At 34.5% G+C, this 57,671-nt stretch carries 53 protein-coding genes and 1 riboswitch (1 of these 54 running past the window's edge); of the genes, 48 read left to right on the top strand and 5 right to left on the bottom strand.

Annotated features, from left to right (window positions below; translation table 11 throughout):
• From C3E88_RS09470 to tsaD, 14 genes are all read left to right on the top strand, one after another.
• On the top strand, nt 1–433 hold the 3' portion of the coding sequence (locus tag C3E88_RS09470; protein ID WP_236909940.1) for a flagellar protein FlgN. It extends 38 nt beyond the left edge of the window; the window shows 433 of its 471 coding nt (coding positions 39–471); its start codon lies off the left edge, out of view; it ends in the stop codon at nt 431–433.
• Between the two features lie 427 nt (nt 434–860).
• Nucleotides 861–1,391 carry a ribosome hibernation-promoting factor, HPF/YfiA family gene (hpf, locus tag C3E88_RS09465; RefSeq protein ID WP_236909939.1) on the top strand — a complete coding sequence of 177 codons (531 nt, stop codon included), beginning with the start codon at nt 861–863 and terminating at the stop codon, nt 1,389–1,391.
• Nucleotides 1,392–1,471: 80 nt separating this feature from the next.
• A complete protein-coding gene (locus tag C3E88_RS09460; protein WP_236909938.1) occupies nt 1,472–2,056 on the top strand; it encodes a DUF5317 domain-containing protein in 585 nt (194 codons plus the stop codon).
• A gap of 87 nt (nt 2,057–2,143) precedes the next feature.
• Complete coding sequence (gene secA, locus C3E88_RS09455; protein WP_236909937.1) at nt 2,144–4,867, top strand: preprotein translocase subunit SecA; 2,724 nt, start codon at nt 2,144–2,146, stop codon at nt 4,865–4,867.
• Nucleotides 4,868–4,924: 57 nt separating this feature from the next.
• Nucleotides 4,925–6,029 (top strand): peptide chain release factor 2 gene (gene prfB, locus C3E88_RS09450; protein WP_272878525.1). Its coding sequence is split into 2 segments (ribosomal slippage): nt 4,925–4,999 and nt 5,001–6,029, totalling 1,104 coding nucleotides; the frame shifts between segments, so codons are not numbered across the junction.
• Nucleotides 6,030–6,122: 93 nt separating this feature from the next.
• A complete protein-coding gene (locus C3E88_RS09445) occupies nt 6,123–8,219 on the top strand; it encodes a Tex family protein (protein ID WP_236909935.1) in 2,097 nt (698 codons plus the stop codon).
• Nucleotides 8,220–8,247: 28 nt separating this feature from the next.
• Nucleotides 8,248–9,609, top strand: coding sequence for a sensor histidine kinase (locus C3E88_RS09440; protein ID WP_236909955.1), 1,362 nt, complete (start codon nt 8,248–8,250; stop codon nt 9,607–9,609).
• A gap of 30 nt (nt 9,610–9,639) precedes the next feature.
• Nucleotides 9,640–10,806 (top strand): amidohydrolase, encoded by a 1,167-nt coding sequence (locus C3E88_RS09435; RefSeq protein WP_236909934.1) that lies wholly within the window; start codon nt 9,640–9,642, stop codon nt 10,804–10,806.
• 27 nt (nt 10,807–10,833) lie between these two features.
• Nucleotides 10,834–11,946 carry an ATP-NAD kinase family protein gene (locus tag C3E88_RS09430; protein WP_236909933.1) on the top strand — a complete coding sequence of 371 codons (1,113 nt, stop codon included), beginning with the start codon at nt 10,834–10,836 and terminating at the stop codon, nt 11,944–11,946.
• A gap of 83 nt (nt 11,947–12,029) precedes the next feature.
• Nucleotides 12,030–12,149: riboswitch (FMN riboswitch) on the top strand.
• 100 nt (nt 12,150–12,249) lie between these two features.
• Nucleotides 12,250–12,855, top strand: a complete 606-nt coding sequence (locus tag C3E88_RS09425; RefSeq protein WP_236909932.1) for an ECF transporter S component — start codon at nt 12,250–12,252, stop codon at nt 12,853–12,855.
• A 100-nt stretch (nt 12,856–12,955) separates the two neighbouring features.
• Nucleotides 12,956–13,417, top strand: a complete 462-nt coding sequence (gene tsaE / locus C3E88_RS09420; RefSeq protein ID WP_236909931.1) for a tRNA (adenosine(37)-N6)-threonylcarbamoyltransferase complex ATPase subunit type 1 TsaE — start codon at nt 12,956–12,958, stop codon at nt 13,415–13,417.
• On the top strand, nt 13,414–14,112 hold the full coding sequence (tsaB, locus tag C3E88_RS09415) for a tRNA (adenosine(37)-N6)-threonylcarbamoyltransferase complex dimerization subunit type 1 TsaB (RefSeq protein ID WP_236909930.1): 699 nt from the start codon (nt 13,414–13,416) through the stop codon (nt 14,110–14,112). The genes tsaE and tsaB overlap by 4 nt, the downstream gene beginning before the upstream one ends.
• Nucleotide 14,113: 1 nt before the next feature.
• The gene (gene rimI, locus C3E88_RS09410; protein ID WP_236909929.1) at nt 14,114–14,563 is read left to right on the top strand and encodes a ribosomal protein S18-alanine N-acetyltransferase; all 450 of its coding nucleotides are present in this window, start codon (nt 14,114–14,116) and stop codon (nt 14,561–14,563) included.
• 12 nt (nt 14,564–14,575) lie between these two features.
• Nucleotides 14,576–15,586 carry a tRNA (adenosine(37)-N6)-threonylcarbamoyltransferase complex transferase subunit TsaD gene (tsaD, locus tag C3E88_RS09405; protein WP_236909928.1) on the top strand — a complete coding sequence of 337 codons (1,011 nt, stop codon included), beginning with the start codon at nt 14,576–14,578 and terminating at the stop codon, nt 15,584–15,586.
• A 164-nt stretch (nt 15,587–15,750) separates the two neighbouring features.
• Here tsaD and C3E88_RS09400 read toward each other — a convergent pair whose 3' ends face one another.
• Together C3E88_RS09400 and C3E88_RS09395 are read right to left on the bottom strand one after the other, a co-directional pair.
• Nucleotides 15,751–17,658: an ABC-F family ATP-binding cassette domain-containing protein gene (locus C3E88_RS09400; RefSeq protein WP_236909927.1), complete on the bottom strand. Its 1,908-nt coding sequence runs from the start codon at nt 17,656–17,658 to the stop codon at nt 15,751–15,753.
• A gap of 71 nt (nt 17,659–17,729) precedes the next feature.
• Nucleotides 17,730–17,945 (bottom strand): hypothetical protein, encoded by a 216-nt coding sequence (locus tag C3E88_RS09395; RefSeq protein WP_236909926.1) that lies wholly within the window; start codon nt 17,943–17,945, stop codon nt 17,730–17,732.
• Nucleotides 17,946–18,148: 203 nt separating this feature from the next.
• Between C3E88_RS09395 and C3E88_RS09390 the strand changes: the two genes are divergently transcribed.
• From C3E88_RS09390 to guaA, 33 genes are all read left to right on the top strand, one after another.
• The gene (locus C3E88_RS09390; RefSeq protein ID WP_236909925.1) at nt 18,149–18,796 is read left to right on the top strand and encodes a redox-sensing transcriptional repressor Rex; all 648 of its coding nucleotides are present in this window, start codon (nt 18,149–18,151) and stop codon (nt 18,794–18,796) included.
• Between the two features lie 275 nt (nt 18,797–19,071).
• Nucleotides 19,072–20,211, top strand: coding sequence for an acyl-CoA dehydrogenase (locus tag C3E88_RS09385; RefSeq protein WP_236909924.1), 1,140 nt, complete (start codon nt 19,072–19,074; stop codon nt 20,209–20,211).
• Between the two features lie 20 nt (nt 20,212–20,231).
• The gene (locus tag C3E88_RS09380) at nt 20,232–21,023 is read left to right on the top strand and encodes an electron transfer flavoprotein subunit beta/FixA family protein (RefSeq protein ID WP_236909923.1); all 792 of its coding nucleotides are present in this window, start codon (nt 20,232–20,234) and stop codon (nt 21,021–21,023) included.
• Nucleotides 21,024–21,046: 23 nt separating this feature from the next.
• The gene (locus C3E88_RS09375) at nt 21,047–22,255 is read left to right on the top strand and encodes an electron transfer flavoprotein subunit alpha (RefSeq protein WP_236909922.1); all 1,209 of its coding nucleotides are present in this window, start codon (nt 21,047–21,049) and stop codon (nt 22,253–22,255) included.
• A 123-nt stretch (nt 22,256–22,378) separates the two neighbouring features.
• Nucleotides 22,379–24,439 (top strand): sigma-54 interaction domain-containing protein, encoded by a 2,061-nt coding sequence (locus tag C3E88_RS09370; protein WP_236909921.1) that lies wholly within the window; start codon nt 22,379–22,381, stop codon nt 24,437–24,439.
• A gap of 303 nt (nt 24,440–24,742) precedes the next feature.
• On the top strand, nt 24,743–26,110 hold the full coding sequence (locus C3E88_RS09365) for a sodium-dependent transporter (RefSeq protein ID WP_236909920.1): 1,368 nt from the start codon (nt 24,743–24,745) through the stop codon (nt 26,108–26,110).
• Nucleotides 26,111–26,305: 195 nt separating this feature from the next.
• The gene (iorA, locus tag C3E88_RS09360; protein WP_236909919.1) at nt 26,306–28,084 is read left to right on the top strand and encodes an indolepyruvate ferredoxin oxidoreductase subunit alpha; all 1,779 of its coding nucleotides are present in this window, start codon (nt 26,306–26,308) and stop codon (nt 28,082–28,084) included.
• Between the two features lies 1 nt (nt 28,085).
• Entirely contained in the window at nt 28,086–28,661 is a 576-nt protein-coding gene (locus C3E88_RS09355; protein ID WP_236909918.1) for an indolepyruvate oxidoreductase subunit beta, read from the top strand.
• 55 nt (nt 28,662–28,716) lie between these two features.
• On the top strand, nt 28,717–29,814 hold the full coding sequence (gene hisC, locus C3E88_RS09350) for a histidinol-phosphate transaminase (protein WP_236909917.1): 1,098 nt from the start codon (nt 28,717–28,719) through the stop codon (nt 29,812–29,814).
• Between the two features lie 30 nt (nt 29,815–29,844).
• Nucleotides 29,845–30,906, top strand: coding sequence for a butyrate kinase (gene buk, locus C3E88_RS09345; RefSeq protein WP_236909916.1), 1,062 nt, complete (start codon nt 29,845–29,847; stop codon nt 30,904–30,906).
• A 139-nt stretch (nt 30,907–31,045) separates the two neighbouring features.
• Entirely contained in the window at nt 31,046–32,311 is a 1,266-nt protein-coding gene (locus C3E88_RS09340) for a Glu/Leu/Phe/Val family dehydrogenase (RefSeq protein ID WP_236909915.1), read from the top strand.
• Between the two features lie 89 nt (nt 32,312–32,400).
• Nucleotides 32,401–33,291, top strand: coding sequence for a DNA-3-methyladenine glycosylase family protein (locus C3E88_RS09335; protein ID WP_236909914.1), 891 nt, complete (start codon nt 32,401–32,403; stop codon nt 33,289–33,291).
• Between the two features lie 10 nt (nt 33,292–33,301).
• Nucleotides 33,302–33,991 (top strand): response regulator transcription factor, encoded by a 690-nt coding sequence (locus tag C3E88_RS09330; protein WP_236909913.1) that lies wholly within the window; start codon nt 33,302–33,304, stop codon nt 33,989–33,991.
• Between the two features lie 8 nt (nt 33,992–33,999).
• The gene (locus C3E88_RS09325; RefSeq protein ID WP_236909912.1) at nt 34,000–35,067 is read left to right on the top strand and encodes a sensor histidine kinase; all 1,068 of its coding nucleotides are present in this window, start codon (nt 34,000–34,002) and stop codon (nt 35,065–35,067) included.
• Between the two features lie 92 nt (nt 35,068–35,159).
• Nucleotides 35,160–35,948: an ABC transporter ATP-binding protein gene (locus C3E88_RS09320; protein ID WP_272878522.1), complete on the top strand. Its 789-nt coding sequence runs from the start codon at nt 35,160–35,162 to the stop codon at nt 35,946–35,948.
• Nucleotides 35,935–37,887 (top strand): ABC transporter permease, encoded by a 1,953-nt coding sequence (locus C3E88_RS09315; RefSeq protein WP_236909910.1) that lies wholly within the window; start codon nt 35,935–35,937, stop codon nt 37,885–37,887. Before C3E88_RS09320 ends, C3E88_RS09315 begins: the two co-directional genes overlap by 14 nt.
• Nucleotides 37,888–38,178: 291 nt before the next feature.
• A complete protein-coding gene (locus C3E88_RS09310; protein ID WP_236909909.1) occupies nt 38,179–38,460 on the top strand; it encodes a co-chaperone GroES in 282 nt (93 codons plus the stop codon).
• A 73-nt stretch (nt 38,461–38,533) separates the two neighbouring features.
• Nucleotides 38,534–40,165 carry a chaperonin GroEL gene (groL, locus tag C3E88_RS09305; RefSeq protein WP_236909908.1) on the top strand — a complete coding sequence of 544 codons (1,632 nt, stop codon included), beginning with the start codon at nt 38,534–38,536 and terminating at the stop codon, nt 40,163–40,165.
• Nucleotides 40,166–40,312: 147 nt separating this feature from the next.
• Nucleotides 40,313–40,849 carry a hypothetical protein gene (locus tag C3E88_RS09300; RefSeq protein WP_236909907.1) on the top strand — a complete coding sequence of 179 codons (537 nt, stop codon included), beginning with the start codon at nt 40,313–40,315 and terminating at the stop codon, nt 40,847–40,849.
• A 171-nt stretch (nt 40,850–41,020) separates the two neighbouring features.
• Nucleotides 41,021–41,902 carry an ABC transporter ATP-binding protein gene (locus C3E88_RS09295; RefSeq protein ID WP_236909906.1) on the top strand — a complete coding sequence of 294 codons (882 nt, stop codon included), beginning with the start codon at nt 41,021–41,023 and terminating at the stop codon, nt 41,900–41,902.
• Nucleotides 41,899–44,085: a hypothetical protein gene (locus C3E88_RS09290; RefSeq protein WP_236909905.1), complete on the top strand. Its 2,187-nt coding sequence runs from the start codon at nt 41,899–41,901 to the stop codon at nt 44,083–44,085. Before C3E88_RS09295 ends, C3E88_RS09290 begins: the two co-directional genes overlap by 4 nt.
• Nucleotides 44,078–44,815, top strand: coding sequence for a hypothetical protein (locus tag C3E88_RS09285; RefSeq protein WP_236909904.1), 738 nt, complete (start codon nt 44,078–44,080; stop codon nt 44,813–44,815). Before C3E88_RS09290 ends, C3E88_RS09285 begins: the two co-directional genes overlap by 8 nt.
• A 243-nt stretch (nt 44,816–45,058) precedes the next feature.
• Complete coding sequence (locus C3E88_RS09280; protein WP_236909903.1) at nt 45,059–45,625, top strand: RNA polymerase sigma factor; 567 nt, start codon at nt 45,059–45,061, stop codon at nt 45,623–45,625.
• Nucleotides 45,612–46,100 carry a hypothetical protein gene (locus C3E88_RS09275; protein ID WP_236909902.1) on the top strand — a complete coding sequence of 163 codons (489 nt, stop codon included), beginning with the start codon at nt 45,612–45,614 and terminating at the stop codon, nt 46,098–46,100. Before C3E88_RS09280 ends, C3E88_RS09275 begins: the two co-directional genes overlap by 14 nt.
• Nucleotides 46,097–46,882: a hypothetical protein gene (locus C3E88_RS09270; protein WP_236909901.1), complete on the top strand. Its 786-nt coding sequence runs from the start codon at nt 46,097–46,099 to the stop codon at nt 46,880–46,882. Before C3E88_RS09275 ends, C3E88_RS09270 begins: the two co-directional genes overlap by 4 nt.
• Nucleotides 46,864–47,781 carry a hypothetical protein gene (locus C3E88_RS09265; RefSeq protein WP_236909900.1) on the top strand — a complete coding sequence of 306 codons (918 nt, stop codon included), beginning with the start codon at nt 46,864–46,866 and terminating at the stop codon, nt 47,779–47,781. The genes C3E88_RS09270 and C3E88_RS09265 overlap by 19 nt, the downstream gene beginning before the upstream one ends.
• 84 nt (nt 47,782–47,865) lie before the next feature.
• Nucleotides 47,866–48,636, top strand: a complete 771-nt coding sequence (locus C3E88_RS09260; RefSeq protein ID WP_236909899.1) for an alpha/beta hydrolase family protein — start codon at nt 47,866–47,868, stop codon at nt 48,634–48,636.
• A 222-nt stretch (nt 48,637–48,858) separates the two neighbouring features.
• Nucleotides 48,859–49,713, top strand: coding sequence for an ABC transporter ATP-binding protein (locus tag C3E88_RS09255; protein WP_236909898.1), 855 nt, complete (start codon nt 48,859–48,861; stop codon nt 49,711–49,713).
• Nucleotides 49,706–50,431: an ABC transporter permease gene (locus tag C3E88_RS09250; RefSeq protein ID WP_236909897.1), complete on the top strand. Its 726-nt coding sequence runs from the start codon at nt 49,706–49,708 to the stop codon at nt 50,429–50,431. Before C3E88_RS09255 ends, C3E88_RS09250 begins: the two co-directional genes overlap by 8 nt.
• 2 nt (nt 50,432–50,433) lie before the next feature.
• Nucleotides 50,434–51,156, top strand: coding sequence for an ABC transporter permease (locus C3E88_RS09245; RefSeq protein ID WP_236909896.1), 723 nt, complete (start codon nt 50,434–50,436; stop codon nt 51,154–51,156).
• A 30-nt stretch (nt 51,157–51,186) separates the two neighbouring features.
• Entirely contained in the window at nt 51,187–51,837 is a 651-nt protein-coding gene (locus tag C3E88_RS09240) for a TetR/AcrR family transcriptional regulator (protein ID WP_236909895.1), read from the top strand.
• 181 nt (nt 51,838–52,018) lie between these two features.
• The gene (gene guaB / locus C3E88_RS09235; protein WP_236909894.1) at nt 52,019–53,470 is read left to right on the top strand and encodes an IMP dehydrogenase; all 1,452 of its coding nucleotides are present in this window, start codon (nt 52,019–52,021) and stop codon (nt 53,468–53,470) included.
• Nucleotides 53,471–53,483: 13 nt separating this feature from the next.
• On the top strand, nt 53,484–54,998 hold the full coding sequence (guaA, locus tag C3E88_RS09230; protein WP_236909893.1) for a glutamine-hydrolyzing GMP synthase: 1,515 nt from the start codon (nt 53,484–53,486) through the stop codon (nt 54,996–54,998).
• A 281-nt stretch (nt 54,999–55,279) separates the two neighbouring features.
• Here the strand turns inward: guaA and C3E88_RS09225 are convergent, their stop codons facing one another.
• The gene (locus C3E88_RS09225; protein WP_236909892.1) at nt 55,280–56,041 is read right to left on the bottom strand and encodes an SDR family NAD(P)-dependent oxidoreductase; all 762 of its coding nucleotides are present in this window, start codon (nt 56,039–56,041) and stop codon (nt 55,280–55,282) included.
• A gap of 103 nt (nt 56,042–56,144) precedes the next feature.
• On the opposite strand from C3E88_RS09225, the gene C3E88_RS09220 reads away from it, so the two are divergent.
• Nucleotides 56,145–56,387: a sensor histidine kinase gene (locus C3E88_RS09220; RefSeq protein WP_336513084.1), complete on the top strand. Its 243-nt coding sequence runs from the start codon at nt 56,145–56,147 to the stop codon at nt 56,385–56,387.
• 110 nt (nt 56,388–56,497) lie between these two features.
• Here the strand turns inward: C3E88_RS09220 and C3E88_RS09215 are convergent, their stop codons facing one another.
• Together C3E88_RS09215 and C3E88_RS09210 are read right to left on the bottom strand one after the other, a co-directional pair.
• Nucleotides 56,498–57,031, bottom strand: a complete 534-nt coding sequence (locus tag C3E88_RS09215; protein ID WP_236909890.1) for a permease — start codon at nt 57,029–57,031, stop codon at nt 56,498–56,500.
• Nucleotide 57,032: 1 nt separating this feature from the next.
• Nucleotides 57,033–57,512 carry a permease gene (locus tag C3E88_RS09210; RefSeq protein WP_236909889.1) on the bottom strand — a complete coding sequence of 160 codons (480 nt, stop codon included), beginning with the start codon at nt 57,510–57,512 and terminating at the stop codon, nt 57,033–57,035.
• Nucleotides 57,513–57,671: the final 159 nt, after the last annotated feature.

Below are 57,671 nucleotides of genomic sequence, written 5' to 3'. Positions count from 1 at the left end.
CCAAGAAAAAGCTAAATTGTTAAAGGATATGCATCAATTTACAATAGGGCAGAAGGAATATATAGAAAAGGAAGATATGGAAGGATTAAATCAACTTTTAGATAAAAAGGATAATATAATTAAACAGATCGATAGATTAGATGTATCCTTTTTAAATATATTCTCTCAGATTAAAAAAGAAGAAGCTATTGAAAGCGTAGACGAATTGGATATAGAAAAGTATCCTAATCTAAAGGAGTTAAAGGAGATTGTTACGGAAATATCTTCAACTCTAATGGCCTTATCCCTGCTAGATGAGGAAAATAATAAGGTTATGAAGCAAAGGCTAGAAGAAACTAAAATGGAATTAAAAAAGGTAAAGGAAGGCCAAAGAGCATATAAAGGATATAATCATATAACCACAGGAAGCATGATGATAGATGAAGAGAAATAGGCAATTTTATGCCTATTTTTTTTATCTACAGATAATGATAAATTACCCACATATTGTGGACGAAAAAATACCAACCACAAGAATAAGAATAAGTATAAGGGAGAAAATTTTCTAAAAATATGGAAAATAATAGAATAAGGTAGAAAAATGAATTTATCAAGAATTTATCAATAGAATTATCCACATGTCCCTAGGGATATTAACAGTAATCCACAGAACAATCCACATTATCCACAAAAAATCAATAATTTTATCCACAAATCATCAACAGAAAGCTGTTAATATTTTCATAAATAATTATTCAGATTACATGAATAAATTTTAAAAATAATATTTTGATAATTTTTGTTTACATACTTCCCATTAATGGGTATATTATATTAATAAAGGTATAAGTGTTTTACTTATATGAAAGGAGTTGGGGTTTATGAAACTTAACTTTACTGGAAAAAATATTGAGGTAACTGAAGCATTAAAGGATGTAACTGAAAAGAAGCTTGGAAAACTAGAGAAGTATTTTCAAGGGGAAGTAGAAGGAAATGTCATCTATAGTGTAGAAAGGAACAGAAAGATCATTGAAATAACCATAAACCTACCTGGAACTATACTTAGAGCTGAAGAATACAGCGATGATATGTATGCAGCTATAGATAAGGCTGTGGATATATTAGAACGTCAGATGAGAAAGCACAAGACCAAGTTGCAAAGGCGATATAACAATGGTGAAACCATAAGATTCGAAAATATAGAACCCTTACACGAAGAAGAGGAGGATATACCTAAAGTCGTAAGGACCAAAAGATTTGATATGAAACCCATGAGCGTAGAAGAAGCTATTTTACAGATGGAATTATTAAGACACAATTTCTTCGTATTTATGAATGCAGATTCCGATGATTTAAACGTATTATATAAAAGAAAAGATGGAAACTATGGGTTGATAGAACCAGAGTTTTAATAGTATAATTGATATAGATTAAAATTGCAGGATGATTATCCTGCAATTTTCATTTTATTAGGACAAAAGGAGATGGTGGAATGTTTATTGAGGCTATAATATTTTCTTTAATCATTGGACTGATTAGAGGGGGTAAGTTTAAAAGATTTAAGATGGTAAATCATAAAACCATGTGGGTATTAGTACTGGGGATATTGATCCAGTATATTTTGATATTTTTAAATAGGGCAGAGGAAATAAAAAGCATAAGTAACATACTTTCCTATACTAAGGAAATTCTAATAATCTCCTATGTATTGATCCTAATAGGAATAATTGCAAATGTTAAATTTAGATCTCTATGGGCGGTATTAATTGGATTTGTATTAAATTTTATAGTAACAATTGCCAATGGTTGGAAGATGCCTATTCTGTTAGAAGGAATAAAGCTAACAGGCTTAGAAGAGTTGCATGGGATAATAGAGAGCGGTAATGCAGCCTTGTATACGCCTATTTCCGAACATATAAAATATCCTATATTAGGGGATATAATAATATTTGCAAATCCTTACCCAATTTCTAGGGTAATCAGCATAGGAGATATGATTATAAGCTTTGGTATATTTGCTTTAATTCAAGAGATAATGCTAAGTGAAGACTCCTTTATGGGGGGGTATAGATTGTGATAGTTTAATGTCATTGTAAGAAGTTTTGATAAATGATAAAATATAACGATAGATGTATATTAGTTAATACTGAAAGGTGGTTCAAAAATGAAAAGCTTTTTTGAAAAGATATTTGGCTCTTATAGCGATAGAGAATTAAAGCGTATTGAGCCTTTGGTCGATAAAATAGAAGCTTTAGATGAGGATATGCAAAGATTATCCGATGAAGAACTTCAACATAAAACCGTTGAATTTAAAGATAGATTGGCTAAGGGAGAAACCTTAGATGATATTCTACCAGAAGCCTATGCAGTTGTAAGAGAGGCTTCCCAAAGGGTATTGGGTATGAAACACTTTAGGGTACAGCTAATGGGGGGTATAATCCTTCATCAGGGTAGAATAGCTGAGATGAAAACAGGAGAAGGTAAGACCTTAGTAGCCACCTTGCCCGCCTATCTAAATGGATTGACAGGTAAAGGAGTTCATATAGTTACAGTCAACGACTATTTAGCCAAAAGAGATAGACAATGGATGGGAAAGGTATATGAATTTTTAGGATTGTCCGTAGGCTGTATTGTCCATGGTATGAATAATACCGAAAGAAAAATGGCATATAACTGTGATATAACCTATGGAACCAACAATGAATTTGGATTCGATTATTTAAGGGATAATATGGTTATATACAAGGAGGAAATGGTCCAAAGAAAGCTATATTACTCCATAGTAGACGAGGTAGATAGTATATTAATTGATGAGGCTCGAACACCCCTTATTATATCTGGTAGAGGGGAACAGTCTACAGAGCTTTATAGGACAGCTGATGCCTTTGTAAAGACTTTGACGGGAAGGATTATAGATCCACAAGAGGAGAAAAATGATCCCTTCGACCGGGAGATAAAGGAAGAGGTAGTGGATTTTATCATAGATGAAAAGGCCAGATCCTGCAACCTTACAGAAAAAGGGACTGCTAAGGCGGAAAACTACTTTGGATTGGAAAATTTAGCTGACCCTAACAATATGGAAATAGCCCATCACATAAATCAAGCGTTAAAGGCTAGAAACGTCATGAAAAGGGATATTGATTATGTGGTTAAGGATGGAGAAGTAATCATAGTAGACGAATTTACAGGAAGGTTGATGTACGGTAGAAGATACAGTGAAGGTTTGCATCAGGCTATAGAAGCTAAGGAAGGCCTAAATGTAAAAAGCGAATCTAAAACTTTAGCTACTATTACCTTCCAAAACTACTTTAGAATGTATGAGAAGCTAGCTGGTATGACGGGAACAGCAAAGACAGAGGAAGCTGAATTTACTGAGATATATGGAATGGATGTAGTTGAGATTCCTACGAATAAACCAGTCATAAGGGATGATTTACCCGATATAGTATACAAAAATGAGCAGGTTAAATTTGCTGCCATAGTAGATGAGATAAAGGAAAGACACAGCACTGGTCAACCTATTTTAGTAGGTACTATATCTATTGAAAGATCTGAGCTCTTAAGCAAGCTGTTAAAGAAGGAAAGAGTACCTCACGAAGTACTAAATGCCAAATACCATGAAAGAGAGGCAGAAATAGTAGCTCAAGCTGGTAGATTTGGTGCAGTAACTATAGCAACCAATATGGCAGGGAGAGGGACAGATATTGTCTTGGGTGGAAATCCAGAGTATCTGGCAAAGTTGGATCTAAAGAAGAGTGGATACCCCGAAGAGATAATATCCATCGTAGATAGTTTTGTTGAAACAGATGATGAAGAAGTTCTTAAGGCAAGGCAGGAGTATGGGCAGTTATATGAAAAGCATAAGGTAGATACGGATAAAAATGCAGAGGATGTAATAAAGGCAGGAGGTCTTCATATAATAGGTACGGAAAGGCACGAATCTAGAAGGATTGACAATCAGCTTCGTGGTCGTTCTGGTCGTCAAGGAGATCCGGGTTCATCTAGATTTTATATATCCTTAGAGGATGATTTGATGAGATTGTTTGGCGGTGAGAGGATCAAAGATATGATAGATAATCTAAATATGCCTGATGATGAACCACTGGAACACAAACTGCTTACCCGATCCATAGAAAATGCCCAAAGAAAAGTAGAAGGCAACAACTTCGCTATAAGAAAGCACGTACTACAATATGACGATGTAATGAATAAACAAAGGGAAGTAATCTATGGAGAAAGAAGAAAGGTACTAGAAGGCGAAGATCTAAGAGAGCATATATTGGGTATGTTAAGAAATATAATAGAAAATGCCGTAGAAATGTATACCATGCAAAGCAAATATCCAGAAGAATGGGATATAGCTGGATTAGAAAACTATCTAGGCAATCTATTTTTACCTAAGGGAGCTTTGGACATTAAAGATATTGAATCCCTAGATAAAGATGTATTGACAGATAGGCTATATGATATTGGAGAGGAAAATTATAAACTAAAGGAACAAGAAATAGGAGAGGAAACCTTCAGAGAAATAGAAAGAGTTATACTTCTCCAGGTAGTAGATAGCAAGTGGATGGATCATATTGATGCTATGGATCAATTAAGGCAAGGTATAGGCTTAAGAGCTTATGGGCAAGAGGATCCAGTTAGGGCCTATCAGATAGAAGGTTTTGATATGTTTGAAGAGATGAATCACAGTATCCAAGAGGATACTATTAGATATCTATTCCACGTACAAACTCCTGATAAGATGGAGAGAAAAAGAGTAGCAAACCCAATATCTACTGAAAACAAACCTCAACAACCCGTAGTAAAAGGCAAGAAGATAGGCAGAAATGATCCTTGCCCTTGTGGTAGTGGAAAAAAATATAAAAAATGTTGTGGGGCTTAGATAATGCACATTTGTAGGGTCGATCTCTGGTCGCCTGAACAATAGAAAGGAGCAGCTATGGAAGGAATTTATTTATACAAGGGAAAAGTAGAAGAAATCAATCAAATGTTAGAAGAATTAGGTGTTTCCCTTTGACATAGAAGGGTTGAAAAAAAGGATAGCAGAGCTAGAATCAAAATCCTATGAAGAAGATTTTTGGCAGGATATAGATAAAGCCCAAAGGACAATGCAGGAGATAAAAGGACTGAAGGAGCCAGTAGAGAAATATGAAAGTTTAAAAGGCTCCATTGAGGATTTAGAGGTTTTAATAGAATTAGCCATTGAAGAGGAGGACTATCAAGTATACAAGGAAATAAAGGAGCACTTTGATAGAATATCTAAGGAGGCAGAGAAGTTTAAACTATCTACTTTGCTAAATGGCCCCTATGATAAAAATAATGCTATACTATCCATTCACTCAGGTGCAGGAGGATTGGAAGCTCAGGACTGGGCAGAAATGCTACTTAGGATGTATAAGAGATGGTCTGACAGAAAAGGGTTTCAAGTAGAAATATTGGATTATTTAGCAGATACGGAAGGTGGGATCAAATCGGTTACTCTGCTGATTAAGGGTTTTAATGCCTATGGTTATTTAAAATCCGAAAAGGGAGTTCATCGACTAGTACGTATATCCCCTTTTGATTCTTCCAATAGAAGGCATACCTCTTTTGCTAGTATAGATGTGTATCCAGAATTAGATGACGAAATAGATATAGAGATAAACGAATCTGATTTAAAAATAGACACCTATAGAGCTAGTGGTGCTGGGGGACAGCATGTAAACACTACGGATTCTGCTGTAAGGATTACCCATATTCCTACGGGGATTATGGTCCAGTGTCAAAATGAAAGATCCCAGCACAGCAATCGGATAACAGCTATGAAAATGCTCAAAGCAAAGCTAATTCAACTTAAAGAAGAAGAACAGAAAGAAAAAATAGAGGATCTCCAGGGAAAGTATACCCAAATAGCTTGGGGTTCCCAAATCCGTTCCTATATATTTCACCCCTATAGCATGGTAAAGGACCATAGAACCGATATGGAAGTAGGAGATGTCAATAAGATAATGGACGGAGACATAGATATATTTATAAATGAATATTTAAAACAAAAAGCCCTATAAATAAGGGCTTTTTTTTAGAAAATGGGAGGATATTCTCATTACTTCGTCGAATAGTAAAACATGACACAATAAGATTTTAGAGAGGAGAATACTATGGAGATAGAAAAAATACTAATATCTGAATTTGAGCTAAAGCCCTTTCAAGTAAAAAACACCATTCAATTAATAGACGAAGGAAATACAATTCCTTTTATTGCTAGATATCGTAAAGAACAGACGGGAAATTTAACAGATATTACTCTAAGGGAATTATATGATAGATTAAATTATTTAAGAAATTTAAAGGATAGACAGGAAGAGGTTATACGTTTAATAGCTGAACAAGGAAAACTTACAGAGGAACTAAAAGAACAGATTTTAAAGGCAGAAACCCTTCAAAGAATAGAGGATTTATATAGGCCCTATAGGCCTAAGAGAAGAACCAGGGCAACTATTGCAAAAGAAAAGGGATTAGAGGGTTTGGCCAATATCTTGTGGTTGCAAGAATTAGAAATGGACCAGTTAAAACAAGAAGCATTGAGTTATATAGACGAAGAAAAGGATGTTAATACCGAAGAGGAAGCTTTAACTGGGGCTATGGATATAATTGCAGAGATTATATCAGATAATGCTGAATATAGGGATATAATAAGAAGAGTAGCCTATGAAAGGGGTGTTATACAGACAGAAGGGTCTAAAGAAGAAAAGTCCGTATATGAAATGTATTATGATTATAAAGAACCAGTAAAATCTATTCCTAATCATAGAGTTTTAGCTATAAACCGAGGAGAAAAGGAAAAGTTTCTAAAAGTCAATCTAATTCTTCCAGAGGAATATATTTTATCAAAACTTAAATCCATCATCATAACCAATAGGCAAGCTGGTACCAGAGATTACCTAGAAATGAGTATTGAAGACAGTTACAAAAGGCTTATATTCCCTTCCATAGAAAGGGAAGTACGCTCTAATCTAACAGAAAGAGCGGAGGAAGAGGCTATAAAGGTATTTGCCCTAAATTTAAAGCCTTTACTAATGCAACCGCCAATAAAGGGCAAGGTGGTTATGGGTATAGATCCAGGCTTTAGGACTGGATGTAAGGTAGCCGTGGTAGATGATACGGGTAAACTACTATCTACTACTACCGTCTATCCAACAGAACCTCAAAACAAGGTGGAGAAGACAAAGGAGGAATTGAAATACCTGATATCTAAATATAATGTAGATATTATAGCCATTGGAAATGGCACTGCATCTAGGGAGACAGAATTTGTAGTGGCTAATATGCTAAAGGAATTAAGTGGGGATATATCCTATATTATTGTTAGTGAGGCTGGAGCATCGGTATATTCGGCTTCAACAGTAGGTCAAGAGGAGTTTCCAGATTTGGATGTATCCCTTAGAGGAGCGATATCCATAGGGAGAAGGCTTCAAGATCCTTTAGCCGAGCTGGTCAAGATAGAGCCGCGGCATATAGGAGTTGGTCAATACCAACACGACTTGAATCAGAGTAGGTTAGATGAAGCCTTGACAGCAGTAGTGGAGGATTGTGTCAATACTGTAGGAGTGGATTTAAATACTGCCAGTTCTTCATTGTTAAAATATGTAGCTGGAATATCCTCAAGAGTTGCTTCTAATATAATTCAATATCGAGAGGAACACGGGAAGTTCACCAATAGAGATGAACTTTTGAAGATAAAAGGCATAGGGAAGAAAACTTATACTCAATGTGCAGGTTTTTTAAGAATTCCAGAAGGAGATAATATATTGGATAATACAGCAGTACACCCTGAATCCTATTCTATTGCAGAAAAGCTATTGAATATGGATTTGGAAGAGAAAGGTTTGGATTACCTATCTAAAGAATTAGGTGTAGGATATCTTACCCTTAAAGATATAATAGTAGAGCTTAGAAAGCCTGGAAGGGACCCACGAGATGAAATGCCTAAGTCTATTTTTAGAACTGATGTATTAGAGATGAAGGATTTAAAAGAGGACATGATCCTTATGGGAACCGTGAGGAATGTAGTGGATTTTGGCGCCTTTGTAGATATAGGGGTGAAGGAGGATGGACTGGTCCATATATCAGAGCTATCCAATAAATTCATCAAGCATCCAAAGGAAGTAGTAGAAGTAGGGGATATAGTTAAAGTAAAAATACTAAATGTGGATAAAAACAGGGGGAGAATTTCACTTAGTATGAGAGAACTTTAACTGTAAGGGGGAATCAGGATTGAATGGTGTGGAAAATATTAAAAAGGGGGACAACTCTCTTATTGGAATTATTAGCTCTAACTACCGCAGTGAGGATATGAAGCCTTTCAAGAACCATGTGTTTAACCATTTTAACCAAGGGGGAGGAATGGTGTATGTCTATTCTAACAATAAGGAAAATCAAACTATAGACTGTTTAACGAAACTTTGGGAGTTAGATGCAAATCGTTTATACCATAAAGGGCGGATAACATTCATATGTAGAGAGGATTTTTTAGAAGAAAACCAGATAGATACCAAAGGTTTTTTGCAAAAGATAAGAGAGGAATTAAACCAATTAGATTTGAATGGAACCAAGAAGAAGCTTATCTATATTACTGTGGATTCCTTTTGGGGTAATTTCATAGTGGAGGATATCCAACAGGTCTACGATAATTTAAACAAATTGGGCAAGGATAGAGAAACTAAGATAGTATTTCGGTATATTGTGGAGGAATTACAGGAGAAGCATATGGAAAACCTATTAAAAAATCACGACTATTTTTTAGTAGATGGAACGGAAGATTTTGAAATATATAATTCCAGTCAGTTGACTTTTCAAGCCATAAATGTATTGTCAAGACATAATGCTACTAGTAGGATATACCAAAAGGAAATGATGAGGGTTGAGTATTGGAAGACTTTAGGGGAGTTAATGGAAGGTACAGTTCACGACATAAACAATCTATTAATCACCATATTAGGCTATGCCCAGCTATCCATGACTTTAGAAGATCCTAGGGAAGTAGAGGACTATTTAAAAATAATCCATAGAACCGCTATGGATGGAAAGACAATTACGGATAGGATTCAAAACCATATTAGAGGTAGCTATGATTCCTTAAAGGATGTATATAAGTTTAATAGCATAGTAAATTCTTGTATCGATATGACAAAACATAAGTTTAAGCCCATTGTTGGCAATAAGGGAAAGATGGAATTAATTGTAGATTTGCAGTCCAATGGATTTATATATGCCAATGAATACGAAATAAGACAAGCTATTATAAATATTATATTAAACGGCATAGATGCTATGGCTAATAATGGGAAGATGATTATAAAAACCTATGATATAGGGAGCCAAGTGGTGCTGGAAATATCTGACACAGGAAAGGGAATGGATGAGAACACTAAGGATATGATATTTCGCCCTTACTTTTCAACTAAGGGAGACAAAGGCACTGGTTTAGGTTTAAATATAGCTAAGAAAATATTTGATAATCATAGGGCAAAAGTCTTGGTAGACAGCAAATTAGGGCATGGCACTAAGTTTACTATATTTTTACCACTAGAAGAAAAAAGGTATAATGTTGCCGAATTAGATATAGATGGATATAATATTAATTAGGGTAGCGAAACAATTTAAGGGGGAATGAATATGCTTTTTATTAAAAACGGTAATGTGTTTACCATGGCAGGAGAAGTAATTAATAAGGGTAGCATTCTAATTAAAGATGGAAAAATAGTAGAAGTAGGAAAGGACCTAGTAGCACCACTAGATGTGAGGGTTATCGATGCAGAAGGAAAAATGGTATTGCCTGGTTTTATAGATGCCCATTGTCATATTGGTATGTGGGAAGAAGGAATGGGATTTGAAGGTAGTGATGGAAATGAGTGGGTAGACCCAGTTACACCTCAGCTTAGAGCTATTGATGCTATCAATCCAATGGATGTAGCCTTTGAAGAAGCCTATATGGGTGGAGTTACTACTGCTGTTACAGGACCTGGTTCTGCCAATGTTATTGGTGGAATGTTTGCAGCTGTAAAAACTTATGGAAAAAGAGTAGATGATATGGTCCTTAAGGAGCCAGTAGCTATGAAAATAGCTTTTGGAGAAAATCCAAAACGTGTCTATGAATCCCAAAAGAAATCCCCTATAACAAGGATGGCAACAGCAGCAGTATTAAGGGAAACCTTATATAAGGCTAAGACCTACGGTGAAAAGAAAGAAAAAGGCGAGGAAGATTCATCTAAAATGCCGGAATACGATATGAAGATGGAAGCCCTATTGAGGGTATTAAACAAGGAAATTCCTCTTAAAGCTCATGCTCATAGAGCTGACGATATATTTACAGCCCTTAGAATAGCTAAGGAATTTGATGTGGAGATAACTCTAGACCACTGTACAGAGGGACATTTGATAGCTGATTACTTGAAAGATGAAGGAAGAGGAGCCATAGTAGGACCAACTCTATCTAATAGGTCTAAAGTGGAATTGAAAAACTTGACTTTCGATACTCCGAGAATACTTCACGAAGCAGGGGTTAAAATAGCTATAATGACTGATTCTCCAGTAATACCTCTACACTATCTGCCTATATGTGCTGGTTTAGCAGTAAGATCTGGTTTAGATGAAATGGAAGCTTTAAAGGCTATAACTATAAATCCTGCAGAAATTGTTGGAATTGATGATAGAGTGGGTAGTATAGAAGTAGGTAAGGATGCAGATATAGTAATTTTTGATGGTAACCCTATCAAGGATATCGGTTGCAAAACTTACGCTACCATAATAGATGGAGAAATAGTCTATCAGATGGATAAATAGCAAATTCACTAGGAAAGGGTGTATGCTTTGAAACTAGGCTTTATAGTAAATCCTATTGCAGGTATGGGAGGAAAGGTTGGACTAAAGGGTACCGATGGAGCTGAAATACTGGAAAAGGCCATTGAACTAGGAGCTTATCCAGAAGCCCCCATTAAAGCTAAAAAGGCCTTAGAGGTATTAATACCTTATAAGGATCAATTAGAAATAATTACTTGTCCAGGAACTATGGGAGAAAAAATAGCCAGGGAAGTTGGACTGGAACCTATAGTGTTAGGAGAGGCGAAGGATATGACAGGACCAGAAGATACGGAGAGAGCCGCAAAAGAAATGGCTAATATGGGAATTGATCTGCTCCTATTTGCTGGTGGGGATGGTACTGCAAGAAATATATTTAATGCCATTGGCGACAAGGTGCCAGTTATTGGAATACCTGCAGGAGTAAAAATCCACTCGGGGGTTTATGCCAATCATCCAAAGGCTGCAGGAGAAGTAGCATTAAAATACCTAAAGGGCAGGGATATGGATATAAAAGAAGTAGAGGTAATGGATATTGACGAAGAAGCCTTCCGGGAAGGCGTCGTCACAGCAAAATTATATGGCTATATGAAGGTTCCCTTTGAACCCCAGCTAGTTCAAAATCAGAAATCTGGCGGAATAGAAGGAGAAGAATCAGCTTTAGATGGTATATCCGACAAGATCATAGAACATATGGAAGAAGATGTTCTATACATAATAGGATCTGGTACTTCTACAAGGCCTATTATGGAGAAACTAGGACTATCCAATACCCTATTGGGCATAGATATAATTAAGAATAGAAAGCTAGTAGCCTCTGATGTAAATGAAAAGGAATTATTAGAACATATAAAAGGCAATAAAGCCAAGATAATAGTCACCGTCATAGGTGGTCAAGGTTATATATTTGGCAGAGGAAATCAACAGATAAGCTCTCAAGTTATAAGAGAAGTAGGCAAAGAAAATATAATAATAATAGCTACTAAGAAGAAACTTATGTCCTTAGGTAGAAGCCCTTTACTGGTAGATACTGGGGATGATGAGGTAAATAGCATGTTTAACGGATATATGAAGGTTAGAACCTCCTATACAGAAGAGGTAGTTCATATGGTGAAAGGGCTTTAGGCAATGCGCAATTTACAAAGCACAATGTATAGTTGTTGGGTTGACAATAAATAATATTAACATTATAATGAATATAACTAAATAAATATCTTCAGGGCGAGGTGCAATTCCTCACCGGCGGTATAGCCCGCGAGCTGGTTAATTCAGTTGATTTGGTGAAATTCCAAGGCCGACAGTTAAAGTCTGGATGGGAGAAGATTATACTTAATCTATTAAGTGAGTCTAGTCACGCCCCGAGGAAATTTCGGGGCTTGTTTTATTTTTATCGTATCCCTGAAGAAATAATTACTTGGAGGGATTTTTATGTACACATTAAGAAAGGAAGATTTTAATACTAAGACCATGGTAAAAATTGCAGTACTAGGGGTTATAGCATTCGTCCTTATGTTGTTGGATTTTCCCCTATGGTTTACGCCACCTTTCTTGAAATTTGACGTATCTGATGTACCAGCGCTAATTGGTTCCTTCGCCTTAGGGCCTATGGCAGGAGTTATAGTCCAATTGGTTAAAAACCTATTGAAGATATTATTAGCTGGGACTAATACTGCAGCTGTAGGAGAGCTGGCTAACTTTGTAGTAGGTAGTGTATTTGCATATGTAGCAGGCCTAATTTACTATAGAGAGAAGACTTTTAAAAATGCAGTAATAGGTTTGATAACAGGAACTATAGCTATGACTGTAGCTATATCCATAGCGAATTATTATATTATGATACCTTTTTATGCGAAGGCTTTTGGAATGCCTTTAGATAAGATTATTACTATAAGTGGAGCGGTGAATAGGTATGTAGTGGATTTAAAGAGCCTTATTATTTTTGCTGTAGTACCTTTCAATCTATTAAAGGGAGCTGTAGTAAGTTTGATTACTATATTACTATATAAAAGGATATCGCCAATACTTAAAGGATAAGGAATTATAACTAGCGGGTAGATTACCCGCTTATTTATTGTGCATTGAATGACTAAATGCTATAATAATAGGTAGTTTGAGGAATAGGAAGGTTGATTAGATGGTAAGAATAGTATTAAAGGGATTAAAGGAAACTGAAAAGTTTGGAGAGAGATTAGGTAGTCTACTAAAGCCTGGAGATATTATCTCTTTAACGGGAGATCTAGGTGCAGGAAAAACCACTTTGACTAAATCCATAGGCAAGGGCTTAGGGGTGGAGGATTATATAACTAGCCCTACTTTTACGCTGATAAATGAATATAAGGGAAGAACTATGCTTTATCATTTTGATGTATATAGATTAGAAGGTGCTGTAGATTTATACGATTTGGGTTTTGAAGAATATTTTTATTCCAATGGGGTTTGCATTATAGAATGGGGAGATAAAATAGAAGAGGTTCTTCCCAAAGAAAGAATCAATTTACAAATTGAAAAAGGTGTAGGATTAGATGAAAGAATTATTTATCTATATGGAGAAGGAGATAGATTTAAACAATTGCATAAGGAGTTGAATTTAGATTGAAGACATTAGCTGTAGACACATCAACGATGATGGCCACCTGTGCCCTATTAGATGAAGACAGACTATTGGGGGAATTTTCACTAAATCAGGAAATGACCCATTCGGAAAATTTAGTTCCCATGATAAAGGAAATGTTAGACAATTTAAATCTAAGGATAGAGGATATAGACCTATTTGGAGTAGCTACGGGTCCTGGTTCCTTTACTGGATTAAGGATCGGTATAGCTACGGTTAAATCTTTTGCTCATGTGTTTGATAAGCCTATTGTAGGGGTTTCTACCTTGGAGGGCTTAGCCTTTAATCTACCTTATGATGGCTATATAGTACCTATGATAGATGCCCGAAGGGATAGAGTATATACGGGCATATATAATAGAATTAAGGGCAATCTTATTAATGCAGTAGAACCTACTATAATGAAAGTGGATAAACTGTTGGAGCTTTTGAGAGAGGATTATGACAAAATAATGGTAAACGGAAATGGAACCTTTATTTATCAAGATATAATAATGGATATACTTAAGGATAAAGTAGATATAGCACCAGTAAATTTAAATAGCTGTAGAGCATCAAGCATAGCAGAGTTGGCCTTGATAAAATATAAAGAAGGCTATAGGGACAATTATTATGATTTGGTTCCAAACTATCTGAGGGAATCCCAAGCTCAAAGAGAATTAAGAAAGAAGGGTAGATAGTATGGACATATGCGTTAGGGAAATGCAGGAGTCGGATATAGATAGAATTGTGGAAATAGAGCAGGAAAGCTTTTCTCCTCCTTGGTCAAGGGAGGCCTTTTTATTAGAGCTGACTAGAAATATATTGGCCAAGTATATAGTAGTAGAGGTAGAAGGTAGGGTTGTAGGCTATGGAGGCATTTGGCTAATAATTGATGAAGGCCATATTACAAATATTGCAGTAGATAAGGAATATAGAGGATTGGGTTTAGGTAATAAGCTATTAGAAGGATTAATCCAACTATGTATAGACAGAGATATTAAGGCTATTACCTTGGAAGTAAGGAAATCTAATGAAATAGCCAAGGGACTTTACAAAAAATATGGCTTTAAAGAATATGGAGTTAGACCAGGGTACTATACGAATAATAATGAAGATGCAATAATCATGTGGAAAACTATTGAATTTTAGTGAGGTGGTAAAATGACTATAACATTGGCCATAGAAACATCCTGTGATGAAACTTCCTGTTCAGTTTTAAAAGGTGGTAGGGAAGTATTATCCAATATAATATCTTCTCAAATTGAAATTCACAGGCAATTTGGAGGCGTAGTTCCCGAAGTAGCCTCAAGAAAGCATATTGAAAATATTAACTTAATAATTCAACAAGCCTTAGATGAGGCAAATATTACCTTTCATGATATAGATCTAGTAGGAGTTACCCAGGGCCCAGGATTGGTAGGTGCTTTACTAGTAGGCATATCCAGTGCTAAGGCTATAGCCTATGCTATTGATAAACCAATAGTAGGAGTAAATCATATTGAAGGTCATATATGTGCTAACTATATTGAACATAAGGATTTAGAACCCCCTTTTACCTGCTTAGTAGTATCAGGAGGGCATACCTATTTAGTCCAAGCTAATTCCTATACTGAATATGAACTGATAGGTAGAACTAGAGATGATGCAGCCGGAGAGGCCTTCGACAAGGTAGCTAGAGCTTTAGGTTTATCCTATCCTGGTGGACCATTGATAGATAAGCTTTCTAAAGAAGGGGACAAATATGCAATAGATTTCCCCCGGGTATATTTAGAAAATGGTAGCTATGATTTTAGCTTTAGTGGATTAAAAACTGCTGTTTTAAACTATTTAAATCAAATGAAGCAAAAGGACGAAGACATAGTAGTAAAAGATGTTGCCGCTTCCTTTCAGCAAGCGGTAATAGAAGTACTTGTGGAAAAGACCATTAGATTAGCCAAGGAAAGAAAATCGGATAAAATAGTGATGGCTGGTGGAGTAGCAGCCAATGAAGGATTAAGGAATCTGATGAAACACAGAGGCAAAGAAGAGGGTATAGACATATTATATCCTTCTAGAGTATTGTGCACAGACAACGCAGCTATGATTGGTTCAGCTGCCTATTTCCATTATAAAAAAGGACATACTTCGAATTATTATCTAAATGTAGAGCCAAATTTAGAGCTAAAAGGATAATTATCAACAATTTTTCCACATTATTTCCACAGAAAAGGTTTTGGTTTACTATAAAAAAATGTGGATAATGTGGGAAAAACCCCTTGTAATCTGTCTATATTGGGACAAACTACTGGGGATAACTCTGTGGATTCTGTGTATAATCTGTGGATAATGTGGGGAAACTATTCTTCTGTCAATATTATCCACCTTTCATAAAGGGAATCTATTTTCAATTCCAAAGTTTCTCTTTGCTTAGTTAATTCCAGGATTTTATCTGGTTCATCATATATATTTGGATCGCAAAGCAATCTATCAAGTTTTTCCATATCCATTTCTTTTTCTTCAATCATCTTCTCCAAATTCGTTATTTCTCTTTTCTTTTTTCTTATGGATTCTAATTTTTCCCTTTCCTTTTTTCGCTCCAATTTTATTTGAGTCTTTGTTTTGTAATCTTCCTCTTCTTCAAGTATGACTTCGTTTTTCTTTTCCAAATAATAGTCGTAATTTCCAATGTACTCCTTTATGCCTTCTTCCGTTAATTCCAATATCTTGTCCACTACTCTATTCAAAAAATACCTATCGTGGGATATTACAAACAAAGTGCCTTCGTAATCAATTAAGGCATCTTCTAACACCTCTTTTGAATCTATATCTAAATGGTTGGTTGGCTCATCCATAAGGAGGAAATTGGCATCGGAAAGCATCATTTTCAAAAGAGCAAGCCTGCCTCTTTCACCACCGCTTAACTCCCCTACTTCTTTAAATATATCGTCACCAATAAATAAAAACCTACTCAATATGGAGCGAATTTCATAGTGATCCAATTTAGGATTGTCATCCCATATTTCATCTATTACGGTATTGTCCAGATTGAGTCTAGTCTGTTCTTGATCGAAATACCCAATATGGACATGATGACCTAGGGATATGTGGCCACTTTCGTAAGGGATCTGATTTAATATCATTTTAAATAGGGTAGTTTTTCCAATACCATTAGGGCCAATTAATCCTACTTTTTCTCCCCTATATATAGTAAAATTGATATCCTCTAATAGTTTAAAATCTTGGAAGGATTTATCAAGCTCCTCAACCCTTAAAACATCTCTACCGCTTTTTACCTTTGGTTCAAAGATTATCTTGGCCTTTTTAGTATCCATTGGTTTATCTATCGTCTTCATTCTATCTAACATCTTTTGTCGAGATTGGGCTTGTTTAATATAGCGGCTGCCACCATAGTTGGAAAATCTCCTTATAATCTCTTCCTGTCTTTTTATTTCCTTTTGTTGATCCTCATACTTTTTCTTTAATACTTCTATATCCTTTTTTCTCTGTCTCATATATTTAGAGTAGCTCATATTGTATATTTTGATATTTAAGTCTTCTAGTAAAAATATTCTAGATACCACATTATCCAAAAAGTATCTATCATGAGATATGATAAGGACTGCCCCCGAGTATTCTTTAAGATAATTTTCTAACCAATTAATAGCCTCTATATCTAGGTGGTTGGTAGGTTCGTCCAACAATAGCAGATCTGGCTTCTCCAACAGTAATTTAGCCAGGGACAATCTAGCTTTTTGACCACCACTTAATAGGTTTACCCTTTTGCCCATCTCGTCATCCCTAAACCCTAATCCTTTTAACACCCCCCTAATTTCAGATTGGTAACCATATCCATTGTTATTGTTAAAGCTCTCCATAAGATGAGCATAATCATCCATAAGTTTTTCCAACTTAGTAGAATTAGGCTTACTACCTTCTATGCTCATCTCCTGTTCAATCCTTCTTAAGTCCTTTTCCATTTGAATCAAGGGCTTAAATATTTTTAGACATTCATCAAACATGGAATCATTACTTTCCATGTGGGTATGTTGTTTCAAATAACCTATCTTTAAATCCTTCTGAATATATATTTCTCCACTATCCCTAAGGGTTTCTCCGGCTAATATATTGAAAAGGGTAGTTTTACCTGAGCCATTTAATCCTATAAGGCCGATCTTATCACCATCTTCTACGGTAAAGCTTATATCTTTCAATATTTCATCTATTCCATAGGTTTTAGATATATTGTTACATGAAAGGACTATCATATTAAATCTCCTACTTTCTATATACTATACTATCTATTTTACCAAAAAAAATAGCCCTTTAAAAGTAAGGACTATCTCTTTAGGTCTAATTCCATAGCAAGACTGGATAAAACTTTATCTATTAAATCTACATCACATTTTCCATCCCTAGTAAAATGAGTACAATTTTCACAGCTTTCATACTTTTCCTCATATACATTAGAAGATATATTTAATGCATTTTCTTCTTTTTGGTTATAGGAATCGCAATAAATAGCTATTTTTCTAAGTTGTTCTTTACTAGCCATTAGAAAACCTCCTATATGATTATGATAATAATATTATTAGTATTTAAATAATTTATATGCATTTGGAACTAACTATTAAAAAAAGTAGAATACTATAGAAGTAGAATGCTTTAATTGGATAAATTGACCTATTAATACCAATCTGTTATAATTAAAACAAAACGATTAGTAGATATATATTAGATATGATTGGGGGTAAATCAATGGATAAAGAGAACAGGGTGTCCATAACTGTTATTCGTAGATTACCTAAGTACTATAGATATTTAGGTGAATTGCTTAGGAAAGGAATAAATAGGATATCATCCCAGGAGCTAAGTAAGCTAACTGGTTTTACGGCATCCCAGATAAGGCAGGATTTAAATAACTTTGGCGGCTTTGGCCAGCAAGGTTATGGATATAATGTAGAGGAATTACATCACCAATTAGGTAAGATATTGGGATTGGATAAAATCTACAATACTGTAATAGTTGGTGCAGGAAATCTAGGGCAAGCAGTAGCCAATTATAGAGGATTTGAAGATGCTGGCTTTAAAGTGCTTTCCCTATTTGATAAAAACCCTAAGTTGATAGGATTGAAAATTAGGGATATAGAAATAAGAGATGTAGATGAGCTAGAAGAGTTCGTCGAGGAAAACAATGTAGAAATAGGGATTATTACTACGCCTAAAGAAAATGCTCAGGATATTGCTGATGTATATGTGAAAAGTGGAATAAAAGGTATTTGGAACTTTGCACCAGCAGACTTAAAGGTAGAAGATGATATAGTGATAGAGAATGTCCATCTAAATGAATCCTTATTTACCTTATCCTATTTCTTAAACAACAAATCTGATTATGTTAGGGATTAGTAATTAGTTAAGGGGATTGTAGTTATTTGCTATAATCATTTTTTTAACATATTACATTGTTAATACAATGACGTAAATTTATAATTGTCAACATAAAATTATGTCTATAATTCTATAAAATATTAGGATTATAGACATTTTTGTATTTTTAAGGGTATTATCCATAAATAATGGATTGTCTGAAAGATAAAAATTTAACAAATTTTATGGAAATAAACATCTAAATGGATTATAATATAATATGAGATTTAGCTTAATATTAGGGAGGGGAGTATATGAATTTCAATTTATCAAGGGAACAGGAAATGGTAAGGGAAGTTATGAGGAAATTTGCTGAGTCCGAAGTCCAACCTATAGCTGCAGAAATTGATGAAGAAGGCAGGTTTCCTAGGGAAACGGTAGAGAAGATGGCTAGATATAACATGCTAGGCATACCTTTTCCTGTAGAATATGGAGGAGCAGGAGGAGATGAAGTAGCCTATGCTATAGCAGTAGAGGAATTATCAAAAGTATGTGCTACCACTGGAGTTATTTGTTCAGCCCACACTTCTCTAGGTTGTTGGCCTATATATAGATATGGTACGGAAGAGCAAAAACAAAAATATTTAATACCTTTAGCAAAGGGAGAAAAACTAGGAGCCTTTGGATTGACGGAACCAGATGCTGGTACGGATGCTGCTGGCCAACAGACTGTTGCAATACTAGATGGGGATAACTATATATTAAATGGAACCAAAATATTTATTACCAATGGCGGAGAAGCAGATGTATATATTATTTTTGCTATGACCGATAGGACTAAGGGTACCAGAGGTATTTCTGCTTTTATAGTGGAAAAGGATTTCCCGGGATTTAGTATAGGTAAAGTAGAAGATAAGATGGGCATTCGTGGATCATCTACTACGGAATTAATATTCAGAGATTGTATAGTCCCCAAGGAGAATCTGCTAGGAAAAGAAGGACAAGGTTTTAAGATTGCCATGTCGACTTTAGATGGTGGGCGAATAGGTATTGCAGCCCAAGCCTTAGGTATAGCAGAAGGTGCTTTAGAAGAAACCATAAAATATATAAAAGAAAGAGAACAATTTGGAAGGCCTTTGGCTAAGTTCCAAGGTTTACAGTGGATGATAGCTGATATGGCCACGGATATAGAAGCAAGTAAATTATTAGTATATAGAGCAGCCTACAATAAAGCAAACAATCTTCCCTACAATAAAGAAGCAGCTATGGCTAAATTATTTGCAGCTAATACAGCTATGGATGTAACTACCAAGTGCGTGCAACTTCATGGAGGGTATGGATTTACAAAGGATTATCCCGTAGAGAGAATGATGAGGGATGCAAAGATTACCGAAATATATGAAGGAACTTCTCAAGTTCAACAAATGGTTATTGCAGCCAATCTATTGAGATAAAAGATAGAGGAGGTATTTTGATGAAAATTATAGTCTGTATTAAACAAGTTCCCGATACCAATGAGGTTAGGATAGACCCAGTTAAAGGAACTTTAATCAGAGAAGGAGTACCTAGTATCATAAATCCAGATGATAGAAATGCTCTAGAAGAAGCATTGAAGATAAAGGATGAACTGGAAGATGTGAAAGTTACGGTACTTAGCATGGGGCCACCTCAAGCAGAAGTAGCATTAGTAGAAGCTATTGCTATGGGCGCAGATGAAGCGATTTTATTAAGCGATAGGGCCTTTGCTGGATCGGATACTTGGGCTACATCTACTGCATTATCAGCAGGAATAAAGGCCCTAGGGGACTTTGATATCATATTTTGTGGAAGACAAGCTATAGATGGAGATACTGCTCAGGTAGGACCTCAGATTGCTGAGCATTTAAGTATACCTCAGATAACCTATGTGGAGGATTTGAAATTTCAAGGTGGAAAGGTAAAAGCCAAGAGAGCTCTTGAAGACGGATATTTTGTAGTGGAGGCTGAACTTCCGGTCTTAATTACTGCTATCAAGGAATTAAACGAACCTCGATATCCATCTATAAAGGGAATATATGAAGGATTCAAAGGGGATAGGATAAAAGTTCTTTCCGCTAAAGATATAGAGGCTGATGAGGACAATATAGGATTAGATGGTTCACCAACTCAAGTCAACAAATCTTTTACCCCTCCTGGAAGAGGTGGAGAATCAGAAATAATAGAAGGAAGTCCTAAGGAACAAGCTCGACAGCTGATTGTAAGACTAAAAGAAGAAAAATTCATATAGGTTTTGGAAAGGAGGAATTAGATATGGCTGTAAAAGTTATCGGTAAAAAATGCATAGGGTGTGGCATATGTGTTAACACCTGCCCCTTTGATGCTATAGATATGGTAGAGGATAAGGCAGTAGTAACGGATAAATGTACTGCCTGTGGTAATTGTATAGAGGTTTGTCCCGAAGAAGCTATAATTAAAGAAGAAGGTAAAAGAAAAACCATAGATATAGATGAATATAAGGGTGTTTGGGTATTTGCTGAGCAAAGGGAAGGAAATTTACTCAATGTTTCCATTGAGTTAATTGGAGAAGGAAGAAAGATAGCTGATGAGTTGAATGCGGAATTGACAGCTATACTTCTAGGGAAAGATGTAGATGATTTGGCGGAGAAACTTATCAAGTACGGTGCAGATAATGTATTATATGGAGAATCAGAGCTTTTACAAGTATATACTACTGATGGATATACCAAGGTAATATGTGAATTGATTGAGGAGAAAAAACCAGAGATAATGTTAATCGGGGCTACCAATATAGGAAGGGACTTAGGTCCAAGGATTTCTGCAAGAATACATACGGGACTTACTGCAGACTGTACTAGATTGGAAGTAGATAAGGAAAACAGAAGGTTGTTACAGACCCGTCCTGCTTTTGGTGGAAATCTAATGGCAACTATTATTTGCCCAAACCATAGGCCACAGATGTCAACAGTGAGACCAGGGGTTATGGAGAAGGCTAAATATGATGAAACTAGAATAGGGAACATAGAGAAGTTCATTCCTAATTTAAAAGAGGAAGATATAAAAGCTAGGGTATTGGAAGTGGCTAAGGGGGCAAAAGCTCAAGTAAAATTAGAAGATGCCAATATCATAGTATCTGGTGGTAGGGGATTAGGGGATCCTGAAGGATTCAAGCTAATAGAAGAATTAGCAGAAAAACTAGGGGCAGTAGTAGGAGCTAGCCGTGCCACAGTAGATGCAGGCTGGATAGATCAATCCCATCAAGTTGGTCAAACCGGTAAGACCGTAAGGCCTACACTATACATTGCTTGTGGGATTTCGGGAGCTATACAACATTTAGCTGGAATGCAGGAATCAGAGGTTATTATAGCTATAAACAAAGATAAAGATGCACCTATATTTAAGGTAGCAGACTATGGGATAGTAGGGGATGTATATGAAATATTGCCAGAGCTAATAGAGGGCTTGGATAATATAGATGAGATATTAGAAAGTGTGAACTAATAAAAAAAGACACGAGGTGTAATATACTACAAAATCTCGTGTCTTTTTATATTATTAAATTGAATGATTGGCTCCTTTATGATAAATTTGAGTATAGAAAATAAGAAATGGGTGGAAAATCTTATGAGAAAAACCTTGGCTATTGTAAGTTACAGCATAGAGTCGGTAAACTCATACTATGCACAAATAAAAGCTTTATTTTCGAAAAATATTATTGTCAATAAGATTGCCATGGATGATATGAAAACTATCAAAAGTATAGATACAGATGTAGTACTTGTTCCTTCTTATGATATGTTTGAAAAGATAAGAAAATATATAAAGAAAGATATTGATATAATATTTGCTAATAGGACAATACCTCGGTCAGGTTTACAGAAGATAATGGGGATTGAAAAAGATAGTGAAGTAATTGTAATTGACGAGAGCCCCGAAATGACAGAGCAGATGATATCAGTAATCTACCAATTAGGTGTAAGACATATTAGCTTGGAATCTTATTGGGCAGTGAAGAAACAAAATATTAGTGAGAAACCCATAATTGTTTTAGGGCAATCTGATCATTTGCCATCCTATGCAAAAAACATTATTAACATAGGGAATAGTTTATTAGATTTTAATACTATAATCGATATAGGAATCAAATTCGATCTAATTCATATGTTAAACAGGCAAGACATTTCAAGAAGTTATGTGGAAGTAGAATCTGCAAACTTTGGATTAGAAGAAATTTTGGGAATGCTTAACAGTCGTGAAAGTCAATTAGATATATTGCTTCAGACTATTGATGCAGGAGTTATTGGCATAAACCCTGCAGGAAATATATTCTTATGTAATGAGAATGCAGAAAAAATTATTGGCCTTACAGAAGATGATGTTATTAACAAAAATGGAATAGAATTATTTCCTCGTATACCCTTCAAGCATGTTCTCAAAACCTTAGAATCCATAGAAGAAAAAATAATTATAATACATGGAGAGTATGTTGTAGTGTCTGTGAGCCCTTTAGTCCATTCAAACAAACCCTATGGCGCCGTTGCAATAATGAGAAAATACAAAGATACTGAGAAAAAACAGCATAAGATAAGAAAGCAGTTAGTTGGAAAAGGGCATGTGGCAAAATATCAATTTAATGACATAATGGGCAAAGGCAGTGCTATTAATAAGAGTAAAAGCATTGCTAAAAGAATGGCAAATTCTAACTCTTCAATATTGATTACCGGAGAAACAGGAACAGGAAAAGAACTATTTGCCCAAGCAATTCATAATAGTTCACCACGGAAAAATTATCCCTTTGTAGCTGTTAACTGTGGTGCTTTTCCTGAAAGTCTTTTGGAAAGTGAATTGTTTGGCTACGAAGAAGGTGCTTTTACTGGTGCACGTAAAGGCGGCAAACCTGGACTTTTTGAGCTAGCTCATAATGGAACTTTATTTTTAGATGAAATTGCTGAGATTCCTATGAATCTCCAAGTTAAGCTTCTCAGGGTTCTTCAGGAAAAAGAAGTAGTACGACTAGGAGGGGACAGTATAATAAATGTGGATTTTAGGGTGATAGCAGCTACAAACAAGAATTTAAAAAGCATGGTCAATGAAGGGAAGTTTAGGGAAGACCTATATTATCGATTAAACGTCTTACCCTTAAAAATACCTCCCTTAAGAAATAGAAAAGAAGATATATTATTCTTGTTTGAGGAAACGAAAAAACAATTTAATGGTAATTTTGTATTGACAGAAAAGGCAAAAGAGTTGTTATTGAGTCATAATTGGGATGGAAATGTAAGAGAACTAATAAATTGTGTAGAATATCTTGTCAATTTAGATCTAAAAATAATAGATGCAAAGGATCTACCATTTGAATATGAAGAAAATACGGATAGTGAAATGGACATTCAGATACAAAGAGAAATTATGATAGAGTTTTTAGAAACTACTGGTGATGATTTAAGAAAATATATTTTCGTATTAGAAGAATTAAAAAAGGCTTATATTGATAATAGAAGATTAGGGAGAAGGAGCATTCACAAAAAGGCAAAATTAAATGGAATTTTTTTAAGTGAACAAGAGACAAGAAGAATGTTGATAGAATTAGAAAAGTTACAAATGGTAAAGGTAAATAAAGGACGAGCTGGTACGGTAATAACCAAGGAAGGATTAAATATATTGGAATATATAAGATTGGGTTAAATGGTATCATTTTATGATACCATTTAACCCATAAATCATTACATAAAATTATTGTTATAAAATAATATCTAAGAAGTTAAGAGGTGTCCATACAAATAATAGTTAAAATATTCACAATATTTTAACTATTATTACTTTGGCATAAAACCTGCATAATTATATCAATGGAAGTGATTCTTATACCTAGTTGCTGAAATATGCAATATATTCAAATTTGGAAAGGAGGTAATATACATGGATTATGGATAATCTAATTAAGTTATTTTATATAATCAACAAAATAAAAAATAAAGGGGGATTATTGTGAACAATACGGAATTTGAAACAAAAGATAATAGAGAACAGTTTAAATCAAGATTTGGGTTTATCATGGCGGTAGCTGGTTCTGCAGTAGGCTTAGGTAATATATGGAGATTTCCATATATCACAGGTGTCCATGGTGGTGGTGCATTTGTCATAATTTATTTAGTAAGTATTTTTATAATTGGAGCTACTATTGCACTGACTGAGATGGCTATAGGTAGACATGGAGGCTCAGATGTTGTTGAAGCATATGGTCAGTACGATAAAAGATTTAAAATTCCTGGATATCTTTCGATGATAGCGGTTACAGTTCTCTTGTCTTTCTATAATATAATCGGCGGATGGTCAATCTATTATTTTATTCAAACTATATCAGGCAAATTAATTGGTTTAAGTTCAGCACAAGTAGAAGCAACCTTTGGCAATTTTGTTGTTAATTCTCCTCAAGTTGCTATATTTACAATTTTATTTTTAGCAGTGAACACAATAATTATAATGAAAGGTATAACGGAAGGGATAGAAAAAGTCTCTTCTATTGTAATGCCTGCATTGTTTGTGTTGCTAATTGTATTAGTCATTCGTTCTGTTACACTTCCAGGTGCAAAGGAAGGTGTAATTTGGTACTTAAAGCCAGACTTTTCTAAAGTAACAGGTTCAACTTTTGTTGCTGCAGTAGGGCAAGCATTTTTTACTTTAAGTCTTGGTTCAGGAGCTATGGCAACTTATGCAAGTTATCTAAGTAAAGATGAAAGTTTACCTAAGGCTACATATTCAGTTGTAATAGCCGATACTTTTGTAGCCCTCTTAGCCGGACTTGCTATTTTGCCTGCTGTATTTGCATTTGGAGTATCTCCAGGTGAAGGTCCAGGTTTAGTTTTTGTAACTTTACCAAGTGTTTTTGGGCAAATGCCTTTTGGAGCTCTTTTTGCAGCTATATTTTTCGTGTTCTTTTTTCTTGCTGCCTTAACATCCTCTATTTCCATGTTAGAGGTATCTGTAACCTATCTTATTGAGAAGAAAAAGATAAAAAGAAAAAAAGCAGTTATTATTATGAGCATAGTTGTAATACTTTTAGGTATTCCACCATTAATGAGTTTTGGAGGATGGAGTCATGTTGAAATATTTGGTTTAGGGCTCTTTGATCTATATGATTATTTTGTTTCCAATATTTCCATGCCTTTAGTCGGGTTAGCTGGAGCTTTGGTGATTAGTTGGGTATGGGACAAACAAGTTGCTAAAGATGAAATTACTAGTAATGGTAAATTTGAATTTGGATTATTTAATGTTTGGTATAATTTAACTAAATATGTTGTTCCCATATTATTAATATTTGTATTTTTAACTGCTACTGGAATTTTGAAAATATAATTGATGGCATGTAATTTGCATTTTAATTATTATTGAGTTTGAGTTTTTGAGACTAAATTGGTGTGATATAATATATATATGGTTTTCCTTTCTGTGCCCTTCAAATTTTTATCGACAATATATTATATAAAGTTTTTCCAATGCAAGGAAAACCTTTTCACACAAAATATTAATTGACGAAAAGGAGGACATTCAATGAAAAAGCTATTGACAGGAAATGAAGCTATAGCCCTTGGAGCTTATGAAGCTGGTCTCCATTACGCCGCTGCATATCCTGGAACACCAAGTACAGAGATATTAGAAAATATAGCTACTTATAAAGAAGAAATAATTGCAGAGTGGGCACCAAATGAAAAAGTGGCATTAGAATCAGCTTTAGGCGCTTCCATATTTGGAGCTAGATCCCTTGCTGCTATGAAGCATGTAGGTTTAAATGTGGCTGCTGACCCATTCTTTACTGCAGGCTATACAGGGGTCAATGGAGGAATGGTATTGATTACTGCTGACGATCCTGGACTTCACTCATCCCAAAATGAACAAGACAATAGATACTATGCAAAATCTGCAAAAGTAGCCATGATAGAGCCAAGTGATAGCCAGGAGGCTAAGGATATGGTTAAGGCTGCTATGGAAATAAGTGAACAATTTGACACCCTTGTTTTGATGAGATTGACTACTAGGATATGTCATAGCAAATCCTTAGTAGAAGTAGGCGAAAGAAAAGAAGTTCCTCTAAAACCATATGAAAAGAATTTGATGAAATACTATGTAGCTCCTGCAGTTGCAAAACAATTGCATGTAAAAGTAGAAGAAAGGCTTAAAAGATTAGAAGAATTCTCTAACGAAACGGATTTAAACTATATTGAATGGAATGACAAAAAAATAGGCATAATTTCATCTGGAGTAGCTTTCCAATATGCTAAGGAAATATTTAAAAACAATGCATCTTACTTGAAACTAGGTTTTACCTATCCTCTTCCAATGGAGAAAATAAGAAAATTTGCCGGGGAAGTAGACACCCTATATGTAGTAGAGGAATTGGAACCCTTCATGGAAGAACAAATTAAGGCTGCCGGTATTGACTGTAAGGGGAAGGACAAGATCCCTAATATCTGGGAACTAAATCCAGAGATTATTGAAAGATCCCTCCTTGATAAGGAAAGGGAAACTATAGATTATGATAAATCCATTGTGGTAAATAGACCTCCTACTTTATGTGCAGGTTGTCCACATAGAGGATTTTTCTATGAGCTAAGTAAAAGAAAGAATACTATAATATCTGGAGATATAGGATGCTATACACTAGGTGGGGCAGAACCACTAAATGCAATGGATACAACCATATGCATGGGGGCTAGTGTTAGTTTAGGACATGGTATGGAGAGATTAATAGATAAATATAATGATGAGAAGAGAGTAGTAAGTGTTATTGGCGATTCCACTTTCTTCCACTCTGGAATGACTAGCCTATTAGATGTAGTATACAACAATAGCAATACTATTACCTGTATACTTGACAATAGAGTAACTGGTATGACTGGACACCAGGACAATCCAGGGACTGGCTATACCCTTCAAGGCGAACCTACTAAGATGGCAAATATTCCTGAGATTGTTAAGGCTTTAGGAATTAAACATGTGAAAACTATTAATCCACTAAAATTAGATGAACTCAAGGAAGCTTTTGATTGGGCTTATGATCTTGATGAACCTTCAGTAATTATTTCAAGATGGCCTTGTGCACTAAAGAGATTATCTGAATATGATAAAGAGGAATTTGAATATGTACCAGGTGTATGTGAGGTAGATCAAGAGAAATGTATTGGCTGTAAAATGTGTGTAAATACAGGTTGTCCAGCAATATATTTTGATAAAGAAGCTAAAAAGTCAAGCATTGATGAAACACAATGTGTAGGCTGTGAGGTATGTATGCAAGTATGTCCAGTAAAAGCAATAAGCAAGGTGGGTGAATAAAATGACAGAAACAAAAAGTATATTATTAGTAGGGGTAGGAGGACAAGGGACAATTCTCGCTAGTAAAATCTTATCTGCAGGACTTGTTGAAGCAGGTTATGATGTAAAAATGTCTGAGATACATGGTATGGCACAAAGAGGAGGCAGTGTTTCTACACAAGTAAGATATGGGGATAGTGTGTCTTCGCCTATTATAGGCAGAGGCGAAGCAGATGTATTAGTTTCTTTTGAAACCATGGAAGCCCTAAGATGGCTAGAGTATTTAAAACCTGAAGGCAAGATTGTGGTAAATGACTATGAAATACCTTCAGCACCTATACTTATGGGTAAAAAGGATTACCCAGAGGGAGTAATAAATATAATTAAAAGCAAAGCAAATACTAGCGTAATAAATGCAGCAGAAATTGCAGAGGAATTAGGAAATATGAAAGTCATGAATATTGTATTACTTGGAGCATTAGTTAAAGCCATGGATTTATCGGATATAGACTGGGAAAAAGCCATAAAAGATAATGTAAAAGAAAAGTTTGTGAATATAAATTTAAAGGCATTTGAGAAGGGTAAAGATGCTGTATAATCATAAATTAATGAGATAGATTGTTCTGCGAAAAATAATAAAGGAGAATGATAATATGTCTAAAAACTTATTTAAAAACGAATTATCTAAATTACAACCTTATGTACCTGGCAAACCTATAGAAGAGGTACAAAAGGAATATGGATTGACCCATGTGGTAAAGCTAGCCTCTAATGAAAATCAATTGGGGCCATCTCCAAAAGCTGTTGAAGCTATAAAAAATGAATTGGAAAATTTAAATGTCTATCCTGATGCTGGGGCTATGGAATTAAGGCGGGAACTAGCTAAGAAATATGGATTGGACTGGGAAAATATAGTTGTGGGCAATGGTGGTGAACAGGTTTTACAAATAATAGCTCAAACCTTCATCAATCCTGGCGATGAAGCAATTATGGCTGGAACTACTTTTGGTATATACGCTAATAGTGTAGCTCATATGGGGGGAATACCAGTAAAGCTTCCCCTTAAAGATTATAAGCATGATTTTGAAGCCTTTGTTGAAAATATAAATGAAAAAACAAAGATAATATATGTGTGCAATCCAAATAATCCTATACCTAATATAATGACAAAAGATGAGATAAGCTACCTGGTTGACAATGTACCTGAAGATATAGTCATTGTATTTGACGAAGCGTATTATGATTTTGCTAGAATCAATCCAGATTATCCAGAAACATTAGACATATTAAAGAAAAGGCCAAATACTGTAATTTTAAGAACCTTCTCCAAAGTTACTGGTATAGCGGCTGTACGTGTGGGATTTGCCCTTACATCTAAGGAAATAGCTACAGAGATGAGTAAGGTTAAAGGAGTATTTAACGTAAACAGACTTGCTCAGGTTGCAGCTTTAGGAGCATTAAAGGATCAAGAGCATATTGAAAAAACTGTTGAATTGAACTATAAGTCCTTAGAAATGATGGAAGAATTTTTCGACGGTTTAGGACTTGAATATGTGAAATCCAATGCCAACTTTACATGGGTTAATATTGGAACCCATTCTAAGGAAGCTTTTGAAGAGCTAATGAAAAGAGGAGTAATCATAAGACCAGGATATCTATGGGGATGGGATAACTGGCTTAGGGTTAGTACTGGAACAGTAGAGCAGACGGAGAAATTTATTACTGAACTTAAAGCAGTATTAAATAAATAAGTATTTCACGAGGAAGAAAGGAGACCTATGATGAGCTATAAGATACTGGCTATTAATCCAGGTTCAACTTCAACCAAAATAGCACTATATGAAGATGAAAGAGAAGTTTTTACCGAAACCTTAGATCACCCTATCGAAGTCATTGAAAAATTTCAAAATGTCCAAGAACAATATGAAATGAGAAAAGACTTAGTAATGCAGTTTTTGGAAGATAAAGGCTATGATATTCGCAAATTATCGGCTATAGTAGGAAGGGGAGGTATGCTTCCACCGGTGAAATCTGGAGCCTATATCGTAAATAAAGAGATGCTTGATACTCTTGAGAATAGACCAGCTATGGAACATGCCTCAAATTTAGGAGCGCCCATTGCTTATGCAATAGCAAAATCTGCTGGAGTTAAGGCTTATATATATGATTCGGTAAGAACCGATGAGTTACACGATATAGCAAGAATATCAGGCATGCCAGATATAGAAAGAACCAGCACTTGCCATGTACTAAACACTAGAGCTATGGCTATAAAGGCAGCTAAAAAACATGGCAGAAGATATCAAGACATGAATATCGTTGCCGCTCACTTAGGTGGTGGAATATCGCTAAATGTTCATGAAAAAGGGCAAATAGTAGATATTATCTCCGATGATGAAGGCCCTTTTTCACCGGAGAGAGCAGGAAGGGTACCATGTAGAGAGCTTATAGAATTATGTTACTCAGGTCAATACGATAAGAGCACCATGCAAAAAAAGCTAAGAGGAAATGGCGGATTAAGAGCTTATCTAGGAACACTAGATGCTAGGGAAGTTGAGAAGATGATTGAAGATGGTGATGAAAAAGCAAAGTTGATCTATGAGGCTATGGCTTATCAGATTGCTAAAGGCATAGGAGAACTTGCAACTGTAGTAGAAGGGAAAGTGGATTTGATCATATTAACAGGGGGAATTGCATACTCTAATCTGATTACTTCATGGATTAAAAAACGTGTTGAATATATTGCACCAGTTGAAATAATGCCAGGAGAAAATGAAATGGAATCTTTAGCCTATGGAATTTTAAGAGTCTTGAGAGGTGAAGAAGAAGCTAGAGAATATTAGTACCTGTTTTTACTTGAACTTATATTAGTCCAATGATAAAATGAATGTGATTAGCAAATTAATCACAAAGATACTATAAAGCCTTAAAACATGGTTTAAATGAAAAGGTTTTCATCAACAAATCAAGGGAGGTAATATAATGGCAAAAGAAAGTTTAAATCCATTAGAAAGTGCTCAAAAACAGGTAAAGGCTGCATGTGATGCTTTAGGGTTAGAACCGGCGGTATATGAGATATTAAAAGAGCCTCAAAGGATGATTGAAATATCCATCCCAGTTAAGATGGACGATGGTACAACTAAAGTATTTAAAGGCTATAGAGCTGTACACAATGATGCAATAGGGCCTGGTAAGGGCGGAATCAGATTCCATCCAGGAGTAAACCCTGATGAGGTGAAAGCTCTATCCGTATGGATGACCTTTAAATGTGGAGTTATGGGAGTACCTTATGGTGGAGGTAAAGGTGGTATAACTGTAGATCCTCTAAGCTTATCTCAAGGGGAATTGGAAAGATTATCTAGAGGCTATGTGCAAGGACTTTACAAGTACTTAGGAGAAAAGATAGATATACCAGCTCCAGACGTAGGTAGCAATGGACAAGTAATGGCTTGGATGGTAGATGAATATAATAAATTAACTGGTCAATCCTCTCTTGGAGTTATTACTGGAAAACCAGTTGCATGGGGCGGTTCAGAAGGTAGAAACGAAGCTACAGGATTTGGTGTAGCTATTATAGCTAGGGAAGCTGCTAGAGAATTGGGCATTGAAATGAAAGGTGCTAAAGTAGCTATCCAAGGTTTTGGAAATGTTGGTTCCTATACGGTTAAAAATGTACAAAGACAGGGAGCTAAAATAGTAGCTATAGGTGAGTGGACACCATCAATAGGAACTTATGCTTTATACAACGAAGAAGGTTTAGACTTTGAAGATATGAAGGCTTATATGGATGAGCATAAGAATTTAGTGGGTTATCCAAAGGCTAAACAGATTTCTCTTGATGAATTTTGGGAATTAGAAGTAGACATACTTATACCAGCAGCTTTGGAAAATGCAATTACAGCAGAAGTAGCAGAAAAAGTGAATCCTAAACTGATCTGTGAAGCAGCAAATGGACCAATAACTCCAGACGCTGACGAAGTTCTAAAGAGAAGGGGTATCCCAGTTACACCTGATATACTAACAAATGCTGGTGGAGTTACAGTATCCTACTTCGAATGGGTACAAAACCTATATGGATACTATTGGAGTGAAAAAGAAGTAGAAGAAAAACAAGAAGTAGAAATGGTTAAAGCATTCAATGACATATGGGCATTGAAGAAAGAATATGATGTAACAGTAAGGGAAGCAGCTTATATGCTATCGGTTAAAAAAGTTGCTGATGTAATGAAACTAAGAGGATGGTATTAATATAATAAACTGGGACAGTGAGGACAGTTCTCACTGTCCCACTTTTTTATTTTTTGGGGTATAATATAGGAAGAGAAAGGAGCAATAAAATGGACTATGATATAGTAGAAAAAGATAATAAAATAATAATAAAAAATATGAAGGATTTTCATCCTAAGCATATATTTGAATGTGGCCAAGCTTTTAGATGGCAGGTGGAGGAAGATCAATCCTATACTGCTGTTCATGGTGGTAAGGTACTAAATGTAAAAAAAGAAGGAGAAGATGTGGTATTTTCAAACACAAATATTTCAGGTTTTTATGATATATGGTATGATTATTTTGACTTAGGTAGGGATTATGGTAAGATTAAGGAGGAATTATCCAAGGATCCAATACTTAAAGAGGCCATTGAATTCGGAGAAGGCATTAGAATATTGAATCAGGATCCTTTTGAAACCACCATATCTTTCATCATATCTGCTAATAATCAAATACCAAGGATCAAAAGATCTATAGAGCTAATTAGCCAAAACTATGGGAAGCCTATAGGTTCATATAATGGTAAAAAATATTATACCTTTCCCAGTTCAGAGGTATTAGCTAAAGCCAAGGAAGAGGAACTAGAAGAGAACTGTAAGGTAGGTTATAGGGCTAAATACATAGTTAATACTTCCAATATTATAAATGATAAAGAAGTAGAACTAGATGAACTATTTAAGTTACCAACAGAAGAAGCTAAAGAGATACTTATGAAACTTCCTGGAGTAGGACCTAAGGTATCCAATTGTATACTATTGTTTTCCTTAAACAAAAACGACGCCTTTCCCGTAGATGTATGGGTAAAAAGGGTGATGGAACATTTTTATTTTAAAGAGGATACAAGTAATAAAAAGATTGCCTCTTATGCTGAAGAAAAGTTCGGGAATCTAGGAGGTTTTGCACAACAATATCTATTTTATTATGCAAGGGAATTGGGGATAGGAAGAAAGAATAAATAAAGGTGATGGTATGTACAAAGTTTTTATAGTCGAGGACGACGAAAAGATTCTATCCTTAATAAAAGATAGATTAGAAAGATATGGATATACCGTATCTATAGCAGATGACTATGCTAATATAAAAGGACAATTTATAGAGGCGGACCCTCATCTAGTCCTATTGGATATAAATTTACCTAATTATGATGGATTCTTTTGGTGTAGGGAGATAAGGACTATATCTAATGTACCCATAATATTTATTTCAGCTAGATTTTCTGATATGGATCAGGTCATGGCCATAGAAAACGGAGGAGATGATTATATAATAAAACCCTTTTCTTTCGATTTACTATTAGCAAAAATAAAAGGAGTTATGAGGAGAACCTATGGAGAGTATAGACAGAATAGCTCTAAGGATTTATTTGAGGTAGACGGATTGTATCTATATAAAACTCAAAATATAGTAGAATGGCAGAATAAGAAAGTAGAACTTAGTAAGAAGGAGTTTGCTCTACTATATATACTTTTAGCTAATTTGGAGGAAATAGTATCAAGGGAAACCCTTTTGGCAGAACTGTGGGATGATATAGATTTCGTAGATGACAATACCCTTTCGGTAAATATTGCTAGATTGAGAAAGAGGCTGGAGGATATAGGTATAAAAGATGCCATTGAAACCAAGAGAGGGCAAGGCTATTCTATTACAAAGACATGGTAGGTGCTAAAATGAAGTTTAAAGATTATCTTAAGGATAGAGTATTATATATAATATTTTACTTTTTGAGTTCAACTTTAGCTATGGTAGTAATGATGTTAGATATAATTATAAGAAAAGAAAGGGTCAATATTTCAAATATAGTCTACGCTCTAATGCTAGCATCAATACTTTTAGTTCTATTAATAGCTATAGATTATTTTAATAAAAGAAAGTTTTATAATACTATTAATAGTGCTTTAGAAGATGATAAAGGTTTGGAATATATATTTAATATACCAGAAAATATAAGCAAAGAACATGATATATTTAAAAAACTACTGGCTAAGAACTATATGATCTACGAGAATACGTTGGATAAATATAGAAAATTAAATAAAATTCAATTGGATTTCAATAATAGATGGATTCACCAGATGAAGACACCTATTTCCGTTATTAAATTAATACTAGAAAATGAAAAAGGCAAAGATATAGATGAATACACCAGGAAAAGTTACGAAAGCATAGAAGAAGAGATGGATAAGCTATCCAACGGTTTGGAAATGGCTCTGTATGCTCTAAGAGTAAACGATTTTCAAGAGGATTTTAAAATTGAAGAAATAAATATATTGGCAATCGTAAGAAATGTCATCAATGAAAATAAAAATGCTTTTATAGCCAACTCAGTCTATCCTAAAATAATTTCTGGTGAGGATAAAAGGATAAAAAGCGACAAGAAGTGGATAAAGTTTATCATAAATCAAATAATCTCCAACAGTATAAAATACACCAAAGTAAAAGAGCATGGTGATAGGTCCATATTTATAAAAGTTTACAAAGAACCTGAAAAAACCATACTCACTATAGAAGACACGGGAATAGGTATACCTAAACATGATGTAGATAGGGTATTTAATCCATTTTTTACTGGGGAAAATGGTAGAAAGTATAAGGAATCCACAGGTATGGGACTTTACCTTACCAAGGAGATAATCGATAGATTAGGTCATGATATATTTATAGAATCGGAAGAAGGGGTAGGCACAAAGGTACATATAGTTTTCTATCAAGGAAGAAGCATATACGACTTAAAATAACGAATCTAACAAAATTGTAAGATAAAATATGAAATTGAAAGGGAAATCGATAGAAGGATTTCCCTTATTTTCTTATAATGAATATAGTAAATATGAACTGGGAGGTAACAAATGTGTCAGTATTAGAAACAAAAAATTTATCTAAAGTATATGGAGGAAAAGGAAAAACCATATCTGTCAAAGCCCTAGATGATTTTAATATGACTATAAAGTCTGGAGAATTCGTAGGAGTAATGGGACCCTCAGGTTCAGGAAAGACTACTTTATTGAACATCCTTGCTACAATAGATTCTCCATCTTCAGGAGAAGTTTCGATAAATGGTCAAAACCCCTATAGATTGAAAGAAGATGAACTAGCCTTATTTAGGAGAAATAATCTAGGTTTTATATTTCAGGATTTTAATCTATTAGATACTTTATCTGTAAAAGAAAATATTATATTACCATTGGTATTGGAGGAAATGGATAAAAAGGAAATTGAGAAAAGGGTAGACAATATAGCTTCAATACTAAGTATAAAAGATATATTGAACAAGAGGACTTATGAAATATCGGGAGGTCAGCAGCAAAGGACTGCTTGTGCTAGAGCCCTAATAAATGATCCTGCAATAATCTTGGCAGATGAACCAACAGGAAATTTGGATTCTAAAGCTTCTTTTGATTTGATGTCGTCTCTAGAGGTTATTAATCAAGAAAGGAATGCCACTATAGTTATGGTAACTCATGATGCTTTTGCTGCAAGTTTTTGTAATAGGATAATAATGATTAAGGATGGAAAGTTCTTCACGGAATTGGTCAAAAAATCAAATAGGCAGGCGTTTTTTAATGAGATATTAGATTCCCTATCCCTTCTTGGAGGTGGATACAATGAATCTATATAATATGGCTGCAAAAAATGTAAAGGGAAATCTATATAGATATATAATGTACTGTTTGAGCAATGCTTTTGCAGTGACTGCATTTTTTATATTTGCAAATTTTGTATTTCATCCAGCAATAGATATAAAATCTGCTGGGGGTCATGAAGTTGCAAAGATGGGGGCTGCAAATGGCATGATAATTAGTCAGGTGATAATAGTAATATTCTCCATATTGTTTGTAGGCTATTCTACTTCCATATTTTTAAAATCCCGGGGAAAGGAATTTGGCCTTTTATCCTTATATGGAATGACTAGAAGGCAAATTAAAAAATATGTACTTACAGAAAACACCATTATATCTATTTTATCTATAGGAACAGGAATATTAACAGGTATTATATTTTCAAAATTATTTTTTATGGGAATGGAAAGTTTTTTAGATGTAGAACTGCCCTTAAATATATCTTTAAAGGCCCTAGGCTTAACTATTGTGATCTTTTTTACATTGTTTGAGATAGTCAGTATAATCATGCTATTCCAAATAAGGAATAAAGAGATAATAGAACAACTGAAATCTAGCAAAATACCTAAGAAAATCCCTACGTTTTCTAGACTTAAAGCTATACTAGGAGTTATATTACTTTTAATAGGCTATATTGCTGCCTGGTTTGTCCAAGGTATTGCTGTACCTTTAGCTATGATACCGGTAACGCTGATAGTAATAATAGGCACCTACTTTTTGTTTACCCAGTTTAGCATAGCTGTGGCTAATAGAATACTTAGGAATGAAAGTATATTGTATAAGAAAAATAATTTAATAGCTTATTCTCAGATGATATTTAAACTGCAAGATACTGCAAAAGTTTTGTTTCTTGCCTCTATATTAGGTGCAATAACTTTTACCGCCACAGGCACTATATATTCATTCTACACTGAAAGCACTCGTTTTACAGGCTTAAATACTATTCATGATATGGCAATAATACAAAGAGGGGAAACTTTAGATGATGAGATAGCTGATGATATAGAAAGGATATTAACAAAAGAGGATATTAAAATAAATACAGTTCACAGGTTAAAAGGAGTAATACTTTCAAATGTAACAACGGAGAAAGGAGAAAAACAATTTGTTGTAATATCCAATGCTGACTATAACAAAATAGTTAAGTCTATAGGATTAAAGCCTATACAAATTAAAGAAAATGAAGTGGTGTATAATTTTCCCGATAATCTTGATAGAACTATGGTAAAAGATGATATTAACCATGAGGATAGACATACTAATTGGGATGAAATAGCCTTATATATTAATGGAGAAGCGAGGAAGTTTAAACTAGATAAAGAAGTCCATGGTAGCATTATGGCATTGCCCAACCTTGGTTATTATGACGCTTTGATTTTAAATGATAAGGATTTTAATCATATAATTAAAAGCACCAAAGAAAAGGATTTGATCTTATTCCATGGATTTAAATTAGAAAATTGGCGAGGATCCTATAAAGCTTCTATGGAAATAGACAAAATGTTAGGAGATAAATACGAAGGAATCTATTATTCAAAGGTAATATCCTATAGGGAGGTAAATAAACTTTATGGTTTGATCTTATTCATAGGATTTTTCATAGCCGTTTTATTTCTCATAGCCTCAGGGAGCATAATATATTTTAAATTGTTTAATGAAATAAAACAAGATGGTATAGAATACGGCATATTAAATAAGATAGGGACAACGGAAAAGGAGATAAATAGGATAATAACCAAACAAATAGGGATTATATTTTTTCTACCTTTTATTGTGAGTTCACTCCATTCATTCTTTGCACTCAAATCTCTTTCAAACCTACTGGAAGGTAGTTTGTTCAAAAATGGATTACTAGTCATGCTAGGATATTTGATATTTCAATCAATATATTTTCTACTTATAAGAACTATATATATAAATAGAATACGATATGATTAATATATATGTTTAGGGTCCTGGTATATGAGGGCCTTTTTTTTAGGATATAAAAAGGCAAAAAAGAGAAAGATAATAGATAGTGATAGAAAATACAAGAAATTCAATAAGAAGAAAAGAAAAACAAACCTAAAAGTGAAAAATAGAACAATAAACGGAAATATAAGGAAATCCAAGACTTGATTCTATTATTCTAATTAAGTAACATATAAATTGTACACATTAGCACTCAGTAACGTCGAGTGCTAATAAAATGGAAAGAAATTAGATTAAAATATAAGGAGGGCATATAGTATGAACCTTAAACCATTAGGTGACAGAGTTGTTATTAAAAAAGTTGAGGCTGAAGAAAAGACTAAAAGTGGTATAGTTCTTCCAAGTAGTGCTAAAGAACAACCACAAATGGCAAAAGTTATGGCTATAGGTGCTGACATATTAAACGATGAAAAGAAAAAAGATCAAATCAAAGAAGGAGATACAGTTATATTCTCCCAATATGCTGGAACAGAAGTTAAAATCGACGGGGAAGAATATACAATACTTAAACTAAACGATATTCTAGCAGTAGTGGAATAGTTTATCGTGGATAGTAGGGGCGATATTTGGTCGCCAGTATATAAGTTTGAAATAAAAAAGGAGTGTGAATATAATGGCTAAAGAAATAAAATTTGGTGAAGACGCTCGTCGTTCAATGGAAAAAGGAATCAATCAATTAGCTGACACGGTAAAGGTAACCCTTGGACCAAAGGGAAGAAATGTAGTTTTAGATAAATCTTTTGGAGCACCTCTTATTACCAATGATGGTGTAACTATTGCTCGTGAAATAGAGTTAGAAGATAGATACGAAAACATGGGTGCTCAGCTAGTAAAGGAAGTAGCTACTAAGACTCAAGATGTGGCAGGAGACGGAACTACAACAGCTACATTACTTGCTCAAGGTATCATAAGAGAAGGGCTTAAAAATGTAGCAGCAGGTGCAAATCCAATCATATTGAAGAAAGGTGTTCGTAAAGCAGTAGACGCTACTGTAGATGAAATTAGAAGATTCTCAAAAGAGGTAGACTCTAAAGAAGCTATAGCCCAAGTTGCTTCTATTTCGGCTGGTGACGAAGAAATAGGTAATTTAATTGCAGAGGCTATGGAAAAGGTAGGAAATGATGGAGTTATAACTGTAGAAGAATCAAGATCTATTGGAACTACTTTAGAAGTAGTAGAAGGTATGCAATTTGATAGAGGATATGTATCTCCTTATATGGTAACTAATACTGAAAAAATGGAAGCTGAATTAGAGGAGCCATATATACTTATTACAGATAAGAAGATTGCTAATATACAAGAAATACTTCCAATACTAGAACAAATTGTTCAAGAAGGAAAACCACTATTGATTATAGCTGAAGATATAGAAGGTGAGGCTTTAGCTACATTAGTAGTAAACAAATTAAGAGGAACTTTCAACTGTGTAGGAGTTAAGGCACCAGGATTTGGTGATAGAAGAACAGAAATGTTGCAAGATATTGCTATACTAACAGGCGGTCAAGTAATTTCAGAAGATCTTGGCTATGATCTAAAAGATGTAACTATTGATATGCTAGGTAGAGCAAGAAGAGTTAAGATAGATAAAGAAGATACAGTAATAGTAGACGGAGAAGGAAGTCAATCTGCTATAGAAGATAGGATCAACCAAATAAAGGTTCAATTAGAAGAATCTGATTCTGAATTTGACCAAGAAAAATATCAAGAAAGACTTGCAAAACTATCTGGTGGTGTAGCGGTAATCCAAGTTGGAGCAGCTACAGAAACTGAATTAAAGGAAAGAAAATCAAGAATTGAAGACGCGCTAGCAGCAACAAGAGCGGCTGTTGAAGAAGGAATTGTACCTGGTGGTGGAACTGTTCTTGTAGACAGTGTACCAGCTGTGGCAAAATTACTAGATGAAACTAATGGAGACGAAAGAACAGGAGTTAGCATAGTAGTTAGAGCACTAGAAGAACCAGTAAGACAAATAACAGAAAATGCAGGATTAGAAGGATCAATAATAGTTGAAAAGGTTAAGGAATCAGAACATGGAGTAGGATTTGACGCAATGAACGAAGAATATGTAAATATGATTGAAGCAGGAATAGTTGATCCAACTAAGGTAACTCGTTCTGCATTACAAAATGCTGCATCCGTTGCATCTATGGTACTTACAACTGAAGGTGCGGTTGTAGATGTTGAAGAAGAAGACCCAATGGCTGGAATGAACGGCATGGGGGGCGGCGGAATGCCAATGATGTAATAACATAAAACCTCTGAGGAAACTCAGAGGTTTTTTATATTTACAATAAAATATCCAGTTGGAAAATTTTTTTGCAGTACTTTTATATTATTTTCCGTTATAATTAATAGTTGTGATAAAAATTATAATAATAGAGGTGGATTGACTATGGCAAAGGATCATACAATATATATATTACTTACTTACAGCGGTTCTCTGTTATCTAAATGTATCAATATATATACGAAAGAGCCTTATACTCATGTATCAATTGCATTGGATGCGGATCTCAGGGAGTTATATAGTTTTGGTAGAATAAAACCTTCTAATCCCGTATTCGGAGGGTTTGTCAAAGAAGATATAATAAATGGTACCTATGCTAGGTTTCCAGAAACCAGATGTAGAGTATATTCCTTAAGATTAAAGGATACTCAATATAAAAGGCTGGAGAAGGAATTAAATAAATTTAAGAAAAATAGGGACAAGTATGGATACAATCTGTTAGGGCTATTTGGTGTAGTATTTAATATGCCCATAGAAAGAAGATACAATTATTTTTGTTCTCAATTTGTAGCTAGTTTATTGGATAGTAGTGGTATAGAGCTATTTCACAAACCACCATCCCTAACATCCCCTAGGGATTTTAGGAAGTGCAAGGAATTAAACCTAATCTATGAAGGAAGGTTAAAAAGGTACGGAGCATAAAAACAGATTGAATAGTTGAAGAAAGTTTAAACCCTGATGTATATATGTTACAGCTATTCCCTACAAGAACTTGACATTGTTGGTAGCTGAGGTATAATTTAACATAATAGCTCAACATCCTTAATATCAACATAACAGCCTATTAATAATTTTAAAAAAAGGGGGAGGCTTATGGACTTAGAGATAAAAAACCTTACAATGACATATCCAAAGGGGAAAAAAGCTTTAAAAAATGTTAATATTAAAATGAATAGTCCTAGTCTCATTGGCTTAATTGGACCTAATGGTGCAGGGAAAAGCACCTTAATGAAACTCTTGGTTTCAGAACTTTTGCCAACGGAGGGACAAATCTTACTGGATGGAATTCCGTTGACAAAACAAGAACAAAAGCTTAAATCCATGTTAGGATATCTTCCTCAGTCCTTTGGTATTTACGATGAATTGACAGTTTGGCAGTTTTTAGACTATATAGCAGCCTTGAAGGGTATTAAAAATAGCAAAATTGCAATTGATGAAGCAATTGCTCAAACTAATTTAGAAGAAAAAAGGAAGGTACGGATCAGAACTCTCTCCGGTGGACAACGGCAGCGATTGGGAATTGCCCAAGCTTTGCTGGGAAATCCACAGCTACTCATATTCGATGAACCCACAGTTGGTCTTGACCCTGAAGAGCGTGTGAACTTCAGAAATCTCTTCTCAAGAACAGCTCAGGACAAGCTTCTGATTTTGTCAACCCACATCATCGAGGATGTACAATCTATTTGTGATCGTTTGCTGATTTTACATAGTGGGGAGATCTTATTTGATGGTTCTCCAGAGGATTTAATTAAACAGGCTCAAGGTCATGTTGGTACCTATATGGAAGCTGCTCATAGCATAGAAAATATCGAAAACATGGAAGGGATTCACATTACCTCGCGGGTTAATACCGCCAACGGTTTAGTTAGTCGGCTGGTGGCCCACCATCTTCCGGATTTTTGTCATGTGGTAGAGCCAACTCTTGAGGATGCATATATGTATTTTCTTGAAGTGAAAGCGGGTGTCAGAGAATGAAATTTTCTTCATACCTAAAGGTAGAATTGCGCCGTCTGCTATTAGATCCAGGCACATGGCTCGTTTGTCTTCTTAGTATTTGTATTCCCCTGGCAGGCTACAGCTTTTATCAACCAGCCTTTGATGGAACACGGTCAAGTATGTGGGTAGCTAATCCAGCCCTTGCTGGTGCACTAGGTGGAGCTATTTTGTTCGGTTTTTTTACGATTTATCAATTTAACCGAATCGATAAGTACAATACCTCTTCATTGACCGATGTTATTGTTTCACCGTTAATAATGAATGCTGTGCGCCTGATGGCCCTAGTTATTGTGGCATTCCTAACAGGGATACTGGTAAGCTTAATTTATTTACCCTTTACAATCGTTAAGATGAGTTATTTATTTTCTTTGCCAACATATATTGCCAGCTACGGCATTATCCTGATTCCATCCTTGATTATGGGGGTTTTATTTGGGGCAATTTTTTATAATATAGTTCAACGCTTTGATTTAAGTGCTATCCTATTTCTCGTATGTGGCTTTTTACCCTTTGGTGGTTCTGTGCAGCCTAATTTTATTTTAAGATGGATTAACCCCAATGTACCTGTATTCTCCGATGCTTTTTCAAATGCTTTAATCCTGCGAGTTACATCATACAATCGAATTTTCTGGCTTTTGTTGTTAACCGGCTTATACATGTTTTCCCTTTTATGCGTTAGGCGGTATGAAAAAGGTATCTTCAAATCATTCATCATTAATTCAAAAAAATTTATCATTCCTATAATCGCAATGATTCTAATTCTTATTCCCGTCTATCTATATATTAATCAACCCTTTGTCAACCACGCACCTATGGAATATGGAAACCATAGTAATTTTCAAGGCAATATTACAGTAAAATCTATCCATACAAAGGCTAAACCGAATACAGTTTTGGGAACCCAACAGGGAACAGCAATCTATCAACTTTTGAATGAATCTGCACGAACACTGGAATGTTTCATTGAAATCGACTGTGGCTATACAGTTAAATCTATGACTGCCAATGGAGTTCCAATAAATTTTACCGATTTAAATAATGATTTATATACTTCAAAGGTGGTAAGGTTTGTTCTGCCATCTGAACAGGATATCGAGCTTGTGGTGGAATATGGTGGTTACCCTCAAATGTGGCGTGCTTCAGCCTCGATCCTTTCAGGTGATGAAATAAGTAGTCAGTTCATTATGCTTACTGGGTCATCCTTTACTCCGTTATTTCTTGGTAATTGGCATTATGATATGAAGAATACTGCTGAGATTATTCTTCCATCTTATATGACGCCTTTGGTGATGGAGGGCTCTGCAGAATTATTGACTGATAATCATGATGACACTAAAACCTGGTACCTTGAACGAAATAATCACTCCATGATATATATGTATGCAGCTGACTATTTAAAACTAAGAGTTGTCGCCAAGGATATGACTGCGGATTTTTATTACAGTCGTAAAAGTGAACCTGTGATGGTTAAGTATGGAATTGAAGATACTTTAAAAGAGGTTATGGATTTTTGCACAGAAAAATATGGGCTCCTTAGGAGCAGTGAAGATGATCATATTACGCTACTTCAGCTTTCAGCAACCATGTTTGGTGGCTATGCTGGTGGAGGGATGAGTGTTTTCGGCGAGACTACCTTTGCGGAAGATACCTTAAATGATCCATTACGAGGGGCATCAGGACAAGAGGTTATGGCTCACGAAATTGTACACCAATGGTGGGGCCTCAGTGTTGGCTTTGAAGGGGAATATGATCCTGATGGTGACCCGGAATGGACAAGCGAAGGCTTTACTGTATATACTACTTACCGAATGATGAAAGAAAAATACGGTGAAGAATATGCCAATACTCATTATGTTGATGTGTGGAAATCAGAGTTTAAAAATATGAAAAACAACTTTTATCATCGAAATCCTCAGTATATGGATCTGCTACCGGAACAATATGTATCTCGAATTAGAGAGAATGAACGAAGAGTTAAGAAATACTGTGTAATGCCCCTTAAAATCCTCAAGGCAGCAGAGCTGGTTGGAGGCGAAGAAAAAATGGATGAGATCATGAGTCAGCTTTATAAGACCAAGTCTATTTCTCATAACCCTACATTAACTTATCAGGATTTTTTATCAGCCTGTGGATTAACAAAGGAGGCGTTAGAACTTGAATAAAATATTCATGTATGAACTACGACGTTTATTGGTCAATAAATTCTTTTTCGGACTGTTGATTGTTATATCTCTATATGCCTATAGTGTTTTAAGCGGCGATATTATACTTGGAATAGCCAATACAGCTCCCTTTTCTGCCTGGAGCTATGGTTGGTTTTTGTCTAAAATGATGCCTTTGCTATCGGTTACACTGGTATTTTTGATTACCTTTTTCTATACACGAAAGGAAAAGCAGGTGCAGAAAATAATCAATACTATGCCCACAAATCCAACAAGGTTAATGTTTTTACGTTGTTGTGCGGTAATTATGGGATTTGTTATTATTGCCCTTGTTACCATAGGTATTAGCGCACTGTTTTATATCAAGATTTTTCGTTTTACCGATTTTAGTACCTTTCTACTACCTGCCCTATTAACATTACTGCCTGCAATGCTATTTATTTTAGGTGTGGGGATGTTATTGGGGCGATTGCATATTGGCACTCTCTATGGATTGATGGGTTTATTGCTTTTATTAGAAAGAATCCCCTTGATAAAACACTTGGATTTGTTTGGAAGCAACTTTTATCAGCATTTTCCCCTGACAATTTCTACGATGCCAGGGCAAGAACCTGCATTTATCATTCCAATGTTTTTTGTGGTGGAAAGATTGATCATTGCATTAATCGGTTTAGGGTTAGTTTTAGGCAATATTTTAATTAAACCCCAAGGGACAAGAAGATCAGCTTAATAGTAGAAAAATAAAACCTCTAAAAACCACGATCATCGGAAAATATACATAATAAATAAAGCTCCCATACCCTTTGGCAGTTATGTTATTATAATAGTGAATAGTTTTTCCAATGGTTTCAGGAGATATCATTTTCCTCATCTAAAAGCTCTCGTTAATGGCGAGGGCCTTTTCTATTATATTTTTGCAGTATTTTTATTTTTTATTACGTCTATATTAGTAGACGGGGAAAGGAGGGGAGGTATGGATTTAGATAATGAATTGATAAAGCAGACTCTATCAGGCAAGGAAGATGCATTTGAAAAAATAGTAGACAAATATAAAGGATATATATTTGCTATTATATTGAAGTTTATTAAGGATCATAATGAAGCTGAGAATATAGCCCAAGAAGTTTTCTTACAGATCTATATTTCCCTTCCAGAATATAAGTTTGACAATTTTAAAGGATGGATAGGTAGGATTGCAGCAAATAAATCCATAGACTGGAAAAGGAAAAAGAAAGCAAAATTTAAGGAACAGGTAATGGAAAATACTGAAATTGTAATTGATAGAGTAGGTTTATCTGATTTTAAAACACCAGAAGATATATTGATAGAAAAAGAGAAACAACAAAAAATCCGTAAGGTATGTAAAAGCATACCGGATATATATGAAAATGCAATAATCAAGTTTTATTTTGAGGAAAAGTCTTATGAAGAAATTGCAAAAGAGGAAGGGACTACTGAAAAGACCATAGCTTCAAGACTTTATCGAGGACGGAATCTACTAAGAGAGAAATGGAGGGAAGAGAGTGATGAAACATTATGATGATATAGAGTGGATTTTCTATAAGGAAAAAGTTTTTTCAGATGAAAAACAAGCTGAAATGGAAGAACATCTATATACATGTGATAAATGTATGGATACTTTTCTTTCTCTCATAGATAAAGAGGAAGCGGATAGAGCAGAAGAATCCATTTCATTAAACTTTACAGCTGATGTAATGGATAGCATTAAAAATATACAGTATAAACCAAAGACTAAAGTGAAAAAAATTGATACAAGATTAAGCGATATGTTTACCTACTATATAGCAGTGGCTTCTGTGGCTATAGTTTTAACATTAGGAGGGTTTTATAGTGGGTTGGTAGATATGGTACCTCATATTGGTAAGTCAGTAGTAGAAAAACCTAATATAAATACCCCAAATATAATAGCAGATATATCTGGAAAAATCGTAAACAAAACGTCTAATTTTATTGATAGTTTTGGAATATCTAATTGCAAGGAGGAATTAAGATGAAAGAAAAAAGTAAATTTATAACTTTTTTACTGTCTTTTATACCAGGTTTATCCCATTTTTACTTAGGGTTTGCCGATAGAGCTGTAATATTTCTTATGGTATTCTTTGGCGCAATAGTAGGTGTGACAGGTTTAGCATTTATCACGTATAATGATAGTTTTTTCATATTATTGGCTTTTGCTTTGCCTGTAATATGGCTTGTAGCATTACTGGATGCTTTTTCTTTAAGAAAAAGATTCATTCCATCCCAATATGTAGATGGAGTAGAGGGAGGAGAATATCAAGATATGAATAAAATTAAACAATCCAATAAAAAAACCATTACAATGGCTTTGTCCATCATACCTGGTGCAGGCCATATGTATCTAGGTTATCAAAAAAAGGGATTAGCAATAATGGGTGCTTTTTTATTTACCATATTCTTCATGGGATGGTTGGGTCTATCATTATTTTTGTTTGTATTACCCTTGATTTGGTTCTATAGTTTCTTTGATGCATTACATTCTTTTAATGAAGATAGTATTGAAAAAGAAGATGAACATGTTGGATTTGTTCTGGCAAATATAAAGTCGGAATGGATAGGTTATGGACTTATCGCAATAGGAATATTAATTATAATTGAGCGTATATTATATCCTTTAATTCCTCATGAAATAAGAAACTATATCCAAACTTCAATAGTATCTATTATATTTATAGTTGGAGGTATTAAACTACTGGCTAAAAACAAAAAGAATGAAGAACAAGAGGAAGGTGAAGAAAAATGCAAAAGAGACGAGTAGGAACAATTTCAATGGCCCTTGTATTAATTGCCTTTGGTATTTTAATATTCATCTCTCAGATAAACAAGGTGTCTGCAGTAGAATTGGGAATTAAATTTTGGCCAGCCATATTGTTCTTATTAGGTGGAGAAATACTTTGGTATAGTTACAGATATAAAGATGAAGATATAAATATAAAATATGATGTATTTAGCATATTTATCGTATTGATAATAGTTGGAATAAACCTAGCAATATACGGGCTTATTGAAACAGGTGTGATGGAGAGATTTAATACTATGGTAGCTTCTCAAACCTTTAGTTACCAAATACCTTATAGTGAAGTAGCAGTTGATGATAATATCAAAAAAATAGTAATAAGTTCTCCTAATTACTCTGATTTAAGTATTAGAACAGAAGAAGGTAGCAAAATAGCTACTACCGGTTCATTAGATATAACGACGGATAGTGAAGAAAAGGCTAAAGAACTATTAAACGATGAATATTTGGTAGATAACATAATAGGGGATACTCTATACATCTCCTTTGCTGATAGAGCGGCTCATAGTAATAGAGCTTATAATGTTCATGCTCATGATTTCAGCCTTATAATACCAGAAAACAAGAAGGTGGAAATCAACGGAGGAGGTAATTTACAATTAATAGTAGATAGTATTAAAACAGATTGGATTATAGACAGTGTAGATCGGATTAAGATTAGATTAGGCAAAAATATTGATGCAAGAATAAGTGCATTTGTAAACGATGAGGAAATGTTAAGAGGCAATGCTAAGTGGAGTATCTTGGAGAATAGTGATGAAGAATTCCTTAATGCTAAAGGCGAATTAGTATATGGGGAAGGGAACAATAAGATAAGTATACTTAATTCCGATGAGGTAGTAGTAGATGAGTTGGAATAGATATGCAATTATTAGGGACAAAACTAGTGAAATGTGGTATAGTATTGACGTTAGACTATATATTGAAAAGGGGCTCAGGGTGTTATGGACTATTTAAAATCAAATAATATACTTGAAGAGCAAATATCCATAGGGAAAATTCCAGCTATACTGTTTAGGCCTAGGGAAAGTAGAGAATTAATTCCAACAATAATCTTCTATCATGGATGGAGTTCAGATAAGGAAACCCAAAGGATGAGGGGGTTCATACTATCCTCAGTAGGTTATCAGGTAGTAATTCCTGATGCTATAAACCATGGAGAAAGGGATCCACTCTATAAATATGATATGCAGGATGCTACAAAATATTTTTGGAACACTATATTTACTAATATTGAGGAATCCAGCATAGTAATAGATGATTTAGTATCCAAATTTAATGCAGATCCGAATAGAGTGGGGGTCATAGGAAATTCCATGGGAGGGTTTACAGCAGCAGGGGTATTCACCCATAACCCTAGTATAAAAGCTTTGGTAGTATTTAACGGCTCCTGTAGTTGGGAAAATTCCAATAAGATATTTAAACAATCCTTTGAAATAGCTGTAGCTGAAGAACAAAGAGAAATTGAAGAAAAGATAGTCAATATGGACCCTATGAATAATATAGAACTGCTAATCAATAGACCTATACTATTATTGCATGGGGATAGTGATAGTGTAGTATCGATTGAAAGTCAAAGGATCTTCTATGGGAAGATAGAACCTATGTATCAAGAAAAAGAGAAGATAGAGTTTATCCAATATCCCAATCTGAACCATTTTGTGACCACCAATATGATGGAGGAAAGTATAGCTTGGTTTCATAAATATTTGTAGAGTTTGTACAAGAATATGCCTACTTTCAAAAAATATAGTAGTTTAGATGTACTATCATATCTAAAACTGTATTAAACTGCTTTGAGATAATTTAAATCATCTTAAAGCAGTTTTTTTAGTTAATTTATTGACAAAAATTACAAACCATACTAAAATAGACTTACCGGTCTAGACTAGGTAGTCTAGAACAATGACCGTAAATCCAAGAAAGGAGTGAAATAGTTGTATCAAATTAATAATTTAAGATTTAAGTATCCTAAAAATCGGGAGGATACCATTAAGGGTATATCCTTTCAAATACAAGATGGAGAGATATTTGGACTTTTGGGGCCTAGTGGTGTAGGCAAGAGTACTACCCAAAAGGTTCTTACAAAATTATTGGAAAGATACGAAGGAGAGATAATATACAAGGGTAAAGATTTAAAATCTTATGATAAATCCTTTTATGAAGAAGTGGGAGTAGGTTTTGAAATGCCTGTTCATTTTTCAAAATTAACTGCTGAAGAAAATATTAACTTTTTTAAAAAACTATACCGGTCTAATATGGATACGGACTATTTATTGAAAAGAGTAGGTTTATATGAATATAAGGACAAAAAGGTAGGAGAATTTTCCAAAGGGATGAAAGTTAGGTTAAACTTTGTAAGAGCCATGTTAAATAATCCTAAGATGTTATTTTTAGATGAACCCACCAATGGACTAGATCCCCATAATGCGAGGATAATAAAAGAAATAATCAAACAGTATCAGGAAAAAGGTGGAACGGTGCTATTAACAACCCACTTGATGAACGATGTAGACGAACTATGTGATAGGGTGGCCTTTATGGCCAATGGTAAAATTACTGAAATAGATACCCCAAAGGATTTAAAACTTAAATATGGTGAAAGAAAAGTTGATGTAGAATATCGGGAAGGTGAGGAAATCAAAAAAGAATCTTTCAACTTAGATACCTTAAAAAGGGATGAACGCTTCATAGACATTATAAAGACTAAGGATATACTGACTATTCATAGTAAAGAGATGACTTTAGATGATATATTTATTAAGGTAACAGGGGTGAGCACAGATGAATAGTTTTGCAACTCTATTATCTGGCGAGTTACAGAGGATGAGGAAGTATAACATATTAGCAGCTGGTATATTTGTTGCCCTATTATGGATAGGAGTATTATTTTTCACAGATATAGATGGCATAACTGATATGGTACCTTTACTGGTATTTATTGATGCCACTTCCATGTCTATGGTATTAATAGGTGCTACCATGTTTTATGAAAAACAGGAAGGGACTATTAAAACCTTGATGGTTTCTCCTATAAGCAAAACCCAATATATTTTGGCTAAAACCTTCGCTAATATTACTTCTAATATACTTACACTAGTACTTATCTATGTTTATGCAAAGCTATTTAAGGAGATAAACTTAAACTTCTTTGGGTTGATAGGTTCGGTAATATTAATAGCATTTTTCCATTCTTTAATTGGATTCATGTTGACCTTCAATACAAAGGATTTTACTGAGATGTTGATGAGTATGATGATATACACTTTCATATTTACAATTCCAGTTTTACTTGAGCAGATAGGGTTTATAAGAAACGAAACTGTGGATAAAATATTATTCGTAATACCCACTAAATCCTCTTCCATACTTTTACAGGCTACCGGTGGAGGAGTAGATCTTTGGAAGATTTGGTTTTCTCTTATATACCTGATATTAGCATCTTTAGTGATGTTTTTTATAGTATGGAAAAAGTTTGATGATTTTCAAGTTAAGGAAAGTGGTGAATAAATATGTATAGTGGTTTTATTAAGGCTGAAATAAAAAAATGGAGTAGGGACTCTATGATGGGTTTCATGGCTATGTATCCCTTTGTATTTGGTCTTATGGGAAGATATTTTGTTCCTTGGATAGCTGAAAGATCAGGCTTTAATGTAGATATATATGCGGATTTAATAATTGTAATACTAACTTTAATGGTGCCTATATCCTTTGGTGCCTTAATAGCCTTTTCAATTCTTGAGGATAGGGATGATAATATATTTTTATCCATAAAGACTACCCCTTTAAGTATAGGTCAATTTTTATCCTTCAGATTTCTTATTATATTAGTTCTTAGCTATATAACTACTGTATTTGTTATATGGTTTTCAGATATAGGAGATTTTCCTTTAAAAAACATATTGGCTATTTCTATATTAGCCTCTTTAGAAGCGCCTATGTATGGATTGATGATAAACGCCCTATCAAATAATAAAATTGAAGGATTTGCGATAATGAAGGCATTGGGGACTTTAATAATATTTCCCATTGTAGCCTTGTTTTTTGTAGATAAAAAAGAGCTGTTTTTTTCCTTTGCTCCAGGATTCTGGGCAGCTAAGGCAATAAGTAGTATAATTAGAGGAGAGGGAATACTTTTTCTTACCTATAATCAATATTATTTTATTGGAATTTTTTATTTAGTATTTTTAAATTTTGTAGCATATAAATTGTTTGTTGGAAAAGTAAAAGTATAATTATTATAGGAAGGTACCGAGGTGGTAATAGTGAATGAAAACAAAAAAAGGTCTTTTGAGAAAAGGGACGAACTAATAGAAGTGGCAATGGTTGAATTTGGAGAAAAAGGCTATGAAAATGCCTCTTTAAACAATATATTAAAGGAAGCAGGTATTAGCAAAGGAACTTTCTATTATCATTATAAGAATAAAGAAGATCTATATATGCATTTGATGGATATTATTACTGAAGAAAAGCTTATGTATATATCTAAGAGGATTGGGTCTATAGATTTTAACGAAGATGTATTTACAATATTAAGTGAGCTCATTAAGATTGGGATGAAATTTGCTTATAATAATCCCAAAATAAATAAATTTACTCAAAGTTTTGTCAAGGATTGGGGGACCCCAATTCACAATGAAATATTAAGAAGATACTACATTGATAGAGCCGATTATTTAAATAATATAACAAAAAAATATGGTTTTGAAAGTATGGACTATATATCGGATTTAATGGAAAAGGCCTATGATAAAGGAGAAATACGAGAGGATTTGCCTAAAGAATTTGTAATTAAGCTTATAAATCATTTGTTTTTAAACCTTCCTCAAATTGTAAATGCTAGCAACTTAGATGAATATGAACTAGCAGCTAATTATCTAATCGATTTCATTAGAGATGGCTTATCAAAGGATTAATAAAAACTTCCCTAAATAAACTAGGGAAGTTTTTAATAAACTCCTTGACAGTTGGAGAATTCTCTGCTAATTTAAAAAGAAACATTATTCAGTGTAAAGACAGTATATTCATATTATTGGGAAGTAATTCTTGTAATTGTGGTATACTAGTAATAATTAAAAACAAAAGGAGGAGTTTGATTTGGAATTTGTCGGCGAAGGATTGACTTTTGATGACGTATTATTATTGCCAGGAAAGTCGGAAGTACTACCTAGAGAAACTCAAATAAATACTTATTTAACCAGAAATATTAAGTTGAATATTCCGCTGATGAGTGCAGGTATGGATACGGTAACGGAATCTAAAATGGCTATAGCCATGGCAAGGGAAGGCGGTATAGGTATAATTCACAAGAACATGTCTATAGAACAACAGGCCTTAGAGGTAGATAGGGTTAAGCGATCTGAACATGGAATAATTACCGATCCTTTCTATCTTTCTAGACAGCATACGGTTTCAGATGCTTTGGAACTGATGGAAAGATATCATATATCGGGAGTGCCAATTGTTGAAGAAGATGGAAAATTAGTTGGAATAATCACAAACAGGGATATTAGGTTTGAAACGGATACGACTAAATTGATTGATGATGTAATGACTAAGGAAAACTTAGTAACCGGTACTAGAGAAACCTCCATGGATGAAGCATTAGAGATAATGAAACAATATAAAATAGAAAAATTACCTTTAGTAGATGAAGAATATAAACTATCTGGACTCATTACTATTAAGGATATTGAAAAATCTATCCAATATCCTAACTCTGCTAAAGATGAATCCGGAAGATTATTAGCAGGAGCAGCGGTAGGTGTTACACAGGATATGATGGATAGAATTAGCCAATTGGTTGAGGCTAAAGTAGATGTAATTGTAGTAGATACAGCCCATGGCCATTCTAAAGGAGTAATCGATGCAGTGAAGAGGATCAAGATAGAATACCCTAGCCTACAAGTAATAGCAGGGAATGTAGCTACGGCAGAAGCTACGGTAGATTTAATAAAGGCAGGTGCTGACGCAATAAAGGTAGGCATAGGCCCAGGTTCCATATGTACTACCAGGGTAGTTACAGGCATTGGAGTACCACAAATTACTGCTGTTATGAACTGTGCTAAGGCAGCAAAAGAATATAGTATTCCAGTTATTGCTGATGGAGGTATAAAATACTCTGGAGATATAACCAAGGCTATTGCATCAGGGGCTGGTGTAGTTATGATAGGGTCTTTATTTGCTGGTACTAATGAAAGCCCAGGAGAAGAGGAACTATATGAAGGTAGAAGGTTTAAAGTATATAGGGGAATGGGATCCATAGGTGCTATGCAATCCGGTAGTAGAGATAGATATTTCCAAGAGAACACCAAAAAATTAGTACCAGAAGGAGTAGAAGGAAGGGTACCTTATAGAGGACCTTTGGGAGATGTAGTATATCAACTACTAGGAGGATTAAGGTCTGGAATGGGGTATGTAGGAGCAAAGGATATTAGAGAATTACAAGAAAAAGCAAGATTCATCAAGATAACCAATGCCTCCTTAATTGAAAATCATCCTCATGATATAAATATTACAAAAGAAGCTCCAAATTACAGTAGAAGATAAGGGAGGTCATAGATTGATATTAATTTTAGATTTAGGTGGAAAATTTTCAAGATTTTTGGGTAGAAGGATAAGGGAATCCAAAGTATATTGTGAAATAGTTCCCTACAGTTATTCCATAGATAAGATCAAAGCTAAAAATCCCGAGGGAATAATAATCTCTGGTGGAGAACCAAATGATATAGTGTCTATAGAAAAACTTGATAAGCAAATATTCCATTTAGGAGTTCCTATTTTGGCTATTGGATATGGGGCTGACATTATGGCAGAAGTATATGGCGGAAGTTCAGTAGAACCTATAGGACATGATTATGCTTTTGAAAATGTAGATGTAAACTTAGATAGCTTGTTGTTTAACGGATTGGAAAGAAGTATGCCCTTATGGTTGAATGATGAATATATTTTTAATGTTATTCCAGAAGGATTTAATCAGATAGCTAAATATGGTGACAAAATAGCAGCTATAGAAAATAAGGAAAGAAAAATATATGGGGTAATGTTTCATCCAGAGGTAGAAACATCTAAAGAAGGTAAGGATATAATAGATAATTTCCTTTTCAAAATATGCAACTGTGATAAAAGATGGACTATGGAAGGGTTTGTTGATTACAGCATAGAAGAGATTAAAAAACAAGTAGGAGATAAAAAAGCTCTATGTGCTTTATCCGGCGGGGTGGATTCTTCTGTAGCAGCGGTATTGGTTCATAAGGCTATTGGAGACAATCTAGTATGTGTATTTGTAGACCATGGACTTCTTAGAAAAAATGAAAGGGAACAGGTGGAAGAGGTATTTAGAGATCAGTTCCAAATGAACCTTATTACCGTAGATGCAAGGGATAGATTTTTAAACAAACTAAAGGGAATAACAGATCCAGAACAGAAAAGAAAAATAATTGGTGAGGAATTCATAAGGGTATTTGAAGAAGAACAGAAAAAACTTACAGATATTCATTTCCTAGTACAAGGAACCATATACCCCGATGTAATAGAATCTGGAATAGATGGAAAAGTAGCAGTAAAAAGCCACCATAATGTAGGAGGGCTTCCTGAAGATATAGATTTCGAACTGATAGAACCTTTAAGGCAGCTATTTAAGGATGAGGTTCGTGAAGTAGGAAGATTACTAGGGATTAGCGAAGATATTGTAAGTAGGCAACCTTTCCCAGGGCCTGGTTTAGGAGTTAGGGTATTAGGTGAGATTACAGAGGAGAAGCTAGAAATTGTCAGAGAAGCAGACTATATATTTCGGGATGAGATCAAAAAAGCAGGATTAAAGGATAAAATATGGCAGTACTTTGCAGCACTACCCAATATTAAATCCGTAGGGGTAACCCACGGAGAGAGGACTTACAACTATACTGTAGCTCTAAGGGCAGTAAATTCCATAGACGGAATGACAGCAGAATGGGCTAAGATACCACTAGAAGTGTTAGAAAAAATCTCAGCCAGAATAGTAAATGAAGTACCTCATGTAAATAGAGTGGTATATGATATAACAACAAAACCACCAGCAACTATTGAGTGGGAGTAGTAACCAGTGAAACGAGCGGTAGCGAAGTTGAACTGTAGGTACTACCCCTGTCAGGGTTGGCGAGGCTTGTGCCGACCATAGGAGGTAGAAGCCCGCAACCTACGGCGGGAGTAATGAACAAAAGTCTTGAATCCTTAATTTTTAGGGGATTCAAGACTTTTTTGTTTTTAGAAGTACTAAAAAGGTACTATTTGGATTTCAAGTTTTTTCTAATTTTGCATAAAAATTAACACTCTAATTGCAACAAATGCAACTAGAGTGTTAATTTTATCCTTTTTATTTTAAGCTAATATTCCCCCGTCAATTACATATTGGGCTCCTGTTATGAATGATGCATCATCAGATGCTAGAAATAATACAAGCTTCGCAACTTCCTCTAATGTTGCGTATCTTCCCATTGGTATTGCATTAAGCCATTCTTGTTTTATTCCCTCTGGATCTGATGGATTTAGACCCGACTCTATAGATTCCATCATTCTTCCTTCTATATTTGTAGGATTAATAGAATTTACTCTAATATTATCCTTTGCTACTTCCAAGGCTGCAGTTTTTGTAAGTCCAACAACTGCATGTTTTGATGCTACATATGGAGACAACCCAGGTGATCCTGCTAAACCTGCATCTGATGATGTATTAATAATACTACCAGATCTTTGTTTTTGCATTATAGGGATTACGTATTTTAATCCCATAAATACACCTATGACGTTAATATCCATAACTTTCCTAACTTCATCTATATCTTGGTCTATTATTGGTGCAATTTTCCCTTCAGTTCCAGCATTATTAAAGAATACGTCAATTCTTCCATATTCTTCAACTGTTTTTTCTACATAGCTTTTAACTTCTTCTTCTTTAGTCACATCTGCTCTAATGGTTAAGACATCTCCAAGACTTTCTTTTACTTTTGCTAATTTTTCATCATTAGTCCCTACTATGGCAACTTTCGCACCTTCTTTTAAAAATAGCTCAGCGGTAGTTTTTCCAATATCTCCTGATCCACCTGTAATTAATACTACCTTGTCCTCAAATCTCTTAATCATTAAAACCCTCCTATTATCAATATTTATTAGTACCTACTTAACTTAATTATATATTATTTACCATCTTATTACAAATCTTAATTATAAATGATAAAATTAAGGAATACTTCAAGATAATAGTGCCTTTATAAAGATAGTGGACAATGGTAAGGGGATAGCTGAAGAAGATATGAAGAAAATTTTCAATAGGTATTATAGAGGGACAGATACAACTAAGGAAGGTTCTGGACTAGGACTAGCAATTGCCAATGACATAGTTAAAGCCCATAATGGGAAAATAAATATTGAAAGTCAATTGGAAAAAGGGACTGTTTTTACAATAGTTTTACGTGAATTGGAAGAGTAGATGATTTAAAATTCTCTTTTCTGGCAAGAATCAAATAAGATTTAAACCAGAAAGGAGAATTTTTTATGGCAATCTATCTTACCAAGGGAATATTCCTCTTCTTTTTATAATTAATTTATCTCATCAGCCGATTTGTATATTTCCGCCTTTTCCTCTTCACTTAACAAATGATCTATTATATAAGCTATTAATAATATCCCTGGAATATTAATCATCAATCTAGTTATTGCAAACTTACTTCCTAAGGATGATAATTCAAATAGGAACATTGGAATCTTTGTAGTGGACCAAGCACCTATAAATATCAATATATTAGTTAGTTTTACACCTTTTCTCATAAATACAGCTGCTACAGGAAAAGCACCATATAGTGGGCCAGCTGCAGCAGAGCCTAAAAATATGGATAGAAGTATACCTTTTAATCCAGAGTCCTCTCCCATATACTTTACCATTACATCCTTAGGCATCCAAGTATCCAATAAGCCCATTAAAACAAATATAGGGGGTATTATCATCATCATCTCTTTAAAGCTAATTTTAATTGTATCTATTGTCCTTAGACCTATTTCTTGATTCCACATATAAGTTATTAGAATAACAATAATGGCTATTATAAAAGTTATATATTTTTTAAATGTTTTCATATTAAGCAACCACCTTTCCTATTATAACTGCTACAATTAGGGAAAAACAGAAGGCTAAGGTATTTCTAAGTATGGCAACTTTTTTTCCAAAGTATTCAATCTCCATTGGAATAGTAATGAGTCCTACCATCATTAGGGAAGAAATAAAAGCTCCCAATTGCATATAGCCTGCCCCATTTTGTAATAGCATGGCAGCTGTAGGGAAGGCTACAAAACCAGGAATAAGGGTTATAGATCCAATTATTGCAGCTAAAATGACTCCATACCAACCTGAAGAATCTCCTATTAATTTACCTATGGTTTCTGGATCTAAGAAAGCGATGATAATTCCCACAGCAGAGACTATGCCCAGCAACTTAGGCAGTATATTTACAAAGGACTTCCAAGCTTTTTTTAAGGACTGTTTAGTTTTTTCTTTATCCTTAAAAGAGGACAATAGAACTAAAGATATAGTTAGTAAATAAAAGATTTTATTTTGCATGTTTTCCTCCTTTTCTCCGATTAACCTTCCAAACCTATGCCTATTTGGGTGTCTATATTAAATAAGATATTAATATTTAACTCCATATATATAATTTAAGAAATAAATTACTCCTATAATAATTGAAAATAATATATTTTTATTTAAATTTAAATATAT

This window comes from Clostridium sp. Cult3 (assembly GCF_021655115.1).
Lineage (GTDB): Bacteria > Bacillota > Clostridia > Tissierellales > Tepidimicrobiaceae > PPXY01.
This window is presented reverse-complemented; position numbering and strand designations above follow the sequence as displayed.

What these genes read in the sequence shown, in the direction of transcription:
- hpf (WP_236909939.1), top strand. Translation starts at nt 861, where the DNA reads ATGAAACTTAACTTTACTGGAAAAAATATTGAGGTAACTGAAGCATTA.
- C3E88_RS09460 (WP_236909938.1), top strand. Translation starts at nt 1,472, where the DNA reads ATGTTTATTGAGGCTATAATATTTTCTTTAATCATTGGACTGATTAGA.
- secA (WP_236909937.1), top strand. Translation starts at nt 2,144, where the DNA reads ATGAAAAGCTTTTTTGAAAAGATATTTGGCTCTTATAGCGATAGAGAA.
- C3E88_RS09445 (WP_236909935.1), top strand. Translation starts at nt 6,123, where the DNA reads ATGGAGATAGAAAAAATACTAATATCTGAATTTGAGCTAAAGCCCTTT.
- C3E88_RS09435 (WP_236909934.1), top strand. Translation starts at nt 9,640, where the DNA reads ATGCTTTTTATTAAAAACGGTAATGTGTTTACCATGGCAGGAGAAGTA.
- C3E88_RS09425 (WP_236909932.1), top strand. Translation starts at nt 12,250, where the DNA reads ATGTACACATTAAGAAAGGAAGATTTTAATACTAAGACCATGGTAAAA.
- tsaE (WP_236909931.1), top strand. Translation starts at nt 12,956, where the DNA reads ATGGTAAGAATAGTATTAAAGGGATTAAAGGAAACTGAAAAGTTTGGA.
- rimI (WP_236909929.1), top strand. Translation starts at nt 14,114, where the DNA reads ATGGACATATGCGTTAGGGAAATGCAGGAGTCGGATATAGATAGAATT.
- tsaD (WP_236909928.1), top strand. Translation starts at nt 14,576, where the DNA reads ATGACTATAACATTGGCCATAGAAACATCCTGTGATGAAACTTCCTGT.
- C3E88_RS09400 (WP_236909927.1), bottom strand. Translation starts at nt 17,658, where the DNA reads ATGATAGTCCTTTCATGTAACAATATATCTAAAACCTATGGAATAGAT.
- C3E88_RS09395 (WP_236909926.1), bottom strand. Translation starts at nt 17,945, where the DNA reads ATGGCTAGTAAAGAACAACTTAGAAAAATAGCTATTTATTGCGATTCC.
- C3E88_RS09390 (WP_236909925.1), top strand. Translation starts at nt 18,149, where the DNA reads ATGGATAAAGAGAACAGGGTGTCCATAACTGTTATTCGTAGATTACCT.
- C3E88_RS09385 (WP_236909924.1), top strand. Translation starts at nt 19,072, where the DNA reads ATGAATTTCAATTTATCAAGGGAACAGGAAATGGTAAGGGAAGTTATG.
- C3E88_RS09380 (WP_236909923.1), top strand. Translation starts at nt 20,232, where the DNA reads ATGAAAATTATAGTCTGTATTAAACAAGTTCCCGATACCAATGAGGTT.
- C3E88_RS09375 (WP_236909922.1), top strand. Translation starts at nt 21,047, where the DNA reads ATGGCTGTAAAAGTTATCGGTAAAAAATGCATAGGGTGTGGCATATGT.
- C3E88_RS09370 (WP_236909921.1), top strand. Translation starts at nt 22,379, where the DNA reads ATGAGAAAAACCTTGGCTATTGTAAGTTACAGCATAGAGTCGGTAAAC.
- iorA (WP_236909919.1), top strand. Translation starts at nt 26,306, where the DNA reads ATGAAAAAGCTATTGACAGGAAATGAAGCTATAGCCCTTGGAGCTTAT.
- C3E88_RS09355 (WP_236909918.1), top strand. Translation starts at nt 28,086, where the DNA reads ATGACAGAAACAAAAAGTATATTATTAGTAGGGGTAGGAGGACAAGGG.
- hisC (WP_236909917.1), top strand. Translation starts at nt 28,717, where the DNA reads ATGTCTAAAAACTTATTTAAAAACGAATTATCTAAATTACAACCTTAT.
- buk (WP_236909916.1), top strand. Translation starts at nt 29,845, where the DNA reads ATGAGCTATAAGATACTGGCTATTAATCCAGGTTCAACTTCAACCAAA.
- C3E88_RS09340 (WP_236909915.1), top strand. Translation starts at nt 31,046, where the DNA reads ATGGCAAAAGAAAGTTTAAATCCATTAGAAAGTGCTCAAAAACAGGTA.
- C3E88_RS09335 (WP_236909914.1), top strand. Translation starts at nt 32,401, where the DNA reads ATGGACTATGATATAGTAGAAAAAGATAATAAAATAATAATAAAAAAT.
- C3E88_RS09330 (WP_236909913.1), top strand. Translation starts at nt 33,302, where the DNA reads ATGTACAAAGTTTTTATAGTCGAGGACGACGAAAAGATTCTATCCTTA.
- C3E88_RS09325 (WP_236909912.1), top strand. Translation starts at nt 34,000, where the DNA reads ATGAAGTTTAAAGATTATCTTAAGGATAGAGTATTATATATAATATTT.
- C3E88_RS09320 (WP_272878522.1), top strand. Translation starts at nt 35,160, where the DNA reads ATGAACTGGGAGGTAACAAATGTGTCAGTATTAGAAACAAAAAATTTA.
- C3E88_RS09315 (WP_236909910.1), top strand. Translation starts at nt 35,935, where the DNA reads ATGAATCTATATAATATGGCTGCAAAAAATGTAAAGGGAAATCTATAT.
- C3E88_RS09310 (WP_236909909.1), top strand. Translation starts at nt 38,179, where the DNA reads ATGAACCTTAAACCATTAGGTGACAGAGTTGTTATTAAAAAAGTTGAG.
- groL (WP_236909908.1), top strand. Translation starts at nt 38,534, where the DNA reads ATGGCTAAAGAAATAAAATTTGGTGAAGACGCTCGTCGTTCAATGGAA.
- C3E88_RS09300 (WP_236909907.1), top strand. Translation starts at nt 40,313, where the DNA reads ATGGCAAAGGATCATACAATATATATATTACTTACTTACAGCGGTTCT.
- C3E88_RS09295 (WP_236909906.1), top strand. Translation starts at nt 41,021, where the DNA reads ATGGACTTAGAGATAAAAAACCTTACAATGACATATCCAAAGGGGAAA.
- C3E88_RS09290 (WP_236909905.1), top strand. Translation starts at nt 41,899, where the DNA reads ATGAAATTTTCTTCATACCTAAAGGTAGAATTGCGCCGTCTGCTATTA.
- C3E88_RS09280 (WP_236909903.1), top strand. Translation starts at nt 45,059, where the DNA reads ATGGATTTAGATAATGAATTGATAAAGCAGACTCTATCAGGCAAGGAA.
- C3E88_RS09275 (WP_236909902.1), top strand. Translation starts at nt 45,612, where the DNA reads ATGAAACATTATGATGATATAGAGTGGATTTTCTATAAGGAAAAAGTT.
- C3E88_RS09270 (WP_236909901.1), top strand. Translation starts at nt 46,097, where the DNA reads ATGAAAGAAAAAAGTAAATTTATAACTTTTTTACTGTCTTTTATACCA.
- C3E88_RS09265 (WP_236909900.1), top strand. Translation starts at nt 46,864, where the DNA reads ATGCAAAAGAGACGAGTAGGAACAATTTCAATGGCCCTTGTATTAATT.
- C3E88_RS09260 (WP_236909899.1), top strand. Translation starts at nt 47,866, where the DNA reads ATGGACTATTTAAAATCAAATAATATACTTGAAGAGCAAATATCCATA.
- C3E88_RS09250 (WP_236909897.1), top strand. Translation starts at nt 49,706, where the DNA reads ATGAATAGTTTTGCAACTCTATTATCTGGCGAGTTACAGAGGATGAGG.
- C3E88_RS09245 (WP_236909896.1), top strand. Translation starts at nt 50,434, where the DNA reads ATGTATAGTGGTTTTATTAAGGCTGAAATAAAAAAATGGAGTAGGGAC.
- C3E88_RS09225 (WP_236909892.1), bottom strand. Translation starts at nt 56,041, where the DNA reads ATGATTAAGAGATTTGAGGACAAGGTAGTATTAATTACAGGTGGATCA.
- C3E88_RS09215 (WP_236909890.1), bottom strand. Translation starts at nt 57,031, where the DNA reads ATGAAAACATTTAAAAAATATATAACTTTTATAATAGCCATTATTGTT.
- C3E88_RS09210 (WP_236909889.1), bottom strand. Translation starts at nt 57,512, where the DNA reads ATGCAAAATAAAATCTTTTATTTACTAACTATATCTTTAGTTCTATTG.